53 protein-coding genes and 5 pseudogenes (1 of these 58 only partly in view) are annotated in these 55,367 nt (G+C 63.3%); 32 read left to right on the forward strand and 26 right to left on the reverse strand.

What is annotated here, in order from left to right:
* The 5 genes in view from AKN84_RS49080 to AKN84_RS16590 are tightly spaced (at most 20 nt apart) and all read left to right on the forward strand, a layout consistent with a single transcriptional unit that may run on beyond the window.
* Positions 1-4: the 3' end of a 2Fe-2S iron-sulfur cluster-binding protein gene (locus AKN84_RS49080; RefSeq protein WP_244485203.1), read on the forward strand. It extends 167 nt beyond the left edge of the window; 4 of the gene's 171 nt are visible here — the last part of the coding sequence; its start codon lies beyond the left edge, outside the window; it ends in the stop codon at positions 2-4.
* An 18-nt stretch (positions 5-22) separates the two neighbouring features.
* Positions 23-1,363: an aromatic ring-hydroxylating dioxygenase subunit alpha gene (locus tag AKN84_RS16575; protein ID WP_050421757.1), complete on the forward strand. Its 1,341-nt coding sequence runs from the start codon at positions 23-25 to the stop codon at positions 1,361-1,363.
* Entirely contained in the window at positions 1,360-1,836 is a 477-nt protein-coding gene (locus AKN84_RS16580) for an aromatic-ring-hydroxylating dioxygenase subunit beta (protein ID WP_050421758.1), read from the forward strand. The genes AKN84_RS16575 and AKN84_RS16580 overlap by 4 nt, the downstream gene beginning before the upstream one ends.
* Before the next feature lie 7 nt (positions 1,837-1,843).
* Positions 1,844-3,460 (forward strand): ATP-dependent acyl-CoA ligase, encoded by a 1,617-nt coding sequence (locus AKN84_RS16585; protein WP_050421759.1) that lies wholly within the window; start codon positions 1,844-1,846, stop codon positions 3,458-3,460.
* 20 nt (positions 3,461-3,480) lie between these two features.
* Positions 3,481-4,209 (forward strand): SDR family NAD(P)-dependent oxidoreductase, encoded by a 729-nt coding sequence (locus AKN84_RS16590; protein WP_050421760.1) that lies wholly within the window; start codon positions 3,481-3,483, stop codon positions 4,207-4,209.
* Positions 4,210-4,229: 20 nt separating this feature from the next.
* Here AKN84_RS16590 and AKN84_RS16595 read toward each other — a convergent pair whose 3' ends face one another.
* From AKN84_RS16595 to AKN84_RS16610, 4 genes are read right to left on the reverse strand one after another with little or no spacing between them, the layout of a single operon-like run.
* On the reverse strand, positions 4,230-4,712 hold the full coding sequence (locus tag AKN84_RS16595; RefSeq protein ID WP_050421761.1) for a MarR family winged helix-turn-helix transcriptional regulator: 483 nt from the start codon (positions 4,710-4,712) through the stop codon (positions 4,230-4,232).
* Positions 4,712-5,209 (reverse strand): MarR family winged helix-turn-helix transcriptional regulator, encoded by a 498-nt coding sequence (locus AKN84_RS16600; RefSeq protein WP_050421762.1) that lies wholly within the window; start codon positions 5,207-5,209, stop codon positions 4,712-4,714. The genes AKN84_RS16595 and AKN84_RS16600 overlap by 1 nt, the downstream gene beginning before the upstream one ends.
* Positions 5,206-6,771, reverse strand: coding sequence for an indolepyruvate oxidoreductase subunit beta family protein (locus AKN84_RS16605; protein WP_050421763.1), 1,566 nt, complete (start codon positions 6,769-6,771; stop codon positions 5,206-5,208). Before AKN84_RS16605 ends, AKN84_RS16600 begins: the two co-directional genes overlap by 4 nt.
* A gap of 38 nt (positions 6,772-6,809) precedes the next feature.
* Positions 6,810-8,969: a thiamine pyrophosphate-dependent enzyme gene (locus tag AKN84_RS16610; RefSeq protein ID WP_050421764.1), complete on the reverse strand. Its 2,160-nt coding sequence runs from the start codon at positions 8,967-8,969 to the stop codon at positions 6,810-6,812.
* A 127-nt stretch (positions 8,970-9,096) separates the two neighbouring features.
* Here AKN84_RS16610 and AKN84_RS16615 point away from each other — a divergent pair, with 127 nt between their 5' ends.
* The 5 genes and pseudogenes from AKN84_RS16615 to AKN84_RS16635 all read left to right on the forward strand — a co-directional run bounded on the left by AKN84_RS16615 (position 9,097) and on the right by AKN84_RS16635 (position 13,567).
* Positions 9,097-10,125, forward strand: a complete 1,029-nt coding sequence (locus AKN84_RS16615; protein WP_050421765.1) for a carbon-nitrogen hydrolase family protein — start codon at positions 9,097-9,099, stop codon at positions 10,123-10,125.
* Positions 10,126-10,373: 248 nt separating this feature from the next.
* A pseudogene (locus AKN84_RS16620) lies at positions 10,374-11,476 on the forward strand (cupin domain-containing protein).
* 44 nt (positions 11,477-11,520) lie between these two features.
* Positions 11,521-12,429, forward strand: a complete 909-nt coding sequence (locus AKN84_RS16625; RefSeq protein ID WP_050421766.1) for a fumarylacetoacetate hydrolase family protein — start codon at positions 11,521-11,523, stop codon at positions 12,427-12,429.
* A complete protein-coding gene (locus AKN84_RS16630) occupies positions 12,429-12,863 on the forward strand; it encodes an acyl-CoA thioesterase (protein ID WP_050421767.1) in 435 nt (144 codons plus the stop codon). The genes AKN84_RS16625 and AKN84_RS16630 overlap by 1 nt, the downstream gene beginning before the upstream one ends.
* Positions 12,860-13,567 (forward strand): EthD family reductase, encoded by a 708-nt coding sequence (locus AKN84_RS16635; protein WP_050421768.1) that lies wholly within the window; start codon positions 12,860-12,862, stop codon positions 13,565-13,567. Before AKN84_RS16630 ends, AKN84_RS16635 begins: the two co-directional genes overlap by 4 nt.
* Before the next feature lie 131 nt (positions 13,568-13,698).
* Here AKN84_RS16635 and AKN84_RS16640 read toward each other — a convergent pair whose 3' ends face one another.
* On the reverse strand, positions 13,699-14,187 hold the full coding sequence (locus AKN84_RS16640; RefSeq protein WP_050421769.1) for a lipocalin-like domain-containing protein: 489 nt from the start codon (positions 14,185-14,187) through the stop codon (positions 13,699-13,701).
* A gap of 573 nt (positions 14,188-14,760) precedes the next feature.
* On the opposite strand from AKN84_RS16640, the gene AKN84_RS16645 reads away from it, so the two are divergent.
* The 3 genes from AKN84_RS16645 to AKN84_RS16655 all read left to right on the forward strand — a co-directional run bounded on the left by AKN84_RS16645 (position 14,761) and on the right by AKN84_RS16655 (position 16,390).
* The gene (locus AKN84_RS16645) at positions 14,761-14,949 is read left to right on the forward strand and encodes a hypothetical protein (RefSeq protein WP_050421770.1); all 189 of its coding nucleotides are present in this window, start codon (positions 14,761-14,763) and stop codon (positions 14,947-14,949) included.
* Positions 14,950-15,282: 333 nt separating this feature from the next.
* Complete coding sequence (locus AKN84_RS16650) at positions 15,283-15,681, forward strand: CidA/LrgA family protein (RefSeq protein ID WP_021079439.1); 399 nt, start codon at positions 15,283-15,285, stop codon at positions 15,679-15,681.
* Positions 15,668-16,390 (forward strand): LrgB family protein, encoded by a 723-nt coding sequence (locus tag AKN84_RS16655; protein ID WP_050421772.1) that lies wholly within the window; start codon positions 15,668-15,670, stop codon positions 16,388-16,390. Before AKN84_RS16650 ends, AKN84_RS16655 begins: the two co-directional genes overlap by 14 nt.
* Positions 16,391-16,539: 149 nt before the next feature.
* Here the strand turns inward: AKN84_RS16655 and AKN84_RS16660 are convergent, their stop codons facing one another.
* Positions 16,540-17,346 carry an IclR family transcriptional regulator domain-containing protein gene (locus AKN84_RS16660; RefSeq protein WP_050421773.1) on the reverse strand — a complete coding sequence of 269 codons (807 nt, stop codon included), beginning with the start codon at positions 17,344-17,346 and terminating at the stop codon, positions 16,540-16,542.
* A 214-nt stretch (positions 17,347-17,560) separates the two neighbouring features.
* On the opposite strand from AKN84_RS16660, the gene AKN84_RS16665 reads away from it, so the two are divergent.
* Complete coding sequence (locus AKN84_RS16665; protein ID WP_128970921.1) at positions 17,561-18,496, forward strand: Bug family tripartite tricarboxylate transporter substrate binding protein; 936 nt, start codon at positions 17,561-17,563, stop codon at positions 18,494-18,496.
* Positions 18,497-18,516: 20 nt separating this feature from the next.
* Positions 18,517-19,395, forward strand: coding sequence for an MBL fold metallo-hydrolase (locus tag AKN84_RS16670; protein ID WP_157863311.1), 879 nt, complete (start codon positions 18,517-18,519; stop codon positions 19,393-19,395).
* 77 nt (positions 19,396-19,472) lie between these two features.
* Here the strand turns inward: AKN84_RS16670 and AKN84_RS16675 are convergent, their stop codons facing one another.
* From AKN84_RS16675 to AKN84_RS16685, 3 genes and pseudogenes are all read right to left on the reverse strand, one after another.
* On the reverse strand, positions 19,473-20,912 hold the full coding sequence (locus AKN84_RS16675; protein ID WP_050421775.1) for an IS1182 family transposase: 1,440 nt from the start codon (positions 20,910-20,912) through the stop codon (positions 19,473-19,475).
* A 143-nt stretch (positions 20,913-21,055) separates the two neighbouring features.
* Positions 21,056-21,756: pseudogene (locus AKN84_RS16680) on the reverse strand (L-2-amino-thiazoline-4-carboxylic acid hydrolase).
* A 47-nt stretch (positions 21,757-21,803) separates the two neighbouring features.
* Positions 21,804-22,196 (reverse strand): RidA family protein, encoded by a 393-nt coding sequence (locus tag AKN84_RS16685; protein WP_050421823.1) that lies wholly within the window; start codon positions 22,194-22,196, stop codon positions 21,804-21,806.
* A 128-nt stretch (positions 22,197-22,324) separates the two neighbouring features.
* Between AKN84_RS16685 and AKN84_RS49990 the strand changes: the two are divergent.
* Positions 22,325-22,938 (forward strand): annotated as a pseudogene (locus AKN84_RS49990) (LysR family transcriptional regulator).
* 130 nt (positions 22,939-23,068) lie between these two features.
* Here the strand turns inward: AKN84_RS49990 and AKN84_RS16695 are convergent.
* Genes AKN84_RS16695 through AKN84_RS16710 form a run of 4 tightly spaced genes read right to left on the reverse strand, consistent with a single transcriptional unit; the run spans position 23,069 to position 27,782 of the window.
* A complete protein-coding gene (locus AKN84_RS16695) occupies positions 23,069-23,782 on the reverse strand; it encodes an ABC transporter ATP-binding protein (protein ID WP_050421776.1) in 714 nt (237 codons plus the stop codon).
* A complete protein-coding gene (locus AKN84_RS16700) occupies positions 23,779-25,548 on the reverse strand; it encodes a branched-chain amino acid ABC transporter ATP-binding protein/permease (protein ID WP_050421777.1) in 1,770 nt (589 codons plus the stop codon). Before AKN84_RS16700 ends, AKN84_RS16695 begins: the two co-directional genes overlap by 4 nt.
* Complete coding sequence (locus tag AKN84_RS16705; protein WP_050421778.1) at positions 25,545-26,588, reverse strand: branched-chain amino acid ABC transporter permease; 1,044 nt, start codon at positions 26,586-26,588, stop codon at positions 25,545-25,547. Before AKN84_RS16705 ends, AKN84_RS16700 begins: the two co-directional genes overlap by 4 nt.
* 42 nt (positions 26,589-26,630) lie before the next feature.
* Entirely contained in the window at positions 26,631-27,782 is a 1,152-nt protein-coding gene (locus AKN84_RS16710) for an ABC transporter substrate-binding protein (protein ID WP_050421779.1), read from the reverse strand.
* 223 nt (positions 27,783-28,005) lie between these two features.
* On the opposite strand from AKN84_RS16710, the gene AKN84_RS45585 reads away from it, so the two are divergent.
* From AKN84_RS45585 to AKN84_RS16740, 7 genes are all read left to right on the forward strand, one after another.
* A complete protein-coding gene (locus AKN84_RS45585) occupies positions 28,006-28,326 on the forward strand; it encodes a hypothetical protein (RefSeq protein WP_128970909.1) in 321 nt (106 codons plus the stop codon).
* A gap of 82 nt (positions 28,327-28,408) precedes the next feature.
* Positions 28,409-29,191: an aspartate/glutamate racemase family protein gene (locus tag AKN84_RS16715; RefSeq protein WP_050421780.1), complete on the forward strand. Its 783-nt coding sequence runs from the start codon at positions 28,409-28,411 to the stop codon at positions 29,189-29,191.
* Positions 29,192-29,224: 33 nt separating this feature from the next.
* Positions 29,225-29,653, forward strand: a complete 429-nt coding sequence (locus AKN84_RS16720) for an Ohr family peroxiredoxin (RefSeq protein WP_128970911.1) — start codon at positions 29,225-29,227, stop codon at positions 29,651-29,653.
* Between the two features lie 24 nt (positions 29,654-29,677).
* Positions 29,678-30,856, forward strand: a complete 1,179-nt coding sequence (locus AKN84_RS16725; protein ID WP_128970912.1) for a thiolase family protein — start codon at positions 29,678-29,680, stop codon at positions 30,854-30,856.
* Complete coding sequence (locus AKN84_RS16730) at positions 30,853-32,094, forward strand: SDR family NAD(P)-dependent oxidoreductase (protein WP_128970913.1); 1,242 nt, start codon at positions 30,853-30,855, stop codon at positions 32,092-32,094. Before AKN84_RS16725 ends, AKN84_RS16730 begins: the two co-directional genes overlap by 4 nt.
* A 34-nt stretch (positions 32,095-32,128) precedes the next feature.
* Entirely contained in the window at positions 32,129-32,911 is a 783-nt protein-coding gene (locus AKN84_RS16735; RefSeq protein ID WP_050421781.1) for a cyclase family protein, read from the forward strand.
* Between the two features lie 57 nt (positions 32,912-32,968).
* Positions 32,969-34,126: an ABC transporter substrate-binding protein gene (locus AKN84_RS16740; RefSeq protein ID WP_050421782.1), complete on the forward strand. Its 1,158-nt coding sequence runs from the start codon at positions 32,969-32,971 to the stop codon at positions 34,124-34,126.
* A 58-nt stretch (positions 34,127-34,184) separates the two neighbouring features.
* Here the strand turns inward: AKN84_RS16740 and AKN84_RS16745 are convergent, their stop codons facing one another.
* From AKN84_RS16745 to AKN84_RS16755, 4 genes and pseudogenes are all read right to left on the reverse strand, one after another.
* Positions 34,185-34,691 carry a MarR family winged helix-turn-helix transcriptional regulator gene (locus AKN84_RS16745; RefSeq protein ID WP_050421783.1) on the reverse strand — a complete coding sequence of 169 codons (507 nt, stop codon included), beginning with the start codon at positions 34,689-34,691 and terminating at the stop codon, positions 34,185-34,187.
* Between the two features lie 239 nt (positions 34,692-34,930).
* A pseudogene (locus AKN84_RS49095) lies at positions 34,931-35,144 on the reverse strand (LLM class flavin-dependent oxidoreductase); the annotation flags it as partial.
* A 255-nt stretch (positions 35,145-35,399) separates the two neighbouring features.
* Positions 35,400-35,681, reverse strand: coding sequence for a helix-turn-helix domain-containing protein (locus tag AKN84_RS16750; protein ID WP_050421784.1), 282 nt, complete (start codon positions 35,679-35,681; stop codon positions 35,400-35,402).
* Positions 35,678-36,016, reverse strand: a complete 339-nt coding sequence (locus AKN84_RS16755; RefSeq protein ID WP_050421785.1) for a type II toxin-antitoxin system RelE/ParE family toxin — start codon at positions 36,014-36,016, stop codon at positions 35,678-35,680. The genes AKN84_RS16750 and AKN84_RS16755 overlap by 4 nt, the downstream gene beginning before the upstream one ends.
* A 150-nt stretch (positions 36,017-36,166) precedes the next feature.
* Here AKN84_RS16755 and AKN84_RS16760 point away from each other — a divergent pair, with 150 nt between their 5' ends.
* Both AKN84_RS16760 and dusA read left to right on the forward strand, forming a co-directional pair.
* Positions 36,167-38,641 carry a TOTE conflict system archaeo-eukaryotic primase domain-containing protein gene (locus tag AKN84_RS16760; protein ID WP_050421786.1) on the forward strand — a complete coding sequence of 825 codons (2,475 nt, stop codon included), beginning with the start codon at positions 36,167-36,169 and terminating at the stop codon, positions 38,639-38,641.
* Between the two features lie 300 nt (positions 38,642-38,941).
* The gene (gene dusA / locus AKN84_RS16765; protein ID WP_128970916.1) at positions 38,942-39,931 is read left to right on the forward strand and encodes a tRNA dihydrouridine(20/20a) synthase DusA; all 990 of its coding nucleotides are present in this window, start codon (positions 38,942-38,944) and stop codon (positions 39,929-39,931) included.
* Positions 39,932-39,940: 9 nt separating this feature from the next.
* Here dusA and AKN84_RS16770 read toward each other — a convergent pair whose 3' ends face one another.
* The 5 genes and pseudogenes from AKN84_RS16770 to AKN84_RS16790 form a co-directional block, all read right to left on the reverse strand.
* Positions 39,941-40,858: a LysR family transcriptional regulator gene (locus tag AKN84_RS16770; RefSeq protein WP_244485209.1), complete on the reverse strand. Its 918-nt coding sequence runs from the start codon at positions 40,856-40,858 to the stop codon at positions 39,941-39,943.
* A 165-nt stretch (positions 40,859-41,023) separates the two neighbouring features.
* A complete protein-coding gene (locus tag AKN84_RS16775; protein ID WP_244485211.1) occupies positions 41,024-42,190 on the reverse strand; it encodes a muconate/chloromuconate family cycloisomerase in 1,167 nt (388 codons plus the stop codon).
* Positions 42,191-42,268: 78 nt separating this feature from the next.
* Positions 42,269-43,137 (reverse strand): annotated as a pseudogene (locus AKN84_RS16780) (dioxygenase family protein).
* A 71-nt stretch (positions 43,138-43,208) separates the two neighbouring features.
* Positions 43,209-43,733, reverse strand: coding sequence for a flavin reductase family protein (locus AKN84_RS16785; protein WP_050421789.1), 525 nt, complete (start codon positions 43,731-43,733; stop codon positions 43,209-43,211).
* Complete coding sequence (locus tag AKN84_RS16790) at positions 43,730-44,359, reverse strand: FAD synthetase (RefSeq protein ID WP_244485213.1); 630 nt, start codon at positions 44,357-44,359, stop codon at positions 43,730-43,732. The genes AKN84_RS16785 and AKN84_RS16790 overlap by 4 nt, the downstream gene beginning before the upstream one ends.
* A 254-nt stretch (positions 44,360-44,613) precedes the next feature.
* Here AKN84_RS16790 and AKN84_RS16795 point away from each other — a divergent pair, with 254 nt between their 5' ends.
* Together AKN84_RS16795 and catC are read left to right on the forward strand one after the other, a co-directional pair.
* Positions 44,614-46,191 (forward strand): 4-hydroxyphenylacetate 3-hydroxylase N-terminal domain-containing protein, encoded by a 1,578-nt coding sequence (locus tag AKN84_RS16795; protein WP_050421790.1) that lies wholly within the window; start codon positions 44,614-44,616, stop codon positions 46,189-46,191.
* Positions 46,192-46,265: 74 nt separating this feature from the next.
* Positions 46,266-46,556, forward strand: a complete 291-nt coding sequence (gene catC / locus AKN84_RS16800) for a muconolactone Delta-isomerase (protein WP_050421791.1) — start codon at positions 46,266-46,268, stop codon at positions 46,554-46,556.
* A 2-nt stretch (positions 46,557-46,558) separates the two neighbouring features.
* Here the strand turns inward: catC and AKN84_RS16805 are convergent, their stop codons facing one another.
* From AKN84_RS16805 to AKN84_RS16820, 4 genes are all read right to left on the reverse strand, one after another.
* The gene (locus AKN84_RS16805) at positions 46,559-47,146 is read right to left on the reverse strand and encodes a TIGR02281 family clan AA aspartic protease (protein ID WP_050421792.1); all 588 of its coding nucleotides are present in this window, start codon (positions 47,144-47,146) and stop codon (positions 46,559-46,561) included.
* Between the two features lie 25 nt (positions 47,147-47,171).
* Positions 47,172-47,375: a DUF1289 domain-containing protein gene (locus AKN84_RS16810; RefSeq protein WP_050421793.1), complete on the reverse strand. Its 204-nt coding sequence runs from the start codon at positions 47,373-47,375 to the stop codon at positions 47,172-47,174.
* A gap of 154 nt (positions 47,376-47,529) precedes the next feature.
* Positions 47,530-49,134: a sensor histidine kinase gene (locus AKN84_RS16815; protein ID WP_050421794.1), complete on the reverse strand. Its 1,605-nt coding sequence runs from the start codon at positions 49,132-49,134 to the stop codon at positions 47,530-47,532.
* Positions 49,135-49,366: 232 nt separating this feature from the next.
* The gene (locus tag AKN84_RS16820) at positions 49,367-50,269 is read right to left on the reverse strand and encodes an NAD(P)-dependent oxidoreductase (RefSeq protein ID WP_283805524.1); all 903 of its coding nucleotides are present in this window, start codon (positions 50,267-50,269) and stop codon (positions 49,367-49,369) included.
* 172 nt (positions 50,270-50,441) lie between these two features.
* Here AKN84_RS16820 and AKN84_RS16825 point away from each other — a divergent pair, with 172 nt between their 5' ends.
* The 5 genes from AKN84_RS16825 to AKN84_RS16850 all read left to right on the forward strand — a co-directional run bounded on the left by AKN84_RS16825 (position 50,442) and on the right by AKN84_RS16850 (position 55,305).
* Positions 50,442-50,879, forward strand: a complete 438-nt coding sequence (locus AKN84_RS16825) for a VOC family protein (protein ID WP_050421829.1) — start codon at positions 50,442-50,444, stop codon at positions 50,877-50,879.
* A gap of 126 nt (positions 50,880-51,005) precedes the next feature.
* On the forward strand, positions 51,006-52,139 hold the full coding sequence (locus AKN84_RS16830; RefSeq protein ID WP_050421796.1) for an Mrp/NBP35 family ATP-binding protein: 1,134 nt from the start codon (positions 51,006-51,008) through the stop codon (positions 52,137-52,139).
* A gap of 198 nt (positions 52,140-52,337) precedes the next feature.
* Positions 52,338-52,571 (forward strand): hypothetical protein, encoded by a 234-nt coding sequence (locus AKN84_RS16835; RefSeq protein ID WP_050421797.1) that lies wholly within the window; start codon positions 52,338-52,340, stop codon positions 52,569-52,571.
* Between the two features lie 311 nt (positions 52,572-52,882).
* Entirely contained in the window at positions 52,883-53,971 is a 1,089-nt protein-coding gene (locus AKN84_RS16845) for a TRAP transporter substrate-binding protein (RefSeq protein WP_050421799.1), read from the forward strand.
* A gap of 245 nt (positions 53,972-54,216) precedes the next feature.
* On the forward strand, positions 54,217-55,305 hold the full coding sequence (locus tag AKN84_RS16850) for a TRAP transporter substrate-binding protein (protein ID WP_050421800.1): 1,089 nt from the start codon (positions 54,217-54,219) through the stop codon (positions 55,303-55,305).
* Positions 55,306-55,367: the final 62 nt, after the last annotated feature.

Here is a 55,367-nt window from a genome sequence, read left to right on the forward strand (position 1 = left end):
CTGAGCGGAGGCAAGAGGCGCCATGGTGAAATACGGAAACAATCCCCGCGCGATCGGCGGGTTGGTGCGCGACGCCGAGGTGCATCGCGACGTCTATGTCGATCCCGAGATCTTCGATCTCGAGATGGAGCATCTGTTTCCCAATAGTTGGATCTATGTCGGGCATGCCAGCCAGTTGGCGAAGGCCGGCGATTTCATCACCGCCAATATCGGCCGGCAGCCGGTGGTGGCGAGCCGCCACACCGACGGCTCGATCCACCTGTTCTACAATCGCTGTCCGCACAAGGGCGTCAAGATCGCCTCCGAGCCGTGCGGTAACACCGGAAAGTTCTTCCGCTGTCCCTATCATGCCTGGTCGTTCAAGACCGACGGCTCGCTGCTGGCGATCCCGCTGAAGAAGGGCTACGAGGGAACCGGATTTACCGACAGCCCGGCGAGCGACGGGCTATCGCGGATCAGGAATGTCGTCGTCTACCGGGATTTCATCTTCGCGCGGCTGAGCGAAACCGGCGTCGCTTTCGAAGATTATTTCGGCGAAAGCCTCTCGACCATCGACAACATGGTCGACCGCTCGCCGGAGGGGAAGCTCGCCGTCGTGGCCACGCCGATCCGCTACATGCACACCTGCAATTGGAAGATGCTGGTCGAGAACCAGACCGACACCTGCCATCCGATGGTGGCGCATGAGAGCTCGGCCGGCACCGCTATCAAGGTCTGGCAGCGCGAGCAGGGCGACTCCAAGGAAACGCCGATGGCGGTGCAGCTCTATGGACCGTTCATGAGCCCGTACGAGTTCTACGAGCAGAGCGGCATCCGGATCTGGCCGAACGGCCATGGCCATACCGGCGTCGCCAATTCCATCCATTCGAACTATTCGGATATCGAGGGCTATCTCGGCCAGATGGTCGCCGCCTATGGCGAGAAGCGGGCCCACGAGATCCTCGGCGAAGTCCGGCACAACACGGTCTATTTCCCGAACATCATGGTCAAGGGCGCGGTGCAGATCTTGCGCAATTTCATCCCGATCGCGGTGGACCGAACGCTGGTGGAAAGCTGGGTCTATCGTCTGGTCGGCGCGCCCGACAAGCTCTACGAGCGGGCGCTGATGTACAATCGCTTCATCAACGCGCCGACCTCGATCGTCGGGCACGACGATCTCGAAATGTATGAGCGGGCGCAGGAAGGGTTGAAAACGAACGGCAATCAGTGGGTCAATCTGCGCCGGCTCTACGAGAGCGGCGAGGAGCCTGACGTCACCGCTGTCATCAACGGCACGTCGGAGCGCCAGATGCGGAACCAGTTTCATGCCTGGGCCAAATTCATGACCATGGATATGGTCGAGCCGGTCGAGGCCGCGGAATGATCAGCGAAAAAACCATCACCGATTTCGTCTATCGGGAAGCCGACCTGCTCGACACGATGCAGTGGCAGCCATGGCTTGACCTGTTTCACCCGGAGGGGCGCTACTGGATGCCGCTGGAATGGCAGCAGCAGGATCCGGTGCTGCAGCCGTCACTGATGTACGAAGACCTGCTGCTGATGAAGGTGCGGATCGAGCGGCTGGCTGGTGAGCGCACTTTCAGCCAGAAGCCGAAGAGCCGCTGCCATCATTTGCTGCAGGCACCGCAGATCGTCGCCTGCGATCCGGCGACCGGCATCTTCAAGGCGCGGACGTCTTTCATCTATACCGAGACGCGCGGCGACACGCTGGAGCGGTTCTCGGGATGGGCGTCGCACGATCTCGTCCAGGTCGGCGACGGCCTCAAGATCAAGCTCAAGCGCATCGATCTCGTGAATTTCGACGCGCCGTTCGGCAATATCCAGCTCTTCATGTGAGTGCGCCTTGACCACAGCGACCACAGTCTATGCCCGCTTCCGCGACACCGCGCTCCGCCGGGGGGAAGCCGGCTTTCTCAACGTGCTGCCCGAGACCGCCGAGATCTACGGCATCGCCGCCGGGGAGATCTCGTACCGCGCCATGCTGGAGCGGGTGGAGCGCTGGCGCGCGGCGTTTGCGAGCCGCGGCTATGGCCAAGGCCATCGGGTCGGGCTCTTGCTGCAGAACAGGCCGGTCTTCCTCGAGCTGTGGTTCGCGCTGAACGCGCTCGGTGTCTCCGTGGTGCCGATCAACCCGGATCTGCGGGTCAGCGAGCTCGAATACATCATCGCGCATTCCGAGATGAACGCCGCCTTCGTGCTCGCCAAGCGGCGCGATGAGGTCGAGACGGCGGCGCGCCAGGCCGGCCGGCCGATTCCGGTGGCAACCGAGGGCGACGATGTTCCAGCCCCGTTCGGCGGCGCGCGACCGGCGAGCGCCGGCGACGGTGCGAGCGAATGCGCGCTGCTCTATACGTCGGGGACGACCGGCCAGCCCAAGGGCTGCGTGCTGACTAACACCTATTTCCTGTATTCCGGAGACTGGTATCGCGACGTCGGCGGGTTGATCGATCTTAGCAGCGATGGCGAACGCATGATCACGCCGCTGCCGCTGTTCCACATGAACGCGATGGCGGTGTCGCTGATGGCGATGATGTCGGTCGGCGGCAGCCTGACCATGCTCGATCGCTTCCACCCGCGCAGCTGGTGGACGTCGGTGCGCGACAGCCGCGCGACCTGCCTGCATTATCTCGGCGTGATGCCCTCGATGCTGATGAGCGCGCCGCCGTCGGATGAGGATCGTGCACACAGCGTGCGGTTTGGCTTCGGCGCCGGCGTCGACAAGCTGCTGCACGCGCCGTTCGAGGAGCGCTTCGGCTTTCCGCTGCTCGAGGCCTGGGCGATGACCGAGACCGGAAGCGGCGGCGTGATCGCGGCCAATGTCGAGCCGCGCAAGGTCGGCACCAGCTGTTTCGGCCGTCCGGCGCCCGAGGTCGAGGTTCGGATCGTCGACGACGGCGGCAACGACGCGCCGGTGGGCGTGCCGGGCGAGCTGCTGGTGCGGCGGGCGGGCGATGACCCTCGCTACGGCTTCTTCAAGGAGTACCTGAAGAACCCGGAAGCGACCGCCGAGGCCTGGAAGGACGGCTGGCTCCATACCGGAGATATCGTGGCGCGCGATGTCGATGGCGATCTTCATTTCGTCGATCGCAAGAAGAACGTGATCCGCCGCTCCGGCGAGAACATCGCCGCGGTCGAGGTCGAGTCCGTCCTCAATCGCCATCCCGCGATCCGGCAGGCCGCGGTCGCGGCGACGCCCGACCGGGTGCGCGGCGACGAGGTCGCGGCCGTCATCATCGCGGAGCAGCCGGGCGCGGATCGCGCGCTCGCCGAGGACATCGTGCGCTGGAGCCTGGAGCAGATGGCCTATTACAAGGCACCAGGCTGGATCTGCTTCGTCGAAAAGCTGCCGCTGACCGCGACCGAGAAGATCCAGCGCGCCGGCTTGAAGGATTTCGTCGCGAAGCTGATGGGTGATGGCGCGTTCTTCGACCTTCGCGATCTCAAGCGGCGGCAGGAGTGACAATTGGCAGGGAGCCAATCATGAGCCAGATCCGCACCACACTCATCACCGGAGGCAATTCCGGGATCGGCGAGGCATTGGCGAAGCAGCTCGTTGGCCAAGGACAGCGGGTCGTCTCGGTCGGGCTGGAGAAGCCGGTGTGGACGCACGAGCTGCTCACCGCCTATCGCGCTGACCTGACCAGCCTGGCGGAGACGCGGGCGATTGCCGAGGAGATCTGCCGCGATCACGCGGTCGATTGCCTCGTGCACAATGCCGGCATGATCCTGCCGAACCTGCTGCGCGATGCGAAGCCGGAGGACATCCTGACGCTGGCGCAGCTGCATCTGGGCGCACCGATGCTGCTGACCCAGGCGGCGATGGAAGGGATGCGCTCGCGGCGGTTCGGGCGGATCGTGTTCGTGAGCTCGCGCGCCGCCATGGGCGCGGCTACGCGCTCGGCCTATTCGGCGACCAAGGCCGGCGTGCACGGCATGGCGCGGACCTGGGCGCTGGAGCTGGCATCGAGCGGGATCACGGTGAACGTCGTCGCGCCAGGCCCGATCCTGACCGACAATTTCTGGGGCATCATCCCGAAAGGCTCTGAGCAGCAGGACAAGATGGCACGCAACGTGCCGGTCGGGCGGCTCGGCACCCGCGAGGACGTCGCGCACGCGATCAGCTTCTTCCTCGACGAGCGCTCCGACTTCGTCACCGGGCAGGTGCTCTATGTCTGCGGCGGCACCAGCCTCGTCGGGCTCGGTCCCTGATCCAGCCAGATTAGGTCAGGTCAGATCTGGTTCTGGCGGATGTTCTCGACCATCTTGGCCAGCACCCGGGCGCACACCTCGATCTCGTCGGGCTCGATGCCGACGGTCAGGCGGTCGTAGTTGTTCTCCATGATCGGCCAGATCTTGCGCAGCAGGGCTTCGCCGTCCGGCGTCAATCCGACGACGCGGCGGCGCTGGTCTTCCTCCGCGATCTCGCGCTTGACGAGGCCCGATGTCACCATCGACTCGACCATGCGGCTCGCGGTCGACTGCTCGGTGACGGCCAGCACGGCGATCTCGTTGACGGTCAGGGTCTTGTAGATGAACAGCACCGACAGCGTCCGGAACACGACGTTGTTGATGTTGTGCTCGCTGAGATCGCGGTTCTGATCCAGGTTCCAGCGATTGGCGAGCCGGTTGAACAGGTAGGGAATGTAGCTTTGCAGCTGGTCCCGCGTCCGCGGTGGACCGGATTTCCATCTGCTCCTGGAGTCTTTGGCCATTACTTCCTGCGACCCTGCTTCTTGCTTTCGCTGCCAAGTTTCGAGGAGAGGGACCGTAGCATCGACAGTGCCGTCTCCAGCTCCCGCGCGGGGATGCTTTCGAGCCGTTCGCTCAGATGCTTCTTATGCACGTCGGCGGCCTTCCTGAACAGGGCCTCGCCCTTCGGCGTCAGGCGCACGATGAATGAGCGGCGATCCTCGCTCGACATCTCCTTGCTGATGAGGTCGTCGGCCAGCAGGCGCTGCACCAGGCCCGAGACGTTGCCGCCGGATACTTTCAGGTTCTGCGACAACTGTCCGAGCGCGAGGCCTTCTGGGTAACGATCGAGCTGCGCCAGCACGTCGAATTTTGCGAGCGACAAGCCGAACTCCGAGCTCAGCATGGAATTCAGCGACGCAAACAGCTCGCCATGCAGCGACAGCAGTTGCAGCCAAAGCCGGGTTTCGATCTGGCCGAAGACGGGAGCTGTGCTCTCCTTGAGGGCTGACGACGTCATGCGAAGCTCTTGATGGTCTGGATCACGCCGTCGAGCTCCTTGCCCGCGCTGTCCTTCAGCGCGGCTTCGCGCAGCCGGCGCGCCCAGTCGGCGGCATCGTCGCGCGGTGCGACCAGCTTGATCGCGGCCAGCGTCTTGTCGAATTTCGACAGGCCGCGGCTATGGGTGTCGGAATAGCCTTTGACCAGGCGCCGGCATTGCAGGATCTCGACGCCCAACTGATAGTTCGTTCGGACCGCCTCTGTCGCGGCCTTGAGCCATTCGTCCCGGTGCGCCGTCTCGATGGCGTGGCGCAGCGAGCGGCGGCGCATGCCGCGCAGTCCGCCGACGACATAGAGCGCGACGAACCAGGGCAGCGAGTAGGTCTTGACCCGTCGTCCCTTGTTGACGCGGCGGTCGAGCCAGCCGAGCAGGCGCGGCTTTCCGCCAAGCCAGCGGGCAAATTTCGCCGGCAGCATGCCCATGACCTCCTCCATCCGGGGATGCATGAATTCGGTGGTCTGCAGCACCTGGCCGTCGGACAGTTCGAGCTCACCCTCGATCCGCGCGCGACGGGCCGATCGGGTCTTGAGGTCGGCAACGCGGATGACGTCGTCATAGGTCATGGCGTTGGCGAGATATTTTGCCGCGGCCTGGGTGAAGGCAAAATTTCGCTCGGCGCCGCCGGAGTTTTGATCGGCGGCGTGGAGCCTGCCGAGGATGTCGAGATATTCGCCGCCATAGGCGACGTCCTGGAAATCGACCACCTTCTTCAGCCCGGCGCGGCCGATGGCGTGTGCGACCTCCGGCAATTCGTGCGTCAGCCGGGCGGCGAGGCCGGCAAGACGGGGGTCCAAAACAGCCGGAGCGGAGGGCGTCTTGGCAGTCTCCGATTGCGCGGGTGCCGCTACCTCCGGAGACTTCGACTGCACGCGGTCAAACGCAGCCTCGAACGCCCGGACGCTGGCCTGTGCGCCTTTCTCGCCGGCGCGGATCACGTCGAGATAGCTGTCGCGGCTGAAGCTCAGTACGCCGGCACCTGCGAGCGCGCCGAACATCGCAGCCGAGATGACGCTGCCGTTTGCGATCGCGAGCGCATTCATGTCGAAGATGATCTCGGTCTTGGCGGCAATTCCGATGGCGCCGGTCACCGCGCCGTTGTCGGCGATGCCGTTGCCCGGCGCGATCTTCTCGCCGATCGCAAAGGTCCGGTGATTGGATGCGATCAGCGTGGTGCGGTCCGGCGTCACCAGGCCGCGCAGGATCGAGCGGCCGGCTTCCATGAATTCCGCCGCCATCACCACGTCGACGTCGCCGGGGGTCGGCATCAGCGACAGGATCGGCTTGCGGCCACCCAGCGGCGGCATCGCCTCGATGTAGTAGATCGTGGCGCCGGTACGCTGGGCGACGCCGGGCACCGAGGTCGACTGCGCGACCCAGCCATGGTTCTCGGCGAGCTGGACGATCCAGTCGGTGAGGACGCCGCCGCCCTGGCCACCCATCGCGACGATCGCGATCGAGATCGGCCGCTCGGTTGCATCACCCGCGGCAGGCAGCGCCAGCTGGACCGTTTCGTCTCTCATGCCAAGGTTCTCATGCCAAACTTCTCATGCCAAGAATCTCATGCCAAAGTCTCGAGCGCCGGACGCCGGCGATCGCGCCGCCGCTGCAGCCAGCCGACCACGGTCATCGCGACCCTCGACCTGAACCTGTCCCAGCCGGTCGGATTGTGAATGACGTCAGCGCGATAGAACGAGGGACACAGCACGGCCGCATCCGCGACCTCGCCGCAATTGCCGCAGCCGACGCAGGAATTGTCGATCGCCGCGACGGGATCGTCACGCAAGGGATCGTCGAGCTGCTTGACCGAGAGCGACGGGCAGCCGGAGAGGCGGATGCAGGCGTGATCGCCGGTGCAGACATCCTCGTCGACGCCGAAGCGTTCCTTGACGGTACGAACGCCGTCCTTGATCGCCTTGCTGATCTGCGGCTTCACGCGGCGCTGCTTGTTCAGCATGCATTCGGAGGAGGCGACGATGACCTTGGGGCCTTGCTCCTTGGTCGTCAGCGCTTCCTTCAGCGTATCGCGCATCCGGCCGACATCGTAGGTGCGGTCGATCTGCCGGACCCATTGCCCGCCGATGCCCTTCACGGCCTGCACGATCGAGTTGTTGGTGTTGCGCCGCTTGCTGACCGCACGCGATGACAGGATGTCCTGACCCCCGGTCGCCGAGGTGTAGTAATTGTCGACGATGACGAAGACGCCGTCATGCTTGTTGAAGACCGCGTTGCCGATGCCGCTGGTCAGACCGTTGTGCCAGAAGCCGCCGTCACCCATCACGGCGATCGAGCGCTTGTCGGCCTTGACGTTGAAGGCCGAGGTCGAGGCCGGGCCGAGGCCAAAGCCCATGGTCGTCGCGCCGATGTTGAAGGGCGGCAGGATCGAGAACAAGTGACAGCCGATGTCGGCGGAGACATGGTGCTCGCCGAGCTCGCTCTCGACCAGCTTCATGGCGGCGAAGATCGGCCGCTCCGGACAGCCGGTGCAAAGGCCGGGCGGCCGCGCCGGCACGACCTGCTTCAGCTTCTCGACCTCGGGATGGCTCAGCACGGCGGTTGCGTCCGGCGCCGGCGGTCGATTGCCGAGCAGCCGCGGCTCGGTCTTCTCGAGGAACTCGCGCACGCCGCCGAGCAGCACCTGCGCGGTATAGTCGCCGCCCATCGGCAGCACGTCCTTGCCGTGGACGCGGGCCTGGATATCCCGGCGGCGCAGCACCGTGTTGATCGCCTGCTCCAGATATTCCGGCTGGCCTTCCTCAACGATCAGGACGGCGTCCTTGTCGAGGCAGAACTCCGCGACCTCGCTGTCGATCACGGGGTAGGTGACGTTCATGACGTAGAGCGGGATCTGGGTGTTGCCATAGGCATCCGATAGCCCGAGATATTGCAGCGCGCGGATGACATTGTTGTACATCCCGCCCTGCATGATGATGCCGACCTTGCCCTGCTTCGGCCCCATCCATTCATTCAGCTTGTTGTCCCTGACGAAGTTGATGGCCGCGGGCAACCGTGTCCTGATCTTCTCCTGTTCATGCTCGTAGGCCGCCGGCGGCAACACGATGCGGCCGACGTCGCGCTTCGGATTGTTCAGGGCGTCCTTGATGGTGTGGGCCGGCCTGACATTGTCCGTGCAGGCGAAGCTTCCGTGCATGTGACAGGCGCGGACGCGCACCTCCAGCATGACAGGGGTGTTCGAGACTTCCGAGAGCTCAAAGCCCTTCTCGATCAGATTGACGATGCATTCATGGTCAGGGCGCGGATCCAAGAGCCAGATCTGCGATTTCATCGCAAAGGCGTGGGTGCGCTCCTGCATGATCGAGGAGCCTTCGCCGTAATCCTCGCCGACGATGATCATGGTGCCGCCGGTGACGCCGCCGGAGGCGAGATTGGCGAGCGCGTCGGAGGCGACGTTGGTGCCGACCGTCGATTTCCACGCCACCGCGCCGCGCAGCGGATACATCACCGAGGCCGACAGCATCGCCGCGGCCGCCGCTTCGTTGGCGGAGCTCTGGAACACGACGCCGAGATCGTCGAGCACGTCCTTGGCGTCGGCCAGCACGTCCATCAGATGCGAGATCGGCGAGCCCTGATAGCCGCCGACATAGGCGACGCCGGATTGCAGCAGCGCCTTGGTGATGGCGAGGATGCCTTCGCCGCGGAAGGTGTCGCCGTCGCCGAGCCGGAGATCCTCGACTTCACGAGCAAAAGACCGTTCAGCCATTGCAGCCTCCAGAAATATGCGATAGCATACGTTTACATGTAAACTAAGTCAACGCTGCGCCATGCCGTCAGACTTCGCGGATCTCTGCTCCGGACGGCGATCATGAGCCAGCGACAGGGTAGGGCCAATGCTGAAGCTGCCGCGCTTTAGAGCCGCCGCCGTCCAGGCTTCACCTGTATATCTCAATGCAAGCGCAACCGTCGACAAGGCCGCCTCACTGGTGCGTGAGGCCGCGGCGAACGGCGCGCGACTGGTCGCATTCCCCGAAGTTTTCGTGCCCGGCTATCCCTATTGGAACTGGATCACCGATCCCGTCACCGGAAGCGCCTGGTTCGAGAAGCTCGTCAAGGCATCGGTGCTGGTGCCGGGTCCCGAGATCGACATCGTTCGCAAGGCGGCGTGTGACACTGGGTGCTATGTCGTCCTCGGCGTGAACGAGCGCAGCCCGGTGTCGCTCGGCGCCATCTACAACACGCTGGTGTTCATCGGCCCGGACGGAACGCTGCTCGGCAAGCACCGCAAGCTGGTGCCGACCTGGGCAGAGAAGCTGACCTGGACTGGCGGCGACGGATCGAGCCTGCGCGTCTACGAGACCGAGATCGGGCGCCTCGGCGGGCTCGCATGTGGCGAGAACACCAACACGCTCGCGCGCTTTGCGCTGCTCGGGCAGGGCGAGCTGGTTCACGTCGCGAGCTACATCTCGCTGCCCGTCGCGCCGCCCGACTACGACATGGCGGAGGCGATCAAGCTGCGCGCCATTGCGCATTCCTTCGAAGGAAAGATATTCACGATCGTGTCCTGCTCGACCGTGTCGGAGGAGATCATCGCGGCGATGCAGACCGTCGTTCCCGATGCGCGGGCGCGTCTGCAGCGCAGATCGAGCGCATTCTCCGGCGTGATCGGGCCGGACGGCCGTCTCGTCGGCGAGCCGCTGATCGACGATGAAGGCATCGTCTATGCCGACATCGACCTCGAGCGCTGCATCCAGCCGAAGCAGATGCATGACATCGTCGGGCACTACAACCGGTTCGACATTTTCGATTTGCGGGTCAATCGCCGTCCGCAGACGCCGCTCGGCCTCGCGGAAGGCGAACGCCCGGCAACGGAGGCCGCAGAGCAGCCGAACTTCACATCAATTCCCGGCAGGACGGAGTGATCGGACGTGTCGATCCAACGACGCCACGATGCGCGAACCCTCCTCACCGTCGTCCTGGCGAAAGCCAGGACCCATTACCCCGAATGGTCATTGTCGAGCGATCTTGGGCCGCGATCCCTTTTACAATCGAATGCGGTGGTTATGGGTCCTGGCCTTCGCCAGGACGACAGTTGTGGGTGTGGCGGCAGGACCGCATGAGACATGACGTAATGAGATCTGACGTCACGAGATAAGACTTGGAGGACAGCATGAGCGAGAACATCATCGGCCGGGCCAATGTCGAGGATACTCCGGAGCTCAAGGCCTACTACAAGGACCTGGAGAAGTTCGAAGCCGGCGCGCTGTGGACGGTCGCCAACAAGATCGAGCCGTGGCAGCCGCAGTCGGCGTCCGTTCCCGTTCTCTGGCGCTACAGCGATCTGCGTGAGCACGTGCTGCGCTCGGTCGACCTGGTCTCGCCGGAGAAGGCGGGACGGCGGGTGATCTACCTCAACAATCCCGGTCGCCGCGACGTGTCGGCCGCGGTCGGCTGGCTCTATTCAGGCTTGCAGGTCATGCACCCCGGCGAAGTGGCATCGGCCCATGCCCAATCAGCTTCGGCTCTGCGCTTCATCATGGAAGGGGCGGGCGCCTACACCATTGTCGACGGTCACAAGATGACGCTCGGCGCGCGGGATTTCGTGCTGACGCCGAACGGCACCTGGCACGAGCATGGCGTCGAGGCAAACGGCTCGGTCTGCATCTGGCAGGGCTCGACATTCCGCTCGTCAACGCGCTGGAGGCCAATTTCTTCGCCGTTCACCCCAAGATCCAGCAGGAGGAGTCCGGCTATCCTGTGGACGACATGACCAAGACCTGGGGCAATCCCGGCCTTCGGCCGGCGGACTCGCGATGGTCGAACGGCTATTCGCCGATGTTCAAATACGAGTGGGAGCCGACCTACGAGTCGCTCGGGAAATATGCCGCCGCGACCGATGGCTCGCCCTATGACGGCATCCTGATGAACTACGTCAATCCGATCACCGGCGGACATGTGATGCAGACCATTGGCGCGAGTATGCAGATGCTGCGGCCGGGCGAGAAGACCAGGTCGCACCGGCACACCGGAAGCTTCGTCTACCAGGTCGCCAAGGGGCAGGGCTATTCCGTGATCGGCGGCAAGCGGTTCGAGTGGCAGGAGCGCGACATTTTCTGCGTTCCGTCCTGGGCCTGGCATGAGCACGGCAACGCCTCCGAAACCGAGGACGCCTGTCTGTTCTGCTTCAACGATCTGCCCGTCATCGAGGGGCTCGGCCTCTACCGCGAAGAGGCCTATGGCGACAATGCCGGCCATCAGCCGGTCGCGGCCTGACATTGCCCTGCAGAATTCAACCCGAATAACCGGATCAAGCTTTCATGCGTCTTGTCACCTACACCTTGGGCTCCAGCGGCGCCCGCCTCGGGGCCGTCGTCAACGGATTGGTCGTCGATGTCGATCGCCTCGGCGCGTCACGCGGCCTTGCCTGGCCGGCCGACATGTTGTCGTTCATCGATAACGCCGTCACGCTGCTGCCGGCGTTGAAGCAGTGCCTGGAGAGCGCCAACGGGAGCCTGCCGGCCGGTGCAGCCGTTCCGCTCGAGGATGTCAAGCTGCTGGCACCGATCCCGCGCCCGCGCAAGAACATCTTCGGCATCGGGCTGAACTATCGCGCGCATGTCGCGGAGTCCGCTGAGAGCCTCGACACCGACAAGGACCTGCCGAAGCAGCCGGTCGTGTTCTCCAAGCCGCCGACTGCCGTGATCGGGCCGGGCGCGGCAATCCAGCACAATGCCGGCATGACGCAGCAGCTCGACTGGGAGGTCGAGCTCGCCGTCATCATCGGCAAGACCGCAACCCGCATTCCGGTCGAGAAGGCGATGGATCACGTCTTCGGCTATTCGGTGATGATCGACATTTCCGCGCGCGACAATCGCCGCGCCGGGCAGTGGATCTTCTCCAAGGGCATGGACACCTACGCGCCGTTCGGCCCCTGCATCGTGACCGCGGACGAGATTCCCGATCCGCATGATCTGAGGCTCTGGCTGACCAAGAACGGCGTCATGAAGCAGGACTCCAACACCAAATACATGATCTTCGACATTCCGGCCTTGATCGCCGACATCTCATCCGGCATGACGCTCGAGCCGGGTGATATCATCGCGACCGGAACGCCCGAAGGCGTCGGCGCCGGCATGAGCCCGCAGGAATGGCTGTGGCCCGGCGACGTGGTCGAGGCCGGCGTCGATGGTGTCGGCGTCATCCGTCCCCCGGTTGTTGCGATCTGATGACGTCGTTCTCGTTCGATCGCGAGCTGAGGTTCGGCGATTGCGATCCGTCGGGGATCGCCTATTTCCCGTCCTACCTGAACATCCTCAACGGCGTGGTCGAGGAGTTCTGGTCGACGATCGGGTTCTCCTGGCCGGAGCTGATCACGATCCGGAAGATCGGGACGCCGACGGTCCATCTGACCTGCGACTTCTCACGGCCGTCGAAGTTCGGCGACCGCCTGACATTCGGCCTGCGCATCGTCAGGATCGGCCGCGCGTCGCTGCATCTGTCGCACATGGTCACCGGCGCGGATGGCCTGCGCTGGCGCGCGCGCCAGATCCTTGCCGCGACCTCGCTCGTCGATCATCACGCGATTCCCTGGACCGACGACGTGCGCGCGGCGCTCATGTCGCATCTGCAAGCCGGCGAGGAGGCGGTGGTGGCATCATGATCTCGCTGTTCATGACGTTCTCCGATCCGAAGGGCGAGCGGCGAATTCACGCGAACGATCTCGCGGCCGCGGCTGCGATGGTGGGCTCGATCCCCGGGATGGCCGAGGGCCTGCTGTTTACGCCGCTGGAGCAATCGGTCGATCATCCCTACAAGGCCGATGGGGCCGGGCCGGCCTTTGCGCTCCAGCTGCGTTTTCCAGACCTGTTTGCGTGCGAGGCCGCGATCGATCGCGGCGGCGCGCTCGCAGGTCTTGCGGTGGCCAGCGGACTGCCGAGCCTTGCCGGATTGGACGTGACACATCAGGCGATGGTGACGCGCGCCTTTCCGGTCGACGACGCCACGCATGCCAACGGCACGGTCACTCCGTGCAGCTACCTCGTGCATTATCCCGGGCCGGCCGACGACATGAACGCCTGGAATTTGCACTACCTGGAGCATCATCCGTTGATCATGCGGACCTTCCCCGGCGTCCGCCAGATCGAGATCCACACGCGCATCGATTGGGTCGACCGGCTGCCGTCGCAGCGGGTCGAGTACATGCAGCGCAACAGGCTGATGTTCGACAGCCCGCAGGCTCTTGCACGCGCGCTGGCCTCCGACGTGATCAAGCGCATGCGCGCCGACTTCGTCCAGTTTCCGCCGTTCGCGGGCGGCAACAAGCATTTTCCGATGCTGACGAGGATGGTGCGGCCCATAGCATGATGGGATCAAGGCTGGTTGCGAGCCGCGCTGGACAAGAGACTTATGCGACGTAACGGAAGGTGTTCAGGGCATGCACGCGCGGCGCATACACTCATAGTCGCCCGGCTCGCGAAGGTAGGTTGTTAAAACTTTTATTTCGTTTTTTCGAATACAAGGAGGCTCCTCTGCATCCCCTTATCTGCCCAGTTTGGCATTATTCGCCACGTCGAAGTGACTTGAAGGCGATCCCCGTCTAATTTGAAAAAGCGTGTTTGCTCGGTGCCCACCCATTCTGGGTTCCAAGCAACATCGACCTTCGTAATCCATTTGTCCCCTTCGAGACGGTACATGCCGGTGTAGGCGGCCATGCTGTTTAGCAGATCGGCGCGATCTTCGACTGTTTGTGGTGGCTTGCGCCCCTCTCCGGTCAGGACAAACATTACGCGGCCCTCAGCCGTGAAAATTGCGTATCCCGTAGGGGAGCGTCCGAAGACGGGTTCTTTCTGCCCGGTGGCTTGAATTTCAATTTCTTGGGAAACCAGTTTCCAGATGCCGATCACCTTCTCACGGTCATCGGCAAAGCTCGGATACGCCGCAATAAGCCACCCAACGGTGGCAGCAAGGCATTTTAACGTGGACATAGGAAGTGTCCCTCCAATGCTCTGCCTTTTTGGTACTCGGTGGGCTGACACTAGCGCAGGAATTGAGCGGATGAAATGTCAGTTCCGGGTCAATCGCTACAATCTAGCCCTGTGTCAGTAACGTCCCGGTCTACCCCACGCAGCGGACAGGTGCGAGGTCGGGCGCGTTGGTCGCGATGGGCCACCATGCGACATCGGCTCAGGAACAAATTCGGCGCCGCGGTTCGCGATGTCGTGAACGCGTTTCGAGGGGCTCGGTATCGGCGAAACAATCGCCCGCCGGACGAAACGACTTTTCCAAAGCTGCGAAATTATCCAAGAACAGATTGGGCGTATTGTACTGATTTCGCCATCGGTCGATCACGGTGGAGGCTGATCAAAAGATACTTTCCCGAATGGGCTGCCTATCGCCGTTGCAGGTGCTGCGAAAAAATTGAGCTGTCATCCGGATCGTCGAGGGCGAATAATCCTGTTGGTGCGGGCGCGCTTGTGAACGATTTCACTGCGCCGTTGTGCCTGCCAAGCGACAATGCCTTGCGTATTTGAATGGAAGTAATTTGCAGGAGGGTTGTCATGAAGATTGCAATTCCCGCAATTCCCCACTCTACGATTCGATCCACACGGCCTATCGGCAATCGCGGCGGCTTGATCACCGTCGGATACGTGGTTTTGGCGCTCGTCGCAATCGCCGCGATCTACCTGGCAGCGGGGCAGTCGGGTGTCACCCAAGCTGAGCTCGCGATTGCAACGGTATTACCGTGACCAATGATCGCCTGCGACTGACCACGTGGTGCGTTGCTGTATCCATCATCACGGCGGTCTGCGTATGGACCTTGATCGGTTCGCCTGAAAACCGAACCGAACACTCCTGGCGCCATTTGTCGTCGGAAATGGCCGCACGCAACTAAAGCGTTTTCGAGCGAAGCGAATACCGGCCCGCGTGAAGAAGCGCTTCAAACGGGAATCGAGAGCTGCGTTCCGATTCCATCGAACGAAAGCAGCTCTGGGGCATGAGCGCGTCAATGCGCTTGGTGGTCCGCGAATGGACGGACACCAAAAATTATTCCGCGCAAAATGATTTTGGAGATGATTGCCATGCTTGAACAGATTGCTCGCGTACTCTTGTGGCTTTCCCTGGGTGAAATTGCCGCCAAGTCTGGCTTGTGGCCGCTTCCCGCGCCAGTCACCGGCCTCATTCTGCTCTATGCCGAACTCGCCATTCGGGGACGGCTGCCCGATGATCTGGGTATCCTTGCAGACCGACTGCTTCAGTTTCTGGGCATGTTGTTTGTGCCGGCAGGCGTCGGCGTGATCGCCTATTTGGATGTCTTTAAGACCGAAGCAACGCCAATTTTGGCCGCGGTGATTGGAGGCACCGCCATTACTCTTTTTGTCACGATGGTTGTCGTGAACCGGCTCGGCCGAACGATTGCAATAAGTCGGGAGCCCGGGTCCGAACGCGTCGAGGGAGCAGCACGCGATGTCAACGCTTGATCTGACAAATTTGACCTGGGTCAGCCTGGCTGACCAACCGATCCTGGAAACGGGTGCGACCGTATTCGCTTTCTTGGCAGCAACTCGCATATCGCGCCTCGGCGGCAATCACCCGTTGCTCAACCCCACCCTTCTGGCGATCGTCCTCATTTCGCTCGGCCTCGAAGCGACACATATCCCCTACAAGACGTATTTGCGCGGCGCTGACCCGATACACTTTATGTTGGGGCCTGCGGTCGTTCTGTTGGCCGTACCGCTATTTCGTCAGCAGGCCGTAATCCGCGCTTCCGCACGGTTGATCGCGGTCGGATTGGGTGTCGGATTGCCCGTTGGGGTCCTAAGCGCTGTCGGCATTGCCTGGGTTATGGGGGCAAGGTCGCAGACCATCCTTTCCTTGGCGCCCAAGTCGGTCACTGCCGGAATTGCGGTCGGCATTTCCGAGCAGATCGGTGGTCTGCAAACGCTTACGATTGTGCTCGTGATCATGACCGGCATTGCCGGAGCCGTCCTCGGCCCACTTATCGCGCGCCTTGCTCGTATTGACGATCCGCGTGTCGTTGGCCTGACCATGGGCATTGCCTCCCACGGAATCGGAACCGCGCGGGCCCTCCAGATCAACGAGGTCGCCGGTGCCTTTTCCGGGCTCGGGATGGGCCTAAATGGCGTACTCACAGCCATCCTGCTTCCATTGATTTTTCGGCTGTTCTGAATTGTCGACCAACGACCGGGATAGACGGCAAGATATCTGACACAGTCGTTTTAGACCTCGCACCGGCGGGTCGGCACTTCCTGTCTTCATTCGGAAGCGGACTTCGTCACGGCCGTCCGGCATGTCTCAAGAGGGCCCACAAGCAGACATTAGCGCTTTCTCCGAGTTCGGGTCGCACTGACGATCTCCGCCGCCGCATCCTGAAGTTCACCGAGGTGGCGGGCCGCGAAGGCTTCCACCGAAAAGGCGGTCTTAAGCCAAACAATGTTGATCGAGCCCAGAACGCGCGCACCGTCTCGGAGGGGAACGGCGATTGCGAGCAGTCCGTCCGCATGCGGAGGCTTACCATACCAGCCGCCGACATGGGTGGAATCGCGGGTCGCGTAGCCACGCGCCCGGACGTCCGCGAGTATCGCATTCAGACGCGCTGGCTCTCTCGCCAGACGGTCCTCCGCTTTGCTCGAAGTTTGCAGCGTCTCGATGATGTGCTGTCGCTCTTTTGCAGGACAATAAGCCAGATAAGCCCTGCCGACCCCCGTCAACAGCCAGTTCACCTGTAGACCTATCCTCTCCTCTTGCAACAGGATTGGGCTTCGCGCACGGCTCGTCTCACGGATTTCCATATGGTCGCCTGCCGGCACCATCAGGTCGGACGGCCACGACACGCGCTGGCACAGCCGTTCCAAGATCGGGGCCGCGGCTTCCGCGATCCGGTCGCGATGTTCGCGGCGCGAGGGGGTACGCGAGAGCGTCGCTCCGATGCGGTAACGCCCGTCGGCGAGCCGCCGGGTGACCACGCCGGACCGCGCCAACGTGTGAAGGATGCGAAGAAGGCTGGGTTTGGAAATGCCGGTATAGACGTAAAGCTCATGCAGCGACGAATCCGGCTGCATCTGTAACGCCTGCAAGACATGGAGGCCTCGCTCCAGGCCCTTGATGACCTTTGGACCCGCCATCGTATTAATCACTCCGTTCCACAATGTGGAATGTAATGTTCCACAATGTGGAACGCACGTCGATTTTTCTGGCAAAGGACGCCGGCACGACCAAAGATAACGTGCTTGCAGGTTGCGACTCGGAATTGGAATCAATTTTCATCGCTTGATGGAGACTTCCATGAGATCACACCCGTTGTTCCGCGCTGCTTCACTGTTCGTTACGATCTTGGCCATGCTTGCGGCCCTGAGTCTCCCGACTTCGGCGCAGCCTTCGTTCCCGTCGGGGACGGTTCGGTTCGTGGCGCCGTTCTCGGCCAGCACGCCGCCCGATATCGTCAGCCGCATCATCTCCAAGGAATTGACGGAGACGGAAGGCTGGCGCGTGATCGTCGAGAACCGGCCCGGCGGCGTCACCACCATTGCGGCGACCGATGTCCTTACCCAGCCGGCGGACGGCAACAGCCTTTATGCAATGTCGGTACCATCGGTGGCGGCGCCATCGCTGGTGCCGAACATCTCATTCGACCTGGACAGGGATTTCGACCCCATCATTAAGGCGAGCGTCTCCTACAATGTCCTCGTGGTGAATCCGTCGGTGCCGGCCAACACGGTTGCGGAGCTGGTTGTGCTGCTGAAGAGCCAACCCGATAAGCTGACGTTCTCGTCCGGCGGCTTCGGCACGCCTGCGCATTTGATCGGCGAGCAGTTCAAGCTTCAGACCGGCGCGCGCGCCCAGCACGTTCCCTATGCGCAATTCCCGCAGGCGATTGGCGATCTGCTGAACGGCACCAACGCCTTCATGTTCATCACCATGTTACCAGTCGTCGACCTCATCAAGACCGGCAAGCTGCGGGCGTTAGCGGTTACTGGCCCGAAGCGCGTGCCGATCCTACCCGACGTGCCGACCATCGTCGAAGCCGGCTATCCTTCACTGGTGGTCGAGGACTGGACCGGTTTCGCGGTCAAACATGGTACGCCGAAAGATACGGTCACGCGGCTCAATGCTGCGATCAACAAGGCCCTTCAGAAGCCATCAGTGCGTGAGGCCATGGCGAAGATCGGCGCCGAGCCGGCGGGCGGTACGCCCGACCAGTTCGGCCGCCTGGTCGGCGATCAGGTCGCGCACTGGCACAAGGTCGTCGCCGACGCCGGCATCAAGGTCCAGTAGTAATGCCATCGGATTTTCGGGTGACATTGCTCGGGACGGGGACACCGATCCCCCGTCCCGATCGTTTCGGTCCTAGCACGCTGATCGAGGCCGGCGATCACACTGTGCTGATCGATGCTGGCCGCGGCGCCGCCGTGCGGCTATTTCAACTCGGCGTTCCCATCGGCCGGATCGATGCGCTGTTGCTCACGCATTTTCATTCCGACCACACGGTTGGTATTCCCGACCTCTGGCTGACCGGCTGGCTGAGCTCGTATTTCGGCAATCGCCGGCGGCCATTCAACGTGATCGGCCCGGTCGGAACTGCAAAACTGATGCATCATCTCGAATCAGCCTATGCGCACGACATCGAGATTCGCGTCGAGGACGAAAAGCTCGAACGCGAGCATGTCGCGATCACGGTGAAAGAGTTTGACGAGGACGGCGTCATCCATCAGACCGGCGACTTGCGCGTCCTTGCATTCACGGTCGACCATGGCGAAGCGATCAAGCCGGCCTACGGCTATCGGGTCGAGTATCAAGGTCGCGTCGCAGTGATTTCCGGCGACACGCGCTACAATGCCAACGTGCTGCGCCATGGCGCGGGCGCCGATCTCCTTGTGCACGAGGTCGCGATGGCGCCCCCGGAGCTGCTGGGCCAAGCCCACATCCAGCGTATCGTCAACCATCACACCTCGCCGCAAGAAGCCGGACGGATGTTTGCGCAGGCACGGCCAAGAATGGCCGCCTTGACCCACCTCGTCATGCTCGCGAGCGACACCGTGGCGGCGCCGACCATAGACGAGTTGATCACGGCAACGCGTGAGACCTATGCGGGGCCACTTGTTATCGGCGAGGATCTGATGAGCTTCGAGATTGGCGAGAGCGTTACCATCGGAAATCTGAAATCCCGCCCATGAGACGTCCGCTTTGGGTCTTGGCCGTGTAAAAACGGCTTCGGCGGGACACGATCCGGAGGGCCGGGACGGAGTGTGGCTCAGGCCGCGATCGCGGCGACCAATGTCTTGGTCCCGACGATGTTCATGACCCGTGTCAGATTATAGGCGAGGACCGAGAGTGCCATCTCGGCGGCTACTTTTGGAAGCGTTTTGGTCAGGAAGTGTGTCGCCCTCATGCGGGCCTTCATGGTGCCGAACGGATGCTCGACCGTCTCTCGACGCTGGCGCATCGCTTCCGGGTGCGCGTCGAGGCGCTGCTGCACAGCCTCGAGCAGATGCTCGTGCTCCCATCGTGTAATCCGCCGCTCTGACCCTGGCGTGCATTGGGACTTGAGCGAACAGCTTTGACAGGCTGTGGTCCAGTAGCGCCGCAGCATCTTGCCGTCTTCTTCATTTGTATAGCGATATGACAGCCGCTCGTCGGCCGGACAGCGATAGGCGTCCTCCTCTGGCAAATAGGCAAAGTCCTGCTTGCCGAAGCGGCCATCCGCCTTAGCACCCGATGTCAGAGGTTTGGGCAGCGTTACCGTGATGCCTGCTTCGTGGCAGGCGAGGATCTCTGGGCTGTTGAAGTAGCCGCGATCGGCTACGGCTTCGAGCGTCTCAGTCTTTAGAACAGCCTTCGCCTGCTTGGCCATATTGGCAAGTTGTGCCCGATCTGAGCCGCTGTTCGTCACCTCGTGCGTCACAATCAGATGGTGCTCGGTGTCGACGGCGACCTGCACGTTGTAGCCGACAACGCCAGAACCGCGGCCACTCGTCGCCATCGAACGGCTGTCGGGATCGGTCAGCGAGATTTGCTGGTCAGGCGAAGCAAGCATTTGCCTCTCGTAGACGGCAAGCTTGCCCATTTCTTCCTTCAGCTTCGCCAACTTCTCTGTCAGCCGTGTCACCTTCGTCGCCAGCGCCTCCGTCGGCTCCTGCCGGTCCGCCGTATCAAGTTGGCTCAGGTAGCGTGCGACACTCTCCTCAAGCTGAGCACGCCGCCGTTGCACCTTCGCCTTTGTGAAGTTCCTGTCCCGATTGTTCACCGCCTTGAACTTGCTGCCATCGATGGCAACGCTCGCCGTCGCGAGAAGGCCCATCTCACGGCAGAGTTCCACAAAACGCGCACAGACCTTTCGAAGCGCCAGGCCGTTGTCCTTGCGGAAGTCCGCGATCGTCTTGTGATCAGGAGCGAGCCGACCCAACAGCCACATCAGCTCGACGTTGCGTCCGGCTTCTCGCTCCAGCCGCCGGCTCGACTGCACCCGGTTCAGATAGCCATAGATGTAAAGCTTCAGGAGAACCGACGGATGGTACGATGGCCGGCCTGTTGCGGCTGGGGTCACGCCCTCAAAGCCCACCTCGGCCAAATTCAACGCATCGACAAACGCGTCGATCACGCGAACTGGGTTGCTCTCGTCAATGAAATCATCGAGGCATTCGGGCAATAGCGTCCACTGCCCACGATCCGCCTCTTCAACGAAGCGCCTCATCGATTCCCCCAAAAGAATCACTAGGGAATCTTAACAGCAGCACGGCGTTTTCACACAGCCAGGGTCATTCGCGACTGGGGCGAGCCGGCAGCGAGTCCGGTCACGTCCGCTGCTCCGCCGGAAGCGGAAGGCAATTCAGAGCATTAGCCAACATGGTGACGGGGGCGAAGTCGCGAGAATCGGAAATTGCAATGGCTCGCGCCGCCAGCCAATGTTTGCGTTCTTTCCAGGTGGATGCCTCGCGTCGCATAGGTGTCGAAATCAAGCCCGCAAATGTTCGGCAGGATTTCCTTGTCTCCATGGCGAGCCGCGAATTTGCAAAAGCCGCAGGCCTTGTAGTTGATGCCGAATTCAAACCTGTCACCCGGGCCCGGTCGACGAAATCGTAGACGAAGTCTTCCGGAAACTCGTTCTGATGACTGTCTGTAGCGCTTTCAGCCGCCTGTTCGCGCAGCAAAGCCTGATTCTCGGGCGACATGAATTGACGCCCTGAGGCAAGACGTTGCGCCTCGGGCTCGGTGAGCAATTGCGCCTTGTAGGTTTCCCGTTCGATTTCGCCGATCATGGAAACCGGCACGCCGTGCCGCCGGAGCACCCGGCTGATGGCCATGAAGCCGGTGAGGCGCATGAAGAAATCGCTCATGCGACTTGCGGCGCCTCCGACATAGGGCATTTGGGTGAGCACGATCTGGAATTCGTCCATCACCTCCTGCCGAACTCGATCGATATCGGCGAGATGCGCGCGCTCGCGCAACATCGCTTCGGCAAGGTCGAGGCGGTGGCGCATGGCGGCGTCCATTGCGCCGCGATGCGATTCGTAAAACGGATGGATGGTCTCAGTCATTGGACACCTGACACTGTTGGATCGTTGTGACGTCGGGGAAACTGGTTTCATTCGGCGGCGATCGCCTCGATCTCCAGCAACCATTTGCTGTCGACGGTCTCGGCGATCATGACCGTCAGCGCGGGCTGATGCCCGCCGAGCATCTTGCGGCGAATGGTACGGTTGGGCGCGACCTGATCCCGATCGGTCAGGAACGTGGTGACCTTGACCAGATGCTCGACGCGAAGGCCTGCGGCGGCGAGCACCTCCATGACGTTGCGCCAGGCCTGCTCGCATTGGGCCTCAAAACCCTCGGGCACGGTGCCGTCGGATCTCTCAGGCACCTGGCCGCTGATGAAGAGCAGGCGGCGATGCTGCGTCAATTCAAGTCCCATGCAGTAGCCGCCGGCGGGAGGGTGGACCGTTGCGGGATTGTGGCTGACGATGTGAGCTGGCGGCATCGGGCGTCTCCGGATTGCGGGCAGACCGTATCCGGCGGCGTCGCCGCGGCGCAAAGCATGTTTGCTGCGGTTCAGCGCAAGAAAATCTATTGCAAGGCCACGGCCTGTCGGTGTCAAACTCCCGCGCAATGACCTACGCCCTGCCACCTCTCAACGCGCTCCGGGCCTTCGAGGCCGCCGCGCGGCACCTCAGCTTCAAACTGGCCGCGCACGAGCTGCACGTGACGCCTGCCGCCGTGGGGCAGCAGGTGAAAGCGCTGGAGGCGCGCCTCGGCGTGCAGTTGTTCGAGCGGCTGCATAAGCAGCTGATCCTGACCGCGGCCGGTCAGGCCTATCTGCCCGGGGTCTCCGAAGCTTTCGCCATATCGCGGACGCGACCGCGCAATTGAAGCCGGCAGGTGCGGTGCTGTTGCAATTGGGCGTCCATGGCAGCTTCGACCTGCGCCGCCTCAAATTGGCGGAGTTTCGCAGCGCGCATCTCGAAATCGGTTTGCAGGTGCTGCAGCCCGCCGGCTTGCACGAGTTGGCCGAGGGCAAGGTCGACCTGCTGATAGCCCGCGGCCTTGGCCACCATCCGGGCCATCGCTGCGACCGGCTCAATGAGGGATCCGGTTTGGGTGATTGGCTGATTGCGCCCGAAGGCAGCGCAGACTGTCCCGAAATCGTCAGCTTCCGCGAATGGCTGCGCGTCGTGCAGGCCGAGAGCCCGCTCGCAAACCACCGACCGCGTCTGGTCGGATAGCGGACTTGCGCTGCGATGATGGCAGTACACCCCTGATTTGCCCGACGTGTCAAGGTGATTTCGTAAAAAACGAATTCGCGCTCGGCCCCCGCGGGCTGCTTTGCATGGGGTTGTTTTCGATATTTTGGCGTCAGTGCCCGCCGAGATAAGCGGTGATCAGCCGGGGATCGTGGATGAGGTCCTTGGCGGGGCCTGATTGGACGACCTCGCCGGTCTCCAGCACGTAGCCGTAATCGGCCGTCTCGAGCGCGGCGCGGGCGTTCTGCTCGACCAGCAGGATGGACACGCCGAGGTCGCGGAGCGAGGCGATGGTGCGAAAGATCTCGCGCACGATCAGCGGCGCGAGGCCGAGACTGGGTTCATCGAGCATCAGCAGCGCGGGCTTTGCCATCAGCGCGCGCCCCAGCGCCAGCATCTGGCGCTCGCCGCCGGAGAGTGTGCCGGCGGCCTGGCGTTGCCGCTCCCTCAGCCGGGGAAAGCGATCATAGACCTCGTCCAGCGTCCTCTGGACGCCGGAGCGGTCGCGGAGGCTGTAGGAACCGAGCAGAAGGTTATCGGCAACCGACATGTCGGAGAACAGCTCGCGCTTCTCCGGAACCAGGCAGAGCCTGCGCTCGACGCGGTCCTCGACCGACATTTTCCGGATGTCGTTGCCACGGAATACCATGCTGCCGCGCGATGCGAGCAGGCCGATGGCGGCCATCAGCAGTGTGGTCTTGCCGGCGCCGTTCGGGCCGATCACGGTGACGATCTGCCCCTCGTCGACCGACAGCGAGACGTTGCGAACGGCCTCGACATTGTCGTAGCAGACGGTGACGTCGGTCATGGACAACATCTGGCTCACGCGACGCCTCCGAGATAGGCCTCTTGCACCCGCTCGTCGCTGCGGATCGCGCTCGGCACGCCCTCGCAGAGCTTGGAGCCGAAGTCGAGCACCACGATGCGGTCGACCAGCGACATCACGAACTCCATGTCGTGCTCGACGATCAGGATGGTCAGGTGATCCGCCCGCAGCGAGCGGAGCAGCTCCGCCAGTCGCAGCTTTTCCTGGCGGCGCAGGCCGGCCGCCGGCTCGTCCAGCACCAGCAGCGCGGGATCGGCGGCGAGCGCGCGCGCGATCTCCAGGATGCGCTGGTTGCCGAGCGGAAGATTGCCCGCGAGCTCGAACGGCTTGTCGCCGAGCCCGACGCGCTCGAGCTGCATCAGCGCCTCGTGGCGGGCGCTGGCTTCCTCGCGTTGATTGAGACGAAAGGCGCCGGCGAACAGGCCGCTGCTGGTTCGGCCATAGGTGCCGAGCATGACGTTCTCCAGCAGGCTCATGCGCGGCCGCAGCTTGACATGCTGGAAGGTCCTGGCGACGCCGGCCTTGGCGATGCGGGATTGCGGATCGCGCACGATCGAGCGTCCCGCGAAGACGATTTCGCCCTTGCTGACCCGCAGCGCGCCGGTCAGGCAGTTGAACATCGTGCTCTTGCCGGCACCGTTCGGGCCGATGACGGCGAGGATTTCGCCCGACTTCACCTCGAAGCTGACATTGTTGACCGCAACGAGACCGCCGAACCGGCGCTCGGCGCCATCGACCTTCAGAAGCAGTTCGCCCGGCGTCGGCTGCGGCCGGCGCGGCAGCGGCGGCGCCGGCTTTGGCCGCTCGCGCCGGATCTTCGGCAGGTAGCGTGCGATCGAGGGAACGATGCCCTGCCGCGCCCATTGCAGGAACAGGATGAACAGCGCCGAGAAGGCGACGATCTCGAGCTGCCCTGACGCACCCTTGGCGATCAGCGGCAGATAATCCTGCACGCTGTTCTTGAGCAGGGTCACGATGGCGGCACCAACTACACCGCCGAGCAGGCTGCCGGCGCCGCCGACCATCGTCATCATCAGATATTCGATGCCCATGCTGGCATCGAACGGACCAGGGCTGATGAAGCGGCTCATATGCGCGTAAAGCCAGCCGGAGAGCGAGGCCAGGAAGGCCGCGATCACGAACGTCACGAGCTTGATCCGGAAGGCGTTGATGCCGAGGCTCTCGACCAGCGTATTGCCGCCGCGCAGCGCCCGCATGGCGCGGCCGAGCCGCGAGTCCAGCAGATTGTAGCCGAGCAGGAGCACCAGGGCGACGATGCCCCAGATCAGGTAATAGATTTGCCCGCTTGAGACGAGCGCGAAGGAGCCGAGGCTGATCGGCGGGATCGACGAGATGCCGTTGAAGCGGCCGAGCCCGTCGACATTGCCGAACAGGAAGCCGATCGCAAGGCCCCATGCGACGGTCGAGAGCGAGAGGAAATGGCCCTGCAGGCGCAAGGTGACGACGCCGAGGATGACTGCGACACCGCAGGTCAGCACCACCCCGAACAGCAGGCCGAGCCAGGGCGATTGCCCGTTGAGGGCCGAGACCCACGCCGTCGCATAGGCCGCGATGCCGACGAACGCGGCCTGTCCGAACGACACGATGCCGCCGACGCCGGTGAGCAGCGCAAGACCGATGGCGACGAGCGAATAGATTCCGATATAGTTCATCAGCGTGATGCTGAACGGGCTCAGGACGACGGGTGCGAGTGCGAGGCATGCGAGCGCTGCTGCCGCGGCGAGCTGAACGTGAAGGCGCGTCATTCCTCGATCTCCTCCTCGGAATGCAGCGAGGCGAGGGATCGCCAGATCAGGATCGGGATCAGCAGCGAGAACACGATGACGTCTTTGAGCGCGCTGCTCTGGAATGATGCGAAGCTTTCGAGGATGCCGACCCCGACCGCGCCGATCGCGGCACCGGGATAGCTCGTCATGCCGCCGACGATGGCGCCGACGAACGCCTTGAGGCCGATCAGGAAGCCGGAATCGTAGAACACGGTATTGACCGGCGCGATCAGGATGCCGGATACGCCGGCCATCAGCGAGCCCAAGAGATAGGCGATGGTGCCGGCGCGTGCCGGCCGGATTCCCATCAGCCGCGAGCCGGTGCGGTTCACCGCCGTTGCGCGCAGCGATTTGCCGACCAGCGTGAAGTCGAAGAACAGATAGAGCAGGCCGCTGAAGGCCAGCGCGGCGATCACGATCAGCATGGTCTGGCCCGAAATCAGCACGCCCGCGAACTCCGTCGAGAACGACGTCAGCGGCTCGGTCCGGACCCCCTCAGGGCCGAAGAACAGCAGGCCGAGACCGACCAGCGCGAAATGCAGCGCCACGGAGACCGTCAGCAGCAGCAGCACGGTGCCATCGGCGATCGGACGGAATACGATCCGGTCAAGGAGCGGGGCGATTGGCGTGATCAGCATCAGCGCGAGCACGAGCCGCACGGCGAGCGGCGGGTCCATCCGCATGGTGAGCCAGGCGATGCCGACAACTGCCAAGGGAATGGCGAGATAGAACAGCAGCGCGCGCGGCAGCAGGCGGATATCGCCGCTGCGAATGAGCGAGATGATCTCGATCAGGGTCGCAAGGCATGCGAGCACCACGACCAGCGCGCCGGTCCCCGGAAAGCGCTTGGCATCGAGCGCCGCAAGCGTTAGCGCGGTGAAGGCGGCGATGTCGCCGAACGGAATGAAGATGACCCGCGTCACCGTGAAGATGAGCACGGTTCCGATCGCCACCAGCGCGTAGACCGCACCGGTGGCGATCCCGTCGATCGCAAGGATGGCCGCGATATCGCTCGTCATTGAGACGCCGTTCCCCCGTTCTGATCGCCTGCCGTCTTCGGTCTATGGCGCGTACTTCCAGGCGCCGCCGGTCAGGCGGACCACGACCAGCGAGCGCTCGTCGACGCCGGTCACCGCGCCGGGCTTGAAGTTGTAGACGGCATGCACGCCGGGCAGTTCCTTGGTGCTGAGGATGGCATCTCGCAGCGCGGTGCGGAATTCCGCCGTGCCGGGCTTCGCGGTCTTCAGCGCCCGCTCGGCGGCGTTGGCAAAGATCAGCCAGGCATCGAAGGAGTAGGCCGAGAACCCGTCGGTGGTCGGAATGTTGTGGGTCTTCTGATAGACTGCGCGGAAGTCGAGCGCGATCTTCTTGGCAAAGTGCTCGTCCGGAAGCTGCTCGGCCACGATCACGGGGCCGGCGGACACCTGAATGCCCTCGGCGGCCTTGCCGCCCACGGTGACGAAGTCCGGATTGACCAGCGCCACGGTGCCGTAGGTATTGCCCTTGAAACCGCGCTCGGAGAGCGTGATGAGGGGCAGCGCGCCCTGCGTGCCGGAGCCGCCGATCAGCACCCCGTCGGGACGCGCGGCCATGACCTTGAGTATCTGCGCGGTCACCGAGGTATCGGTGCGGGCATAGCGCTCGTTGGTCTGCACCTTGATGTCGTCGGTCGGCTCGGCGGCCTTGGCCCCGTTATAGACGAGGTCACCCCAGGCATCGGAGAAGCCGATATAGCCGATGTTCTTCATGCCGTCGCGCTTCATCCGGTCCGCGACGATCTTGACCAGCAGCGAAGCCGGCTGCGGCACCGCGACGACCCATTGCTCCGGCGAGCCCGGAAGCTTGCCGAGCGGCGAGATCGCGATCATCGGCACTTTCAATTCGCTGGCGACGGCCGCCATGGCAATGGTCGAGGGCGTCGTCGCGGTGCCGATGATGAGGTCGACCTTCTCCTCCTCGACGAGCTTGCGCGCATTGCGCGTCGCGGCCGACGGATCGGAGCCGTCGTCGAGCTGGATCAGGCGGATGGTCTCGCCGTTGATCGTCTTCTTGTATTCATAGGCGGCATTGATGCCGCGCCCATAGGGGATGCCGATCGACGCGCCGTTGCCGCTCAGCGAGGTGACGAAGCCGATTGTGATGTCGGCCTGCGCCGCCGTTGCCGCGAAGACGCCGGCGACAAGTGCGAGTAACCCCAGAGTCTTCTGCCGCATTTGCGTTGTCCTCCGTTGATGCTGGTACGAATGTCTGGAAGCCGGGCAGGAGCCCGAGCCGCGAACGAACCGATTGAAGGCATTGCTGCAGCGCCAGACGCCGGGCGCGGCGAGGGGAAGTTTCGCTGGGCCGGGGCGTCAGCGGCCATGGCGAGGCGTGCCGCTCGAACCGCGGCCAGGTCGGCGGCAACCGGCGGTCACCTGTCGAAGCGAAAGAAGTTGAATGCCGCCGCCGCGCTGTGCGGCCGGCGATGCTGCTGCCGGCCATTGCGGCCCGACGCTAGTCCACGCGATTGAGTTTCTCAAAATCGGTGCCCTGCAACATCATCGTCATGGCCACCGGCAGCGGCCGGTGGTCGATTACTTAAAGCCTAAAGTATTCTCCGTGGCGCCGTCAACACGTGTCACGGGGCTGTCAGAAAAAAATGTTGTTGCATACAATTTCGTGCGCGCGCGCCATTTTCCTTCATTTCTTTGTCCCGAAAAACGGGCCTCCTGGCTGCGATGGAGCGGCCGCTTGGCAGGCTCCGCCGCGCGCATTTGACGCGTCAATTAGTTTATGGTTGAAATATCTCCGTCGGCAGGCCGACGGCCGATGCTCCTGTCACCGTTCGAGGAGAAGGGCGATGCGCATCTACTGGCAGAGTTTCGTCGATGCGAGCGTGAACGCGCCCTATATGGCGCGGCTGTCGGAGTATCTCAACAACATCGCAGCGCCCGGCACGACGGTTCAGGTCGAGGGCATTTCGCCGCCGGATCGGGAGTTCGGCCGGCTCGCCGAGTTGCGCTGCGCGGTTCAGGCGATCGACAACGGCATCGCGGCGGAAGAGAGCGGGTTCGACGCCTTCGTGATGGGCCACTTCCAGGATCCCGGACTTTACGAGCTCCGCTCGACGCTCGACATTCCCGTGATCGGCACCGGCGAGGCGACGTTGCTGGCGGCCTCGCAGCTCGGCCGGCGCCTCGGCCTCGTGACGCTCGATCCTGTCTTCGAGGTCTGGCACTACGAGCAGGCCGAACGTTACGGACTAGGTGATCGCGTCGTCCACGTGACCGGCCTCGGTTGCAAGCCGGAGGATTTCGCACATGCGTTCGCCGGCGATCAGGCGGCCCATGCCCGGATGATCGAGGATTTTCTGGCTTGCGCCCGTCCGCTGGTGGAGCGCGGAGCCGACGTGGTGATCCCCGCCGGCGTGCTGCCGGGCCTCTTGATCGGGCGTGAGCATGGCCTGAAGGTCGGCCACGCGCCGGTCGTGAACTGCGCAGCGGTGGCATTGAAGAGCGCCGAGATGTGGGTGCAGCTCAGGAAGCTCAATGGCACCGAGCCGAGCCGCGGGCCGAGCTTCAAGCGCGCCAGCGCGCTCGCCCGCGACGATTTCCGGGCGATGCTCGCGCGAAACAAGCGCTAGCGCGAAGAGCCGACCAGTTTTGGAGAACGAGCGATGATGAGACCCGAGAAGATCCTCTACGAGACCGAGGTGACCGCGACGGGGGGCCGCGACGGCAAGGCCGCAAGTGCTGACGGCCTGCTGTCGGTGTTGCTGTCCGTGCCGAAATCGCTGGGCGGACCCGGTGGCGAGGGGACCAACCCGGAGCAGCTCTTTGCGGCCGGCTATGCCGCGTGCTTTCTTGGCGCGGTCAAGCTCGTGGCGCGCACCGAGAAGATCGCACCCTCTGCCGAGCCATCCGTCATTGCGAAGGTTGCCATGGGACCGGTCCCTGTCGGTTATGCGCTCGCGGTCGAACTGAAGGTCAGCCTGCCCGGCGTCGAGAAGGCGGTGGCGGAGGAGATCGTCGCGGGCGCGCACGAGCGGTGCCCCTATTCGAATGCTACTCGTGGCAATATCGACGTGAAGCTGACGGTGATCTGAGGCGGCAGGCAAGGCAGGCGGCTGGTGAAAAATTCGCTGCGCACACCGTATGACGGCATCGTGATGGCGGCTCCCGTCACGATCCCCTATGCGCGCTATTCCATCGAGAGCGCGCAATGGTGGATCGGCCGCGCGCTGAGCGCGCTGGTCGCGAAGGCCGGCATCAAGGCCTCCGACATCGACGGCCTGTGCGTTTCCAGCTTCACCATGGGGACTGACAGCGGGATTGGCCTGACCCAGCATTTCGGGCTGTGCGTCAGATGGCTGGACACGATCCCCCTCGGCGGCGCCAGCGCCATCGCGGCGGTACGAAAGGCAGCACGCGCGGTGCAGTCACGCGATGCCGATATCGTGGCCTGCGTGGCCGGCGATACCAACCACGTCGATTCCTTCCGCCTGACGCTCGAGAATTTTTCGCGCTTCAACCAGGACGCGGTCTATCCCTATGGTGCAGGCGGCGCCAATGCGAGCTTCGCGTTGATCGCGCGCAACTACATGCGGACGTATGGCGTCACGCGCGAAGATGTCGGCGGGATCGCGGTCGCCCAGCGTGCCAATGCGCTGCGCAACCCGCATGCACTGATGAAGACGCCATTGACGATCGAGCAGTATCTGGCAGCGCGTTCGATTTCCGATCCCATTCATCTGTTCGATTGCGTGATGCCGTGCGCCGGGGCCGAGGCCTTCCTTGTGATGCGGGACGAGACTGCGGCATCGCTTGGCTTGCCGGCTGCGCGATTGCTGTCGACCATCGAACGGCACAACGCCTTCGCCGACGATCCGATGCAGGTGCGCGGCGGCTGGGCAATGGATATCGGCGAGCTCTACGCAATGGCCGGCGTGAGGCCTGACGATCTCGATGTCGTGCAGACCTATGATGACTATCCGGTCATCACGATGATGCAGTTCGAGGATCTCGGCTTCTGCAACAAGGGTGAGGGCGCGGCCTTCGTGCGTCAGCACGATCTGACGATTGGCGGCGACTTCCCGCACAACACCTCGGGCGGTCAGCTCTCCGCAGGGCAGGCCGGCGCCGCCGGCGCCTATCTCGGGCTGGTCGAAGGCTTGCGGCAGGTCCTGGGAGAAGCCGGTCCGACGCAGGTCAAGGATGCAAAGCTCGGTCTGGCGTCCGGCTTCGGTATGATCAACTATGACCGCGGCCTGGCCTCCGGTGCCGCGATCTTTGCAGGGCCTGCGCGATGATCGATCCGATTGAGCCACCCCGGCGCAAGAACCCGCTGCTGCGGACACGGCTTCCCGCGTCGCCGCCGCGGCCGCGCAGCCGAACATCGCACGGCTTCACGCGCGCCGCCGCCGAAGGACGCTTCATGCTACAACGCTGCGAGGCCTGCGGCGCTTTCGCCTATCCGGCGCGAGAGGCATGCCCGGCCTGCCTGTCGGCCGGTCTGACCTTCGTCGATGCGCCGCGCCGCGGCGCGCTGCTGGCCGAAACCACGGCGCGGGTGCCAAGCGACGTTTATTTCCGCGAGCGGGCGCCCTGGCGCATCGGTCTCGTCAGGATGGACTGCGGTCCGACGATGGTGGCGCATCTGCATGCCGACTGCATCGAGGGCGCGCCCGTCCTGATGTCGTTTCAGCTCGACAAGAGCGGTCAGGCGGTGGCCTTTGCCCGACCCGAGAGGGAGACTCCCAACATGGCAGACGACCGGCAATGGCGGGAAATGACGGCCGATCCGAAATTCCGCCGTGTGCTCGTGACCAACGGCCGCAGCTTGATCGGCCAGGAGGCTGCTGCGGCGTTGAAGGCCGCGGGCGCGAAGACGGTGTTCGTCGGCGTTTCCGAACCGTGGCGGCCTTTTGCCGGCGAGCAGCTGTTGCGCGGACAGGCGGGGATCGAGATCGTGACGCTCGACGCGGCCGACGAAAAGTCGGCGACTGACCTCGCGGCTGACATCGGCGGCAAGGTCGATATCCTCGTCAACACGACGGAATATGTGCGGCCCGGCGGTCTGCTCGACCGCAGGGGCACTGGTATCGCGCGGGACGAGATCGACCAGGCCTATCTCGGCTTCATCAACCTTGCGCAGGCCTTCGGTCCCGCGATGCGGATGCGCGGCGCCGATGGCATCAACAGCAGCGCCGCCTGGGTCAATATCCTGTCGGTCTACGCGCTGGCGAACTGGCCCGCTTTCGGCGCCTACTCGGCGTCGCAAGCCGCCAGCCTGTCGCTGTCGCATTGTCTTCGCGCCGAGCTCAGGCCCGGCGGCGTCAAGGTGATGAACCTGTTCACGGGGCCGGTCGATACCGAATGGTTCCAGACCGTGCCGCCGCCCAAGGTGGCGCCGCGCGCTGTCGCGCAGGCGATCGTGTCCGGGCTCAGGGGCGGGCTCGAGGAGGTCTATGTCGGGGACGTCGCCGAGGAAATCAGGCAGCGTCTTGCCGCCAATCCGAAAGCGCTCGAGCGCGAGCTCGACAGATAAAATCAGGATCTCACCAAAACGGGAGGACGTCACAATGCAAGGCAAGAATCTCCTGGAGCTGGCTGGTGCGGTTTCGTCCGGCGCGGTGCGCGTCGTCGATCTGACCTTCACGCTTAGTCCGGATTTCCCGGTCATCGTGCTGCCGCCGGAGTTTGGCCAGGCGGCTCCGGTTCGGATCCAGGAGATATCGCGCTATGACGGTCGCGGTCCGGCCTGGTACTGGAACAATGTGACGTTCGGCGAGCATACCGGCACGCATTTCGACGCGCCGATCCACTGGTTCACCGGCAAGGACCTGCCGAACAATTCCGTCGACACGATGCCCGCCAAGGACATGATCGCGCCGGCCTGCGTCATCGATTGCTCGGCGGGCGCGGCGCAGGATCCGGATTTCCTGCTCACGGTGCCGCTCGTCGAAGCCTGGGAGGCGAAGCACGGACGGATTCCCGAGCGGCATTGGGTCCTGCTGCGCACCGACTGGTCGAAGAAGGGCTGGCGCGACTACGCGAACCTCAGGGAGGACGGCGCGCACACGCCGGGCCCGAACCCGGCCGTCATGAAATGGCTGGTCGAGGAGCGCGGCATCATCGGCTTCGGCACCGAAACGATCGGCACCGACGCGGGGCAGGCCGGCCATTTCGAGCCGCCTTATCCGGCGCATCACTTCCTGCACGGCGCCGGCCGCTATGGCCTTCAGTGTCTTTGCAACCTCGATCAGCTACCTGCCACCGGCGCCGTCATCGTGGCTTCGCCCCTGAAGATCCAGAACGGCTCCGGCAGCCCGCTGCGCGTGATCGCGTTGGTTTCGGTGAACTGAAGCGAGCGGATGGCGCTTGCCCGACAGAAGAAACGCAAATCAAGAAGGACAGGTGCCATGATCTCGATGAAGACCGTGCTGGCCTCGGCCGCGTTGCTGGTCGCCGTTCCGCAGGCCGGGCAGGCCGACATCCTCGTCGGATTCGTCACCGGCCTCAGCGGGCCGGTGTCGTCGATCGGGATTCCCAATGCAAAGGGGATCGCGGCCGGCGAGGCCTATGTCGGCGAAGTCGGCGGCGAGAAGCTCCGCGTCATCCAGCTCGACGACGCCTCCGATCCGACGGCGTCGGCGCGCAACGCGCGCAAGCTCGTCGAACAGGAGAAGGTCGACATCCTGATCGGCACGTCGGGCGCGCCGCAGACGCTGGCGATGGCGACGGCCGCGATCGAGATGAAGATTCCGATGATCGCGGTGTCGCCGATCGCACCGGTACCATCAGGCGATGGCGGGCCCTGGGTCGTGCAGACGCCGCAACCGACGCCGCTTCTCGTCCAGGGCATCGTCGATCACATGAAGGCGCGGGGGTTGAAGACCGTCGCGTTCATCGGCTTCTCGGACGCCTTCGGCGACCTCATGTACGACTCGCTGTCGCAAAGCGCCAAGGCGGCCGACATCAAGGTCATCGCCAACGAGCGATACGCCCGGTCGGATTCGTCGGTGACCGCCCAGGTGCTGCGCGCGTTGGCGGCGCGGCCCGACGCCATCATGCTCGGCGGCACGGGAACGCCGGGTGCGCTGCCGGTGATCGCTCTGTCCGAACGCGGATACAAGGGACCGCTCTACGGCAACCACGGGCTGATCAGCGCCGACTTCCTGCGGCTCGCCGGCAAGGCCGCCAACGGAATCATCTGTCCGACCGGGCCGGTGACCGCGGCCGAGCAGCTTCCGGCCAGCAATCCGATCCAGAAGGTTGCACTGGATTTCCGCGCCGCCTTCGAGAAGGCAAACGGTGAGCCGCCGACCGACTCGTTCTCGTCCTATTCCTTCGACGGCTGGCTGGTGTTCGTCGATGCGGCCAAGCGCGCGATGGCGACCGGCGCCAAGCCGGGCTCGCCGGAATTCCGCATCGCGCTTCGCCAGGCGCTGTTCACCACCAAGGAGCTGGCGGGGACACAGGGCGTCTACTCCTACACGCTGGCGGATCGGCACGGCGTCGATGCGCGCTCACGGATCCTGGTTCAGATCGAGGACGGAAAGTACAAGCTGTTGCCCTGATTGAGCGGCGGGATGGTGTCGGAGGGCGTTCGGCTGCGGCGCCAGTTGCAGCGGCAGCTTACGGCTTCTGCATCTCGTCCCTGACGGTGCCCTTGAGCTCGTCGAGCTCGCGGGTCAACCCATCGAGCCGGTCAGCGGGGAATCCCGCCAGCAGTTCGGCCAGCCATGAGCCGTGGCTCTTGGCCATGCGCCTGAAGGCTTTCCGGCCTTCGACGGTCATGCAAACGATCTGCACCCGTCGATCCAGGTTTGAAGGCGTGCGGGTGATGAAGCCGTCCTCGACCAGCCGATCGACGATCGGCGTAAGATTTCCGGCAGAGACCATCAGCCGCTTCGGCAGCTCTCCCAGCACCAATCCGCTCGGCTCACGGTCAAGCTGGGCCAGCACGTCGAAGCGCGGCATCGTGAAATCGTATTCCTCGCGGAACCGGCGCCGCAGCTCGCCCTCGATCAGGGTTGTGCAGGCGAGCAGCCGAAGCCAAAGCCGTGTCTGAGCCCTGTACTCGGCCTCCTGATCACCCCCGTTCTTGGGCGAAACAGGCGGGGACGCCTTCGCGACTGCCAAATCAAATCTCCTGGGGCATCCGGGCCCGTTGAAGGTGACGGCCTCGATGTCGTCCGCAAGATAGTTCGTGCCAAAAGTAAATTCAAGGCTCGTTCAGGGGCCGCGGATCGGCCCTGCGGTGCATGGAATTTTGCGGTGCCGGGCCTGCCGGAAGGCGACCTCCGCGGTTTTCCGACGAGCGCTGCAGCGTTCCCTGGCGGGCGTAGATATTTCATGTTTAAAATAAAGAGCGAGCATCGCTGCCTGCGCAGGATCGGCACGACCTGCTCGTCGAAGAGATCGAAGCCGCCAGGCAGCCAGGGCGGGATGACGTTGAAGCCGTCGGCCGCGCCGCTCTCGAACCAGGTCCGATGTTGTCAGCGATCTTCTCCGGCGGGCCGACGATACCCAATGGCCTCGCGCGCCCGCGAGACGCTGCACGGGCTGGCGGATCGTCGGCTGCTCGCGATCATCTGTAAGCATCTGAAATCAAAGTAAAATGCGGGACGGCTGAATTTGCAGTTGTGTCGGCTCAAAAGTCCGCTATCTCAGGCGCGATGATAAAGCGAAATAACATCAGTACGTTGTCGCATCGTTTTACCGTTGCCCCGATGATGGATTGGACCGAGATATCGCGAAAAGTGAAGCGCGATCAGCACTTAAACGAGATTGCGATCAGCCGTGCAGTACCAAATGCTGTACCCCCGCCATCGACAAGTGGCGTTTTGACTAGGCTGCGTCCGAGATACGCATTTCAACATGCAGGCCGGCAGCTCCGATCATATTGACCAAGGTATCGAGGCCAAACAATTCGATCTTACCGCGCATGAGGTCAGAGATGCGCGGCTGGGTAACACCAAGCAGCTTGGCGGCTTCCGATTGGCTCAGCCCCGTCCTGGCGATGTGATCCTTCAAAGCCATGATCAACGCGGAACGGAGCTTCATGTTCTCAGCCTGCGCAGGCGTATCCTCAATTGCGTCCCACACGTTAGCGAAGCGCTTCTTGCTCATTGACCTAGCTCCTTTAACAAATCCCGGTAACGCTGCGCCCCTAGGTTCAGATCCGCCTTGCTCGTTTTCTGCGTCTTCTTCTGGAAGCAATGCAGCACGTAAACGGCCTCGTTGAACTTCGCCACATACAGCACTCTGAATGCTCCCGCGGCATCGCGAATCCGAATTTCCCGCACCCCTCGGCCAACCGTATTCATGGGCTTCCAATCGTCGGGCTCGCGCCCATGCTGGACTTGGTCAAGTTGATGTCCCGCCTCACGCCGAGCCGCTTGTGGAAACGCACGCAAATCGTCGAGTGCGCTGCCTCGGAACTCGACCGGCTTGATATCAATCATTAAAACTCATATACAAAATTTTGTATGAGTTGGCAACTCCTTTCCGAGTGCTGTGAAACCGGCGAGTGGCTAGCGAACTTTGAGTCAAATCGCTCCTTCAGGATTGGTATTGTCGGGCAGAATAAACATTGGCGCGCGACAGTCTTGGCAATGAAGCAGACAGACGCCAGAATCGCTGAACTCATGGCACGGCTTACCGCGCTGGAGCGCGAGCGTGCGGATGTCGTGGCTGAGATCAACGCCCTACGATTGATGCAGAGTGAGGAGACCGAGCCTATCAAGGAGGTCCCTTCGGGAAGCGCTGGCGAGCCCACGGACCGGAATTCGCCAATCGAAAAGAAGCTTGCCCTGTTTCGCCGGCTCTTCCGTGGCCGCTCAGATGTCTACCCTATTCGTTGGGAGAACCGTACGACGGGGCGAAGCGGCTACGCGCCCGCCTGCGCGAACGAATGGCGCCGTGGGACTTGCGAAAAACCGAGAGTCAAATGTTCAGCATGTCCAAATCAGGCATTCGTGCCCGTCGATGACGTGGCAATCGAACGCCATCTACGCGGGACCGACCCGAACGGTGCCCCGTTTGTGATGGGCGTCTATCCGATGCTTGCGGACAACGCCTGTTCGTTCCTGGCCGCGGATTTCGACGAAGGGGATTGGCGAAGGGATGCCTTTGCGTTCAGGGACTCCTGCGAGCGTCATGGAATACCTGTTGCCATTGAGCGGTCCCGATCCGGAAACGGTGCTCACGCCTGGATCTTTTTCGACCAGCCGGTCTCGGCGGTATTGGCGCGCCGTCTCGGGGCCTTCCTGATCACCGACACGATGGAACGCGTCCCCGATATCGGATTCGGATCCTACGATCGGTTTTTTCCGAGTCAGGATTTCACGCCAGCGGGTGGCTTCGGTAACTTGATTGCCTTGCCTCTTCAGGGGCTCGCGCGAAGTTCTGGCAACAGCGAGTTCATCGACGATTCTTGCTCACCGTATCCGGATCAGTGGGCCTTCCTGTCCGCGATTGCATCTGTGCCGCGAGCGAAGGTGGAGCATCTGGTCGAGGAAGCAAGTGCAGCTGGAAAAATTCTGGGCGTGCGTATTCCTCTCGCCGACGAAGACGAAGAACCGTGGCTAGCCCTGCCGTCGCGACGACAGACGCCACCAGCGATACGCGAGCCATTGCCGGGTGTGATCACTGTCGTACAAGCGGACCAGATCTACCTTCCGCGTCACGCACTGCCACCGTCGCTGATCGCGCGCCTGATTCGCCTTGCGGCATTCCAGAATCCCGAATTCTATGCCGCACAAGCAATGCGCCGATCGACGCATGATAAGCCTCGGATCATCTCTTGCGCGGAGTTGACCAGCCATCACATTGCGCTGCCTCGCGGGTGCTTCGACGCTGTACTAGATCTGCTTGCGTCATTAGGAGTTACAGTGACAATCGAAGATTGCCGTGTTCCCGGTGCGGCGATCCCATTTGCCTTCACTGGTGTATTGCGCTCCGATCAAGAAACCGCCATCAGGGCCTTGTTACCGCATGATACCGGCGTGGTTGCGGCAACGACGGCGTTCGGAAAGACGATCTTAGCCATCCGGATGATGGCCGAACGCGGGCGGAATACATTAGTCCTCGTTCATCGCCGTCAGCTCATGGATCAATGGATCGAGAGGCTCTCCGCGTTCTCAAATATGCCGCGCGACGCGATCGGCATGATCGGCGGCGGCCGCCGCAAACCGAAAGGTCAGGTCGACGTCGCCTTGATCCAGAGCCTGGTTCGCAAGGGCGAAGTCGATGATATCGTCGGTAATTATGGGCATCTCGTCGTCGACGAATGCCACCATCTGTCGGCTGTAAGCTTCGAGCTGGTCGCGCGCCGCAGCAAGGCCCGCTATGTCCTCGGCCTGTCAGCGACGGTTACGCGAAAAGACGGACATCACCCGATCATCGTTATGCAATGTGGTCCCGTCCGCCATCGCGTGGATGCGCGATCCGAGGCAGCCAAACGCCCATTCGATCACGTGGTGCGGATCAGGGACACCAACTTCCAGCTTCAAGCGGCATCGGACACGGTCGCCTCTATCCAGGACGTTTTCAAGGAATTGATCGCCGATGAAGCACGCAACGAGCTCATATTTGATGACGTCTTGAATGCGCTGGAAGCTGGCCGTTCGCCCGTCGTGATAACCGAGCGTACCGCCCATCTGGAGATCATCGCAAAGCGTCTTGAGCGTTTTGCAAAGCATGTCGTCATATTGCGCGGTGGGCAAAGCGAAAAACAGCGCCGAGAAATCGCCACGCGGCTCGCAGCAATTCCCCAAGCCGAGGAACGCGTCATTGTCGCGACCGGACGTTATCTCGGCGAAGGTTTCGATGATTCCCGCCTCGACACCCTGTTTCTTACCATGCCAATTGCTTGGAAAGGTACCCTTGCTCAGTATGCCGGCCGGTTGCATCGTCTCAACGACGTCAAGCGCAAGGTGATGATTTATGATTACGCCGACATGAGAGTGCCGGTCCTGGCCCGCATGGCTGCGAAACGCCGTGTTGGCTATCAGGCGATAGGTTACGAGATGTTGGGTACGCGTGATCTGTTTTCTGATCGGGCCACTGCGCCGAACGAACCCACATAGGTCCCGCGCGGATCGCTGACCAGTCAGGCATCTACGTTACCGCAGTGCTATTCCCAATTCAAATTCGACGAGTTGGCGTAGTTGGTCGTAGCCAAAACACCTTGTCGAGGAGCGGTACTGCACGGGCAATTTTGGTACTGCCGTGCAGTACCTGGCATGGTCAAAAAAAGCGAAAATGATTGAGTGATCAGATCAAGCCGTTGAAAAGAAAGGAAAATGCTTTAGCTCTAACGCTTCAGATTGTCCGTCGCACCAAAGTCGATTGGACCGACAGAGTTTATAAAGCTTAAAGAAAACAGTATGTTAGATCGCATATTTTCCGTGGCACCCATGATGGATTGGACGGACCGGCATTGCCGCGTCTTCCATCGCCTGATGTCGCGGCGGGCGCGGCTTTATACCGAGATGCTGACCACAGGCGCCGTGATCCACGGCGACCGGGCGCGGCTGCTCGGCTTCGATGCCAGCGAGCATCCGGTGGCGCTGCAGCTCGGCGGTTCCGATCCGCGCGATCTCGCGACAGCCGCGCAGATCAGCGAGGATTTCGGCTATGACGAGATCAACCTCAATGTCGGCTGTCCCTCTGATCGGGTGCAGAACGGCCGCTTCGGCGCCTGCCTGATGGCCGAGCCCGCGCTGGTCGCCGAAGGCGTTGCGGCGATGAAGCGCGCGGTAAAGGTGCCTGTCACGGTGAAGTGCCGGATCGGCATCGACGACCAGGATCCGGAAATCGCGCTCGATACGCTGGCCCACGGCGTGATTGCCGCCGGCGCCGATGCGCTGGTCGTGCATGCGCGCAAGGCCTGGCTGAAGGGATTGTCGCCGAAGGAGAACCGCGACATCCCGCCGCTCGACTACGATCGCGTCTATCGTCTCAAGATGGCGCTGCCGGATGTGCCCATCATCATCAATGGCGGCATCACGAGCCTCGCCGAAGCGAAGCAGCATCTGGCGCGTGTCGATGGCGTGATGCTGGGGCGGGCGGCGTATCAGGAGCCGTGGCGGCTGCTTACCGTCGACTCGGATCTGTTCGGTGAAACGTCGCCGCACGCGACGATGAAGGACGTGTTCGCAGCGATGCTGCCCTATATCGAGCGGCAACTGGCCGAAGGCACGCGGTTGCATTCGATCACGCGCCACTTCGTCGGCGCCTTTCATGGCGTCCCCGGCGCGCGTGCGTTCCGCAGGCATCTCGCGGAGAACGGCGTTCGGCCGGGCGCTGATGTCAACGTGCTGTGCGATGCGATCGCGCTGGTCGACGATCGCGCACGCACGGCGGTGGCGGCCTGACGGGACGGACTACGGCTTGCGCTGACGTCGCACGACGTCCTGTGCGACCTTCAGGAAGTTGAAGAGGTGCGGCATCCGGTTGTCGCGCCGGTAGTTCAGCGACAGCGCGGTGCCGGGATTGTGCCCCTCATAGGCGCGGTAGGCGACGCCGGGGCGTTCCGCCTGCGAGACTGATTTCGGTACCAGCGCGATGCCGACGCCAACCGACACCAGGCTGATCGCGGTCTGATAATCCTGCGCCAGCACCTGCGATTTCGGAATGAAGCCTTCTTCGAGGCAGATGTTGAGGATGTGGTCGGCGAAGCTCGGGCGCGGCTTGCGCGGGTAGAGCACGAACGTCTCGGCCTTCAACGCCGCCAGCCGTGTGACCTGCAGTTCGAGCAGCGGCGAGGTGTCTGATAGTGCGAGGATCAACGGCTCCTGCAGCAACGGCTCCGACTTCAATTCCTCGTCTTCGAGCGAGGGCCGCGCGACGGCGATATCGATCTCGCGCTGGATCACCGCGCGCTTCTGCTCGGCGTTGTTCATCGCCGACAGCGCGAGCTCGACATCGGGATAGGCCGAACGAAATGCCTTGATCACGTTGGGCAGCACGCCATAGGTCGCCGATCCGACGAAGGCGACGCGCAGGTGCCCCGAAAAGCCTTCTCCGATCCGCTTGATCTCGCGGTGGGTGCGGTCGAGCCGCTCCAGCACGTCGCGCGCACGCTCGAGCAGGACGCTGCCGGCCTGGGTCAGCCGGATCTGGCTACGGCTGCGGTCGATCAGCATGACGCCGAGATCGCTCTCCAGTTGTGCGATCTGCCGGCTCAACGGCGGCTGCGCGATCGCAAGCCGCGATGCGGCGCGGCCGAAATGCAGTTCCTCGGCGACGGCGACGAAATAGACCAGTCGCCTGAGGTCCATGACGTCGTCGCGATCGGTCACGGTCAGTCGAACGTTTGTCCGCGGGCTTCCGGGGAAGCTGCGGGAAGGGCTAGCCGGGTTTGCTGCGGCGTGGTCATCAGCGCGCGTTCGAGACGATGGTTTCGGTGCGAAGACTGGGCGTGGGTCCCCGGATTGTCAATTGTCCGCAGGGACAACGCCATCTGATTAGTCCTTGCGAGCGAAGGCACGGATCTTGTCCTCGTCGATCTCGACGCCGAGACCGGGGCCATCAGGGACGCAGATCTCGAACTCGTCGAACTTGATCGGGGTGACGACCAGATCCTCCACGAGAATTCGCGGACCGAAATGCTCGGTGCCCCATTCGAGCCTGGGCAGGGTGGCGAAGGCGGCGAGATGCGCGGCGGCACCGACGCCGCTCTCCAGCAGGCAGCCGCCGTAGAGTTCGAGGCCATGCGCGCCTGCAACCGCGGCGGCACGTTTCATCTCAAACAGGCCGCCGCTCTTCACAAGCTTCAGCGAATAGACGCTGCCGCAGCCCATCGTGGCGACGCGGGCGATTTCCTCCTTGGTGAACGCCGCTTCGTCGACCAGCAACGGGATCGAGGTGCGTGCCGCGACACGCGCCATGCTTTCCAGCTGCAGCGCCGACACCGGCTGTTCGACCAGCGCGACGTCCAGCTCCTCCAGCGCGGGCATGAAGCGGATGCACTCGGCCTCGGTCCAGCCCTGGTTGACATCGACGATCAGACGCACCTCGTCGCCGAGGCCGGCGCGCAACGCCTGCAGCCGCTTCAGATCGGCCTGTGGCCGGTTGAAGCCGAACTTGATCTTGAATTGGCGGTGCTCGCGGCGCTGCAGCTTCTCTCTTGCTTCCTCGAGCTCCTGGCCGCTGTCGCCCGAGGCCAGCGCCCAGATCACCTCCATGCGCTGGCGCACGGCGCCGCCGAGCAGTGCGCTGGCGGGAAGGCCGAGCGTCTTGCCGGCAGCATCGAGCAAAGCGGATTCGATCGCGCCCTTGGCCGCGAAATTGCGGGTGGCGGCCTTGCTCATGCGCAAGGCGTTGGCCTCGAAGGCGAGGGCGGGCTGCCCGAGCAGCGCCGGCGCCAGGTAGTTGGTGACCGCGGCCTTGATCGATTCCACGCTCTCTTCGGCCCAGCGCGGTCCGCCGAGCGTCGAGGCTTCGCCGATCCCCTTCACGCCGTTGTCGAGCAGCACGCGCACCAGCACATAGCCCTGATGGGTGACTTCCGTGTTCGACAGCTTGTGTCGCCGGCGGGTCGGCGCTTCCACGATGGTGGCGCGGATACTGCGGATCGCAGTGTCCTTCGCGAGTGGCTGCACTTGCTCCACGGGCTCGGCGATTTCGATCACGGCACGGCTCATAAGTCCTCACAGGTCAGTTCAAGTTGAGCCCGCCGGGCTTTCGAAGTCTGGCGGGCTTGCTACGGATTACTCGGCAGCGACGAGCCGCTCGACCGCCGCCTTCTTGAGCTTGAAGTCGAAGGCGAGCACGAGATCGGTGTCGGCGCCGGCCGGCGCCTTCGCGAACGTGCCGATCAGGCTCTGCTTCACGGCGAACACCGAGTCGTTGTCGAGATATTTGGTTTCGGAATCGTAGATCTGCGAAATCAGCGACTGATAGCCGTCCTTGGAGAGCATGAAGTGGATGTGGCCCGGGCGCCAGGGATGATGGCCCATGTACTTCAGCAGCTCGCCGCCGGCGCCGTCATAGGGGATCGGGTAGGGCTCGGGCGGAGCGCCACGAAGGCATATTCGCCGTTGGTATCGGTCGTGAACCGGCCGCGCAGATTATAGGCCGGCTGCTCGGGGTCTTGCAGATCATAGAGCCCGTTCGGCGCGTCTTCCCAGACGTCGATGGTGACGCCCTCGATCGCCCGTCCCGCGGTGTCGCTGATCCGCCCGCTGACCTTCACGGTCTGCGCATTGTCGAACGTCTTCTTGATGATGGAGGCGCCCTTCGGCAGCACCGGCGGGTTTTCCCGGTAGAACGGCCCGAGCACAGTGGACTCGCTTTCGCCGTCCGTCACCCGGTGGTCGAGCATGTCGACCAGCACCTCGACGCCGAGAATGTCAGCGATCAGGATGAACTCGTTGCGCTTCTCGTCCGAGATATCGCCGGCACGACGCAGGAATTCGCAGGCGGCAAACCATTCGGCGAAGGTCAGGTCGACCTCCTTGCAGAAGGCGTGCATGTGACGGATCAGGCTGGTCATGATCTGACGGTTGCGATCCGGGATGTCCGGTGAGAGCGCGGCGATCACGTGGTCGGTGATGGTGTCCTTGTTGACGTTCAGCATGGTCGTTTCCTCCTTTTCTTGCAGTTTTGATCAAACTTGCATCCCCGGTTTCGGGAATCTCGGCGCTGGCTTCACCAGACGAATTCGTAGGCGGCGTTCTCCAGCATCGCGGGCGCAGGGTGCGGGTCGGCGAGGCTGCCGAAGCGGCCGCGGAAGAACAGCAGCGGTCGCTTGCTCGGCTGCAGCGACATCTCGCGGACGTGGCCGAGGAAGATGGTATGGTCCCCGGCGATGATCTCGTCGGCGAGATCGGTCACGAAGTACGCCGCCGCGTTGGCGATGATCGGCAGCTCATTGCGCCGCTCGAAAACGTCGCAGAGGTCGAGCTTGGGCCTGCCCGCGAAGTGCCAGGCAAGATCTTCCATACCTTCGGCCAGCACGCTGACTGCAAAGCGGCCGGTGGTCTGGATGTTGCAAAGCATCCTCGCGCTTTTCGCGATCGAGATCGCGACCAGCGGCGGATCGAGCGAGACCGACATGAACGCATTCGCCGTCATGCCGTGGTCGCGTCCCTCGCAATGCGTCGTGATGATGGTGACGCCGGTGCCGAACTGGCCGCAGGCGTTGCGCAGCTCGCGCGGATCGATGGCGGTCATTGGCTGATGACCTCGAGTTGGGCCAGGCTTGATCGATTGGCCGGTGACGCAGTCACGATGTCTCGCCAGTTTTCCAGCGCTGACGCTGCGGCGGCAAGACCGGATTGCCGCAGCGAGCGGATCCGGCTGCTGGAGACGATCTCGCCATTGCCGCAGCGCACCGGCGGCAGGATGCGCGTGTTGAAGTGCTGCCGCAGCAGCTGCGCGGTGCCGCCCTTGCAGGACCCGAAGCGGAAATCCTCTCCGACGATCACTTCGCGAGGGTGCAGAAGCTGCAACTCGGCGAGAAAGTCGGCCGCGGTGCGGCTGACATAGATCTGGTTGAAGTCCGCGACGATGACATGGTCAGGCGCGAATGTTGCGATGCGCTCGAGCTTTTCGTCGAGCGAGATCAGCGCCTCGGCCTGGCCGAAATACACCTTCGGCGGCGGATCGAAAGTGTAGACCACGGCAGGAACGCCGCGGCGTTGCGCTGCCGCAATGGTCTGCCGCAGCAGTTCCTGATGGCCGCGGTGGACGCCGTCAAACGCGCCGATGGTCACGACGCTCGCCGTGAGGGCCAATTCCCCATCGCGATGGAAAGCGACAGCGGTGCTGTCAAAACCCTTGGCTAAACCTTTGCCCATGGTTCGCTCCCTTTGCCATGCTGCGCGATTGCTGCGTCAGCTGCGGCGGCCGAACGATCATCGCCGCCCGGTCCGTGCCATCTTGTCATAGCCCGAGCCGCGGCGGTCCGCGCGGTATGGTGTGATACCTTTCGCCGGCTCAGGTTGAGCGCGTAGCTTTTCCTCCGATGTCACGCCGACCAAGAGCGTGACGGGATGGTCCGGATCGGTGCGGCGACGTCCGCCGGTCGAGCGACACTAGCGGAGGAGAAGCCATGACTACGACAGCAGCCCTGCGGGCCGACGCGCCTGCGGCGACGACCAGCGTCTATTCCGGCGCGGAATTCCTGGACAGCATCCAGGACGGCCGGGAAATCTACATCTACGGCGAGCGCGTCAAGAACGTCACCCAGCATCCCGCGTTCCGCAATTCGGCGCGGATGGTGGCGCGCTGGTACGATCGTTTTCACGAGAAGAAGGATCAGATCGGCGTTCTCACCGATACCGGCTCGGGACAGATCACCCATCCGTTTTTCCTCGGCTCGAAAACGGCCGACGACCTTGTGAAGGGCCGCGATGCGATCGCCGAATTGCAGAAGGTCGCGTATGGCTGGATGGGGCGTTCGCCTGATTACAAGGCCGCGTTCCTTGGCACGCTGGGCGCGAACTCGGGCTTCTACGGCGAATATGCCGGCAACGCAAAGAAGTGGTACGCGCGGACCCAGGAGCGGCTCGACTTCTGGAATCACGCCATCGTCAATCCGCCGATCGATCGCGACCGCGCCATCGAAGAGGTGCGCGACGTCTTCATGCATGTCGAGAAGGAGACCGACGCGGGCCTGATCGTGTCAGGTGCGAAGGTGGTCGCGACCGGATCGGCGCTTACGCACTACAATTTCATTGCCCATTACGGCATCCCGATCAAGGACAAGTCGTTCGCGCTGATCTTCACAGCGCCGATGGATGCCAAGGGCATCAAGTTGATCGCCCGCTCGTCCTACGAATTCACCGCGGCCGCGACCGGCTCGCCGTTCGACTATCCGCTGTCGAGCCGCTTCGACGAGAACGACTCCATCCTCGTGTTCGACAAGGTGCTGGTGCCCTGGGAGAACGTCTTCATCTATGGCGACGTCGACAAGATCAACCAGTTCTTCCCGGCGTCGGGTTTCATCCCGCGCTTCACGCTGCACGGCGTGACCCGGCTTGCCGTCAAGCTCGACTTCATCGCCGGCCTGTTCTCGATGGCGGTGGAGGCAACCGGCTCGAAGGATTTCCGCGGCGTGCAAACCGCGGTCGGCGAGGTGATCGCCTGGCGCAATCTGTTCCACGGCATTGCCGATGCGATGGTGAAGTCGCCCATCGCCTGGCAGGGCACCGAGGGCTACAATCTGCCCAATTTGAATTACGGGCTGGCCTATCGCGTGTTTGCGCCGATGGCCTATCCGCGGATCAAGGAATTGATCGAACGCCATGTCGCGAGCGGCCTGATCTATCTGCCGTCGAGCTCGGCCGACCTCGAGAGCGAGGCGATCCGGCCCTATCTCGACCGCTTCGTGCGCGGCTCCAACGGCTATGCGGCGATCGACCGGATCAAGCTGCTCAAGCTGCTGTGGGACGCGGTCGGCTCCGAGTTCGGTGGCCGTCACGAGCTCTACGAGCGCAACTATGCGGGCAATTACGAGAACCTGCGCGTCGAAACGTTGATGGCCGCGAGCGCGACCGGCGATCTCGGCGCCATGCAGGATTTCGTGCGCAATTGCATGAGCGACTACGATGTCTCGGGTTGGACGGCGAAGGATCTCGTCAATCCCGATGATATCAACCTCGTCAGCCGCGGTCTGGTGCAAGGCTGACGATCTGGTAGACGGTTAGCTGGAGCCGCCGCGACCACGCGGCGGCTCCATCCTTGCAGAGAGAGTTCATCGCCATGTTGTTCCACGTCGAAATGGATGTCCGCATTCCACATGACATTGCGGCCGAGAAGATCGACGCGCTGAAGCAGGCGGAACGCGTTCGCGCCATGGAGCTGCAGCGCACGGGGGCCTGGCGTCATCTTTGGCGGGTGGCCGGACGCTACGCCAATGTCAGCATCTTCGACGTATCGGGTGCGCAGGAGTTGCACGACATCCTGTCCAGCCTGCCGCTGTTTCCGTTCATGGAGATTAAGGTCACGCCGCTGTGCCGACATCCGTCGTCGATCCACGACGACGATAGATAGCGCTAGTCGACGACGGTGCGCGGGCGCCGGTGGCGGCTTGAGGTGATGCTTCCGGTGACGTCGGGGTAGCCGGTCAGCGACAGCGTGTCGGCGCGCACGCCCCAGCTTTCGAGCCGGTCGAGAAAGCTCATGCCGAGCAGATTGGTTTTCATCTGCCCCCGCTGCACCACCAGCGCCGGCACCGATTTCTCGACCAGCTTGCCGACCGCGAGACGATCGAGCGTCAGCCGCGCCGCCTTGGTGTGACCGCCGGCGGTTTCCAGGTCGACGTTGTATTCCAGCATGTCGGTCGGCAGCCCGATCGCCTTGGCGGTTTCCCAGGTCAGCACGACCGAGGTCGCGCCGGTGTCGATCACCATCGGCGCGCTGACGCCGTTGATCTTGGCGCGGAACGCGAACTCGCCGCCTTGGCTGCGCGCGATCTGCACCGCAGGGGCAGAGGAGGGTGTTGAGGCCGACGCGACGATGCTACGGCCGAAGATCTGGGTCAGGTTCTCCCTCGCGCGCGCGATCTGATCGGGATCGCCATAGGCGACGACGGCGCCGGCGGTTGCCATCAAGAGCAGGATGACAAGGAGGATGCGGGTCACAGTGCGCCTCCGGTCGCGGCGGTGGCTAGGCGCGCTTCGGGCGCGGCTCCATGCGCTCGAGCCCAGCTTCGGCCATGCGCGCCGGCAAATTCGCCATGACGGACAGCCGCTCGGTGCGGTCCATCTTGTGCCAGCGCGCGATCTCCGGAAGCGTGCGGCCACAACCGAAGCAGAGCTTCGTCTTGGGGTCCATCATGCAGACTGCGATACACGGCGTTTCTGAGCTCATTCTTCAACTGTTGAACCGTTTCGGCCGCCAGTGCAAGCCGAGCGGCGCGCGATGCTGCATCACGCCCCGGCTTTTTGTCGCGAGCATGGTCCCGGCGCGAGCGCCTTCCGTTTGTTGACCTTGAAACCCGCGTCACGTTTGTCCGCGACATGCTCTACAATCCGGTGCCGGCACTCATGATCGACTTGCGGCGCACACGTTTCCGGTCGGCGCCCATCGTGGGCTCGGCGGGCTCCGGCTGCATCGGCGGCGATTCTTCCGCCATCGGCGCCAGCGCGCTCATCACCCGCTCCGGCGGCAGGGTCACGATCACTTCGGTGCCGATGCGCAGCTTCGATTTCAGCGTGAAGGTGCCGCCATGCATGTCGATCAGGCTTTTTGCGATCGGCAGACCAAGGCCCGCACCCTGTTCCGCCGACTTGATCGAGTTGGAGCCCTGGCCGAACGAGGCGAGCACGACCGGGATCTCGTCCTCGGCGATGCCGCTTCCGGTGTCCTTGACGCTCAGATATTGCCCGCCCGACGCGGTCCAGCCGACCTTCAGCCAGATTTCGCCGCCCTGCGGCGTGAACTTGATCGAGTTGGAGAGCAGATTGAGCACGACCTGGCGGATGGCGCGCTCGTCGCCCCAGATCCTCGGCATGCCATGCTCGAACACTTCGTGGATGGTGATGCCGCGGCTGGAGGCGCGCAGCTTCAGCAAATGGTGGCAGTCGGCGACGACATGCACCAGCGCCACGGCCTCTTCGTTCAGCTCGTAGCGGCCGGCCTCGATGCGCGACAGGTCCAAGATCTCGTTGATGAGATTGAGCAGGTGTACGCCGGAATTATGGATGTCGGCGGAATATTCCTTATAGACCGGCACGGCGTGCGCGCCAAAGATCTCGCTCTTCATCACCTCGGAGAAGCCCAGGATGGCATTCAGCGGCGTGCGCAGCTCGTGGCTCATCTGGGCCAGGAAGCGTGACTTGGCGACGTTGGCGGACTCGGCACGGTGCCGCGCCTCGTCGGAGATCGCCTTGGCCTGCTCCAGTTCGCCGATCAGCGCGTCCTTTTCAGCGCGGGCTTCCAGCGTCGCCAGCGTGGTCGAATGCAGGCGGTGCGCCAGCAGCGCGAAATAGCCCTCGGCAGCAAGCGCAAGCAGCGCCAGCACGTAATTGTCGAATGCGCCGTTGAGCACGAGGTCGAGCGCGATCCCGACCGTCACCGGAACGGTCGCCGCGAGTGCTGCGATCGGCAGGCTCGCCGCCAGCATGCTGGAGACCGCGATCACCAGCAGCATCAGGAACATCATCAGCGTGTTGGAAGCGAGATCGCGCCCGGCGGGGTGGATCAGGATCGCAGTCCAGCACAGGCCGTAGAGCAGGTCGAGCAGCACGAAGCGGGTCCGCCATTTGCGCGTCACCGCGACCGAGGTCGGCTCGGCGAGGAAGCGGGAGCAGCTGCGGATGATCAGGAGATGGACACAGAGGATGCCGACCGTCCAGGCGCCGGCCACGATTGGCTTCATCCAGAGGCCGAACAGCACGCCGGTCGCCACCACGAGCAGCATCACGACGTAGGACGCCGAGATCCGGGTCTGGGCGTATTGGCGAAGCAGTTCGGCGTCGAACGCCGGGCGGGTTCCACTGGTTGACGTTAACCGATCCCGTGCCTCGCGCACCCGCTGCGCAGCGACACGCCGGCTGTTCACCGGCGCCGCTACCTGAGGTCCTGCCGGAAGCGCTACAACTTCAGGCTTTTCTGCGGGATTACTCATAAACAACACAAATCCTGCCAGCGAACCGCGCGGGCCTTTTGCATTGTCTATCTGTGACGCCAAATCATTAAGCGATGACTTAAGAAGCTAAAGAAACTCGTTAACCGGGAGTTAAATTAACTTTTGGCGGGCGCGCCCGGCGAACCGCCGACGGCCTTGCGCAAGGGTGTTCGATCGCCTGCAAAAAGGGCGCGGCTGAGCCGCGCCCGTACTGTTCGCTCCGTGCCGGATCTCAGCGCTGCAAACGGGCCAGCAGGCTCGACGTATCCCAGCGCTTGCCGCCCATCTTCTCGACCTCGGCATAGAACTGGTCGACCAGCGCGGTGGCGGGCAGGGTGGCGCCGTTGCGGCGGGCTTCCGCCAGCGCGATCGAGAGGTCCTTGCGCATCCATTCGACGGCGAAGCCGAAATCGTACTTGCCTTCGTTCATGGTCTTGTAGCGGTTTTCCATCTGCCAGGACTGCGCTGCGCCCTTGGAGATGGTTTCGATCACGGCGGCGACGTCGAGGCCACTCTTCTTGGCGAAGTGGATACCCTCGGACAGGCCCTGAACCAGGCCTGCGATGCAGATCTGGTTGACCATCTTGGTGAGCTGGCCGGCGCCTGCCGGTCCGAGCAGCTTGCACATCCGCGCATAGGCGCCGGTGATGATCGGCTCCGCGCCCGCATAGGCGTCCTCAGTGCCGCCGCACATCACGGTCAGCACGCCGTTCTCGGCGCCGGCCTGGCCGCCCGACACCGGCGCGTCGACGAACTTGAAGCCGGCCTTGGTGGCGGCGGCGTCGAGTTCGCGGGCGACCTCGGCGGAAGCGGTGGTGTGATCGACGAAGGTCGCGCCCTTCCTGATCCCGGCAAAAGCGCCGTCGGGGCCGATCGTGACCGAGCGCAGGTCGTTGTCGTTGCCGACGCAGCACATCACGAAGTCCTGACCTTCGGCGGCGGCCTTCGGGGTCGGCGCGGTCTTGCCGCCGAACTTGTCGGCCCATTCCTTCGCCTTCGCCGCGGTCCGGTTGTAAACGGTGACCTCATGGCCGCCCTTTTTCACGAGGTGTCCCGCCATCGGGAAGCCCATTACGCCGAGACCGAGGAAAGCGACTTTAGCCATGTCTGATACCTTGTGATTTGCCGTGGTGATCGCCCCTTGGGACCGCCGGAAAACGTCGCGGCGGGCAGGGCATTCCGTCCATGGAAGGAGCCGCACCATACCCCCTGCGCAGCGGAGGGCAACGGCTTCGTTGGATGGCAGACCCCGGTTTTGTGCTAGGATCGGGCTACCTAAGAAGCTCACAAAAAAGGGAGTGTATCGCATGGGCATGAGCGTCGGTGTGCTCGATCATTTCAATATCCGGACCCGGAATCTCTCCGCCACGGTGCGGTTCTACGAGGACATTCTGGGCCTGGAAAAGGGTGCGCGGCCGAACTTCGCGTTCCCCGGTGCGTGGATGTACAGCGAGGGCAAGGCGGTCGTGCATCTGGTCGATATTTCCGCGACCGATGAGGCACAAAAGCCGGACTCGGGCGTCGTCCACCACGTCGCCTTTGCCAGCCAGGGCTTCGACGGGATGCGGCAGCGGCTTCGGTCCAAGGGCATGGAGTTCGACTCGCGCCAGGTTCCCGGCGGCGATCTCTGGCAGATCTTCGTGAACGATCCCAACGGGGTCATGATCGAGCTGAACTACGAGGCCGCCAAGGAAGGCGGTTCGGCAGCCCCGGCCGAGCGGCGGGACGACGTCGGAGCGCGGTAGCCTTTTGCGCTGCAACGCTCTATGGGAGGTCTCCTGGGCGTGATCCGGGAATGAGGTTTTCCGGCGCGACAAACGCGACGCGATTGCGCGGAGATCACGCCCCGCTAAAAAGCCAGGAGATGCGCGGTGAGCGTGACGCAGCAACAGGTTCTCGATTGCCTTGCCAAGGTGATGTCGCCGCGCGGCGTCCCCTTGATCAACGCCAATGTGCTGTCGGCGATCACGGTCACCGACGGCAAGGTGTTCTTCTCGATCAACGTCGATGCCGCGGAAGCCCGTGCGTGGGAGAGCGTGCGCGCGCAGGCCGAGAACGCCGTGCGCGCCATTCCCGGCGTCAGCGTCGCGATGATCGCGCTGACCGCGGAGCGCAAGGCGGGCGGCGGCGCGGCGCCCGCGCCGCGGCCGGCCGGCGGGGTCCAGCCCGCGTCCGCGCACCGTCATCCGCATCCGCCCGGCGCGCAATCGCCAATGGCGCGCCAGGCCGAGATCCCCGGCATCGCCGCCGTCATCGCGGTGGCCTCCGGCAAGGGCGGGGTCGGCAAGTCGACCACGGCGCTCAACCTTGCGCTCGGCCTGCGCGACCTTGGCCTGCGCGTCGGGCTGCTCGACGCCGACATCTACGGCCCGTCGGTGCCGCGGCTGACCGGCATCCGCGAAAAGCCGCAGCTCAATGACGACAAGAAGATGGTCCCGCTGGTGCGCTTCGGCCTGTCAATCATGTCGATCGGCTTCCTGGTCGAGGAGGACACCGCGATGATCTGGCGCGGGCCGATGGTGATGTCCGCGATCACCCAGATGCTGCGCGACGTGGCCTGGGGCACGCTCGACGTGCTGGTCGTCGACATGCCGCCGGGCACCGGCGACGCGCAGCTCACGCTGGCGCAGAACGTTCCGCTCAAGGGCGCCGTCATCATCTCGACGCCGCAGGACCTTTCGCTGATCGACGCGCGGCGCGGGCTTGCAATGTTCAAGAAGGTCAATGTGCCGGTGCTCGGCATCGTCGAGAACATGAGCTATTTCCAGTGCCCGCATTGCGGCACGCGCTCGGACATCTTTGGCCATGGCGGCGCCCGCCACGAGGCCGAGAAGCTCGGGGTGCCGTTCCTCGGCGAGGTCCCCCTGCACATCGCGATCCGCACCGCCTCCGACTCCGGCAATCCGGTGGTCGAGAGCGAGCCGGACGGCCCGCACGCGGCGATCTACCGCGCAATCGGCAGCAAGGTCCGTGAGCAGCTGCAAGGCGTGATCGCCGCCGCCTGAACCCGTGTAGTTGTCTCTGCGAGCCGAGGCGCTCCGGCGGGCTTTCTTCACAGGCCGGTCGCTCGCGGGCGATTGCTGAATCGGTTCCGCCCTGTATGTTTGTGCGGGACTGGCCGAATCATACCACCCTTCGATCAATTGAAGGCGGCCAAGGGAAGAAGCCGAAACCGCGGGAACGGTCGTGGGGCGACCATCGACATGGCAGCATCACGCGAGGCAGACAAAGAACGCAAACATCTGACGCGGGAGAAGCGCGAAGAGGCCTCCCGGGTGGCGTTCAACGTTGCGAAGAAGTCGGAGTCCATCGGCGAAGCTGCGGCGACGATCTCGAAGATGTATGGCGTCAGCAAAACAACCGCGCAAAGCTGGATCCGGCGCGGGAAGCATTTGGCCGATAAAGCCAAGAAATCGCGGGAGGCGACGCGGCGCTGATTGCCCCGGTAACCCGGTGGTTGAAAAGCAGCCGAGCGGCCCGTACGCGGCGATTTACCGCGCGATCGGCGGCAAGGTCCGCGAGCCGCGGCAAGGTGTCGGCGCCGCCGCTTGGGCCCGTATTTTTCGGCAGATTTTCCGCATCATCAGACTTTCGTTTAATTGGTGCGGTCATGCCATTGTCGCGTTTCCGTGGGGCCGCCTTCCGTGTTAAAGGGCCGACCCAGAGCGCCTCGGCGGGCCTTTGCAACCGTCCTGCCGGAGAATTGCTTGCGGTCACTGGGAAACGCCCCTCAAGGAGAAGCCTTACGATGAAGCGTCGTGATTTTTTGAAAGTTTCTGCGGCCGGCGCAGCCGCGACGGCGGTTGCCGCGCCGGCGATCGCGCAGTCCTCGCCTGAAATCAAGTGGCGCCTGACCTCGAGCTTCCCGAAGTCGCTGGACACCATCTATGGCGGCGCCGACCAGGTGGCGAAGTACGTCGCCGAAATGACCGACAACAAGTTCCAGATCCAGGTGTTCGCGGCGGGTGAAATCGTCCCCGGCCTGCAGGCGCTGGACGCGACGTCGAACGGCACGGTCGAGATGTGCCACACCGTGTCTTACTACTATGTCGGCAAGGACCCGACCTTTGCGATCTACGCGTCGGTGCCGTTCGGCCTCAACGCCCGCATGCAGAACTCCTGGTGGTACCAGGGCGGAGGTGAGGCGCTCGGCAACGAGTTCTTCAAGAAGTTCGGCGTGATCGGCTTCCCCTGCGGCAACACCGGCACCCAGATGGGCGGCTGGTTCCGCAAGGAGATCAAGACGGTCGCCGATCTCTCCGGCCTCAAATTCCGCATCGGCGGCATTGCCGGCCAGGTGCTGCAGAAGGTCGGCGTGGTGCCGCAGCAACTTGCCGGCGGCGACATCTATCCGGCGCTGGAAAAGGGCACCATCGACGCCGCCGAGTGGGTCGGTCCCTATGACGACGAGAAGCTCGGCTTCCAGAAGGTCGCCAAGTACTACTACTACCCGGGCTTCTGGGAAGGCGGCCCGACCGTGCACGCCTATTGCAACCTCGAGAAGTGGAACGCGCTGCCCAAGAACTACCAGGCGATCCTGACCAACGCGACCGCCAACGCCAACACCTGGATGGCTGCGCGCTACGACATGCAGAACCCCTCGGCGCTGAAGCGGCTGGTTGCCAGCGGCACGCAGCTGCGTCCGTTCACCAACGAGGTGCTCGAGGCCTGCCTCAAGGCGACCAACGAGCTGTGGGGTGAGATCTCGGCCAAGAACGCCGACTTCAAGAAGTCGATCGATGCCATGCAGGCGTACCGCTCCGACCAGTATCTGTGGTGGCAGGTCGCCGAGTACACCTTCGACAGCTTCATGATCCGCTCGCGCACCCGCGGCTAAGAGCGCTTCGAGCGTTCGCGAGAAGAGAACGCGCCACAAGCTTCGACTTAAGTAGCCCGGCCCCCGCAAGGGGGCCGGGTTTTTTGCGTCTGGCATTCGCCGGGGGGATGTTCCATGCTCGCCGCCGAAGCCTCGGCACGAAGGCGGCGCGTGATCGGTTACCGGTCATGACGGCAAAGAAAAGCGGCGCGACGATCGCAAGCAGTCGACGCTCGGACAACACAATCATACAGGGTGGAATTCAAATGAAGCGAAGAGATTTCATCAAGGTCACGGGCCTCGGCGTGGCGGGTGCGGCAACGGTCGCAGCTCCCGCGATCGCGCAGTCGATGCCGGAGATCAAGTGGCGCCTGACCACGAGCTGGCCGAAGTCGCTCGACACGCTGCACGGCGGCGCCGAGCTGATGGCGAAGGCGGTCGGTGAGGCCACCGACAACAAGTTCCAGATCCAGACCTTTGCCGCCGGCGAGATCGTGCCGGGCCTGCAGGTGCTCGACGCCGTGCAGAACGGCACGGTCGAGATGGGACATACCGCGCCGTATTACTATTTCGGCAAGGACCCGACTTTCACCTTCGGCTCCTCGGTGCCGTTCGGGCCCAACATGCGCCTCAACCAGGCCTGGTTCATGCTGGGCGGCGGCAAGGAGCTGCTCAACGAGTTCTACAAGAGCTACAACGTCACCTCGCTGCTCGCCGGCAACACCGGTTGCCAGATGGGCGGTTGGTTCCGCAAGGAGATCACCAGCGTCGACGATCTCAAGGGCCTCAAATTCCGCATCGGCGGCTTTGCCGGGAGGGTGATGCAGAAGCTCGGCGCGGTGCCGCAGCAACTCGCCGGCGGCGACATCTATCCGGCGCTGGAGAAGGGCACCATCGATGCGGCGGAGTGGGTCGGTCCCTACGACGACGAGAAGCTCGGCTTCTACAAGGTCGCGCCGAACTATTACTTCCCCGGCTGGTGGGAAGGCGGCCCGATGCTGGTGGCGATGATCAACCTCGACAAATGGAACGCGCTGCCGAAATACTACCAGCACGTACTCGAGCAGGCAGGCCATCTCGCCAACAACTGGATGATGGCGCGCTACGACCAGGCCAACCCGGTCGCACTGAAGAAGCTGCTCGCGGTCGGCACCAAGCTGCGGCCGTTCCCTTCTGCGGTGATGGAGGCCTCCTTCAAGGCCGCCAAGGAGCTGCACGCCGAGGTCGCGGCAAGCAATGCCAATTTCAAGAAGGTCTATGACTCGCTGACGTCGTTCTCCAACAACGGCTATCAGTGGTTCCAGGTCGCCGAAGTTGGATATGACAATTTCATGGCGCGCCACTCTCAGGTCTGACGCCGTGCACCTTCAACGCAGGCAGAAATCCCGGGGCAGGGCTCCGGGATTTTTGTTCGGAG

This window comes from Bradyrhizobium tropiciagri (assembly GCF_001189845.1).
GTDB lineage: Bacteria > Pseudomonadota > Alphaproteobacteria > Rhizobiales > Xanthobacteraceae > Bradyrhizobium > Bradyrhizobium tropiciagri.

Excerpts from the sequence above, each read along its gene's own strand:
- AKN84_RS16575 (WP_050421757.1), top strand. The coding sequence starts at position 23 with ATGGTGAAATACGGAAACAATCCCCGCGCGATCGGCGGGTTGGTGCGC.
- AKN84_RS16580 (WP_050421758.1), top strand. The coding sequence starts at position 1,360 with ATGATCAGCGAAAAAACCATCACCGATTTCGTCTATCGGGAAGCCGAC.
- AKN84_RS16590 (WP_050421760.1), top strand. The coding sequence starts at position 3,481 with ATGAGCCAGATCCGCACCACACTCATCACCGGAGGCAATTCCGGGATC.
- AKN84_RS16595 (WP_050421761.1), bottom strand. The coding sequence starts at position 4,712 with ATGGCCAAAGACTCCAGGAGCAGATGGAAATCCGGTCCACCGCGGACG.
- AKN84_RS16600 (WP_050421762.1), bottom strand. The coding sequence starts at position 5,209 with ATGACGTCGTCAGCCCTCAAGGAGAGCACAGCTCCCGTCTTCGGCCAG.
- AKN84_RS16605 (WP_050421763.1), bottom strand. The coding sequence starts at position 6,771 with ATGAGAGACGAAACGGTCCAGCTGGCGCTGCCTGCCGCGGGTGATGCA.
- AKN84_RS16610 (WP_050421764.1), bottom strand. The coding sequence starts at position 8,969 with ATGGCTGAACGGTCTTTTGCTCGTGAAGTCGAGGATCTCCGGCTCGGC.
- AKN84_RS16615 (WP_050421765.1), top strand. The coding sequence starts at position 9,097 with ATGCTGAAGCTGCCGCGCTTTAGAGCCGCCGCCGTCCAGGCTTCACCT.
- AKN84_RS16625 (WP_050421766.1), top strand. The coding sequence starts at position 11,521 with ATGCGTCTTGTCACCTACACCTTGGGCTCCAGCGGCGCCCGCCTCGGG.
- AKN84_RS16630 (WP_050421767.1), top strand. The coding sequence starts at position 12,429 with ATGACGTCGTTCTCGTTCGATCGCGAGCTGAGGTTCGGCGATTGCGAT.
- AKN84_RS16635 (WP_050421768.1), top strand. The coding sequence starts at position 12,860 with ATGATCTCGCTGTTCATGACGTTCTCCGATCCGAAGGGCGAGCGGCGA.
- AKN84_RS16640 (WP_050421769.1), bottom strand. The coding sequence starts at position 14,187 with ATGTCCACGTTAAAATGCCTTGCTGCCACCGTTGGGTGGCTTATTGCG.
- AKN84_RS16645 (WP_050421770.1), top strand. The coding sequence starts at position 14,761 with ATGAAGATTGCAATTCCCGCAATTCCCCACTCTACGATTCGATCCACA.
- AKN84_RS16650 (WP_021079439.1), top strand. The coding sequence starts at position 15,283 with ATGCTTGAACAGATTGCTCGCGTACTCTTGTGGCTTTCCCTGGGTGAA.
- AKN84_RS16655 (WP_050421772.1), top strand. The coding sequence starts at position 15,668 with ATGTCAACGCTTGATCTGACAAATTTGACCTGGGTCAGCCTGGCTGAC.
- AKN84_RS16660 (WP_050421773.1), bottom strand. The coding sequence starts at position 17,346 with ATGGCGGGTCCAAAGGTCATCAAGGGCCTGGAGCGAGGCCTCCATGTC.
- AKN84_RS16665 (WP_128970921.1), top strand. The coding sequence starts at position 17,561 with ATGCTTGCGGCCCTGAGTCTCCCGACTTCGGCGCAGCCTTCGTTCCCG.
- AKN84_RS16675 (WP_050421775.1), bottom strand. The coding sequence starts at position 20,912 with ATGAGGCGCTTCGTTGAAGAGGCGGATCGTGGGCAGTGGACGCTATTG.
- AKN84_RS16685 (WP_050421823.1), bottom strand. The coding sequence starts at position 22,196 with ATGCCGCCAGCTCACATCGTCAGCCACAATCCCGCAACGGTCCACCCT.
- AKN84_RS16700 (WP_050421777.1), bottom strand. The coding sequence starts at position 25,548 with ATGACGCGCCTTCACGTTCAGCTCGCCGCGGCAGCAGCGCTCGCATGC.
- AKN84_RS16705 (WP_050421778.1), bottom strand. The coding sequence starts at position 26,588 with ATGACGAGCGATATCGCGGCCATCCTTGCGATCGACGGGATCGCCACC.
- AKN84_RS16710 (WP_050421779.1), bottom strand. The coding sequence starts at position 27,782 with ATGCGGCAGAAGACTCTGGGGTTACTCGCACTTGTCGCCGGCGTCTTC.
- AKN84_RS45585 (WP_128970909.1), top strand. The coding sequence starts at position 28,006 with ATGCCGCCGCCGCGCTGTGCGGCCGGCGATGCTGCTGCCGGCCATTGC.
- AKN84_RS16715 (WP_050421780.1), top strand. The coding sequence starts at position 28,409 with ATGCGCATCTACTGGCAGAGTTTCGTCGATGCGAGCGTGAACGCGCCC.
- AKN84_RS16720 (WP_128970911.1), top strand. The coding sequence starts at position 29,225 with ATGATGAGACCCGAGAAGATCCTCTACGAGACCGAGGTGACCGCGACG.
- AKN84_RS16730 (WP_128970913.1), top strand. The coding sequence starts at position 30,853 with ATGATCGATCCGATTGAGCCACCCCGGCGCAAGAACCCGCTGCTGCGG.
- AKN84_RS16735 (WP_050421781.1), top strand. The coding sequence starts at position 32,129 with ATGCAAGGCAAGAATCTCCTGGAGCTGGCTGGTGCGGTTTCGTCCGGC.
- AKN84_RS16740 (WP_050421782.1), top strand. The coding sequence starts at position 32,969 with ATGATCTCGATGAAGACCGTGCTGGCCTCGGCCGCGTTGCTGGTCGCC.
- AKN84_RS16750 (WP_050421784.1), bottom strand. The coding sequence starts at position 35,681 with ATGAGCAAGAAGCGCTTCGCTAACGTGTGGGACGCAATTGAGGATACG.
- AKN84_RS16755 (WP_050421785.1), bottom strand. The coding sequence starts at position 36,016 with ATGATTGATATCAAGCCGGTCGAGTTCCGAGGCAGCGCACTCGACGAT.
- AKN84_RS16760 (WP_050421786.1), top strand. The coding sequence starts at position 36,167 with ATGAAGCAGACAGACGCCAGAATCGCTGAACTCATGGCACGGCTTACC.
- dusA (WP_128970916.1), top strand. The coding sequence starts at position 38,942 with ATGTTAGATCGCATATTTTCCGTGGCACCCATGATGGATTGGACGGAC.
- AKN84_RS16785 (WP_050421789.1), bottom strand. The coding sequence starts at position 43,733 with ATGACCGCCATCGATCCGCGCGAGCTGCGCAACGCCTGCGGCCAGTTC.
- AKN84_RS16790 (WP_244485213.1), bottom strand. The coding sequence starts at position 44,359 with ATGGGCAAAGGTTTAGCCAAGGGTTTTGACAGCACCGCTGTCGCTTTC.
- AKN84_RS16795 (WP_050421790.1), top strand. The coding sequence starts at position 44,614 with ATGACTACGACAGCAGCCCTGCGGGCCGACGCGCCTGCGGCGACGACC.
- catC (WP_050421791.1), top strand. The coding sequence starts at position 46,266 with ATGTTGTTCCACGTCGAAATGGATGTCCGCATTCCACATGACATTGCG.
- AKN84_RS16810 (WP_050421793.1), bottom strand. The coding sequence starts at position 47,375 with ATGAGCTCAGAAACGCCGTGTATCGCAGTCTGCATGATGGACCCCAAG.
- AKN84_RS16815 (WP_050421794.1), bottom strand. The coding sequence starts at position 49,134 with ATGAGTAATCCCGCAGAAAAGCCTGAAGTTGTAGCGCTTCCGGCAGGA.
- AKN84_RS16825 (WP_050421829.1), top strand. The coding sequence starts at position 50,442 with ATGGGCATGAGCGTCGGTGTGCTCGATCATTTCAATATCCGGACCCGG.
- AKN84_RS16835 (WP_050421797.1), top strand. The coding sequence starts at position 52,338 with ATGGCAGCATCACGCGAGGCAGACAAAGAACGCAAACATCTGACGCGG.
- AKN84_RS16845 (WP_050421799.1), top strand. The coding sequence starts at position 52,883 with ATGAAGCGTCGTGATTTTTTGAAAGTTTCTGCGGCCGGCGCAGCCGCG.
- AKN84_RS16850 (WP_050421800.1), top strand. The coding sequence starts at position 54,217 with ATGAAGCGAAGAGATTTCATCAAGGTCACGGGCCTCGGCGTGGCGGGT.